Annotated in this window: 52 protein-coding genes, 5 tRNA genes and 5 pseudogenes (1 of these 62 running past the window's edge); 38 read left to right on the top strand and 24 right to left on the bottom strand. The window is 38.2% G+C overall.

From position 1 onward, the window contains the following. A protein-coding gene (locus ASC84_RS10080) for a S1C family serine protease (RefSeq protein ID WP_004722420.1) crosses the window boundary here: on the top strand, positions 1-969 show its 3' portion. Its footprint begins 207 nt before the window's first position; 969 of the gene's 1,176 nt are visible here — the last part of the coding sequence; its start codon lies off the left edge, out of view; the stop codon is at positions 967-969. An 80-nt stretch (positions 970-1,049) separates the two neighbouring features. On the opposite strand, the gene ASC84_RS10075 is transcribed toward ASC84_RS10080, so the two are convergent. From ASC84_RS10075 to radA, 3 genes are all read right to left on the bottom strand, one after another. Further along, entirely contained in the window at positions 1,050-1,376 is a 327-nt protein-coding gene (locus ASC84_RS10075) for a hypothetical protein (RefSeq protein ID WP_056514274.1), read from the bottom strand. Positions 1,377-1,558: 182 nt separating this feature from the next. After that, the gene (locus tag ASC84_RS10070; protein WP_004722417.1) at positions 1,559-2,560 is read right to left on the bottom strand and encodes a Tim44 domain-containing protein; all 1,002 of its coding nucleotides are present in this window, start codon (positions 2,558-2,560) and stop codon (positions 1,559-1,561) included. 554 nt (positions 2,561-3,114) lie between these two features. Beyond that, positions 3,115-4,500 carry a DNA repair protein RadA gene (gene radA, locus ASC84_RS10065; RefSeq protein WP_004722416.1) on the bottom strand — a complete coding sequence of 462 codons (1,386 nt, stop codon included), beginning with the start codon at positions 4,498-4,500 and terminating at the stop codon, positions 3,115-3,117. A gap of 279 nt (positions 4,501-4,779) precedes the next feature. Here radA and ASC84_RS10060 point away from each other — a divergent pair, with 279 nt between their 5' ends. From ASC84_RS10060 to ASC84_RS10040, 5 genes are all read left to right on the top strand, one after another. Continuing rightward, positions 4,780-6,180, top strand: coding sequence for an amino acid permease (locus tag ASC84_RS10060; protein WP_004722415.1), 1,401 nt, complete (start codon positions 4,780-4,782; stop codon positions 6,178-6,180). Between the two features lie 155 nt (positions 6,181-6,335). Then, the gene (locus tag ASC84_RS10055) at positions 6,336-6,566 is read left to right on the top strand and encodes a hypothetical protein (RefSeq protein ID WP_034617490.1); all 231 of its coding nucleotides are present in this window, start codon (positions 6,336-6,338) and stop codon (positions 6,564-6,566) included. A 33-nt stretch (positions 6,567-6,599) separates the two neighbouring features. Further along, positions 6,600-7,844 carry a diaminopimelate decarboxylase gene (lysA, locus tag ASC84_RS10050; protein WP_056514271.1) on the top strand — a complete coding sequence of 415 codons (1,245 nt, stop codon included), beginning with the start codon at positions 6,600-6,602 and terminating at the stop codon, positions 7,842-7,844. A gap of 13 nt (positions 7,845-7,857) precedes the next feature. Then, the gene (dapF, locus tag ASC84_RS10045; protein WP_004722412.1) at positions 7,858-8,703 is read left to right on the top strand and encodes a diaminopimelate epimerase; all 846 of its coding nucleotides are present in this window, start codon (positions 7,858-7,860) and stop codon (positions 8,701-8,703) included. A 151-nt stretch (positions 8,704-8,854) separates the two neighbouring features. Next, entirely contained in the window at positions 8,855-9,283 is a 429-nt protein-coding gene (locus ASC84_RS10040; protein ID WP_056514268.1) for a hypothetical protein, read from the top strand. Positions 9,284-9,542: 259 nt separating this feature from the next. On the opposite strand, the gene ASC84_RS10035 is transcribed toward ASC84_RS10040, so the two are convergent. From ASC84_RS10035 to ASC84_RS10025, 3 genes are all read right to left on the bottom strand, one after another. Continuing rightward, positions 9,543-9,920 (bottom strand): VOC family protein, encoded by a 378-nt coding sequence (locus tag ASC84_RS10035; protein ID WP_004722409.1) that lies wholly within the window; start codon positions 9,918-9,920, stop codon positions 9,543-9,545. Between the two features lie 256 nt (positions 9,921-10,176). Further along, on the bottom strand, positions 10,177-12,606 hold the full coding sequence (gene lon / locus ASC84_RS10030; protein ID WP_004722406.1) for an endopeptidase La: 2,430 nt from the start codon (positions 12,604-12,606) through the stop codon (positions 10,177-10,179). A gap of 147 nt (positions 12,607-12,753) precedes the next feature. Next, the gene (locus tag ASC84_RS10025) at positions 12,754-13,338 is read right to left on the bottom strand and encodes a 5-formyltetrahydrofolate cyclo-ligase (protein WP_056514265.1); all 585 of its coding nucleotides are present in this window, start codon (positions 13,336-13,338) and stop codon (positions 12,754-12,756) included. Positions 13,339-13,716: 378 nt separating this feature from the next. On the opposite strand from ASC84_RS10025, the gene ASC84_RS10020 reads away from it, so the two are divergent. After that, the gene (locus ASC84_RS10020) at positions 13,717-14,907 is read left to right on the top strand and encodes a putative solute-binding protein (protein ID WP_224965497.1); all 1,191 of its coding nucleotides are present in this window, start codon (positions 13,717-13,719) and stop codon (positions 14,905-14,907) included. A gap of 201 nt (positions 14,908-15,108) precedes the next feature. Next, complete coding sequence (locus tag ASC84_RS10015) at positions 15,109-15,723, top strand: YiiX family permuted papain-like enzyme (RefSeq protein WP_056514262.1); 615 nt, start codon at positions 15,109-15,111, stop codon at positions 15,721-15,723. An 85-nt stretch (positions 15,724-15,808) separates the two neighbouring features. On the opposite strand, the gene ASC84_RS10010 is transcribed toward ASC84_RS10015, so the two are convergent. The 9 genes from ASC84_RS10010 to pyrC form a co-directional block, all read right to left on the bottom strand. Further along, positions 15,809-15,884 (bottom strand) — tRNA-Glu (locus tag ASC84_RS10010). Positions 15,885-15,926: 42 nt separating this feature from the next. Beyond that, positions 15,927-16,002, bottom strand: a tRNA-Glu gene (locus ASC84_RS10005). A gap of 133 nt (positions 16,003-16,135) precedes the next feature. Next, positions 16,136-17,035: a hypothetical protein gene (locus ASC84_RS10000; protein WP_056514259.1), complete on the bottom strand. Its 900-nt coding sequence runs from the start codon at positions 17,033-17,035 to the stop codon at positions 16,136-16,138. Between the two features lie 131 nt (positions 17,036-17,166). After that, on the bottom strand, positions 17,167-18,591 hold the full coding sequence (locus ASC84_RS09995) for an amino acid permease (RefSeq protein WP_056514257.1): 1,425 nt from the start codon (positions 18,589-18,591) through the stop codon (positions 17,167-17,169). A gap of 334 nt (positions 18,592-18,925) precedes the next feature. Continuing rightward, positions 18,926-19,001 (bottom strand) — tRNA-Glu (locus tag ASC84_RS09990). A 271-nt stretch (positions 19,002-19,272) separates the two neighbouring features. Further along, positions 19,273-20,700 carry an amino acid permease gene (locus tag ASC84_RS09985; RefSeq protein ID WP_056515279.1) on the bottom strand — a complete coding sequence of 476 codons (1,428 nt, stop codon included), beginning with the start codon at positions 20,698-20,700 and terminating at the stop codon, positions 19,273-19,275. 163 nt (positions 20,701-20,863) lie between these two features. Beyond that, positions 20,864-20,939, bottom strand: a tRNA-Glu gene (locus ASC84_RS09980). 20 nt (positions 20,940-20,959) lie between these two features. Beyond that, positions 20,960-21,619, bottom strand: coding sequence for a ribonuclease T (rnt, locus tag ASC84_RS09975; RefSeq protein ID WP_004722393.1), 660 nt, complete (start codon positions 21,617-21,619; stop codon positions 20,960-20,962). Then, positions 21,604-22,638 (bottom strand): dihydroorotase, encoded by a 1,035-nt coding sequence (gene pyrC, locus ASC84_RS09970; protein WP_056514255.1) that lies wholly within the window; start codon positions 22,636-22,638, stop codon positions 21,604-21,606. The genes rnt and pyrC overlap by 16 nt, the downstream gene beginning before the upstream one ends. A 525-nt stretch (positions 22,639-23,163) precedes the next feature. On the opposite strand from pyrC, the gene ASC84_RS09965 reads away from it, so the two are divergent. The 3 genes from ASC84_RS09965 (at position 23,164) to ASC84_RS09955 (ending at position 25,349) form a co-directional block, all read left to right on the top strand. Then, on the top strand, positions 23,164-24,195 hold the full coding sequence (locus ASC84_RS09965) for a L,D-transpeptidase (RefSeq protein WP_056514252.1): 1,032 nt from the start codon (positions 23,164-23,166) through the stop codon (positions 24,193-24,195). 165 nt (positions 24,196-24,360) lie between these two features. After that, positions 24,361-24,942 carry a DUF4112 domain-containing protein gene (locus tag ASC84_RS09960; protein WP_056514249.1) on the top strand — a complete coding sequence of 194 codons (582 nt, stop codon included), beginning with the start codon at positions 24,361-24,363 and terminating at the stop codon, positions 24,940-24,942. A gap of 53 nt (positions 24,943-24,995) precedes the next feature. Then, positions 24,996-25,349, top strand: coding sequence for a hypothetical protein (locus ASC84_RS09955; protein WP_004722385.1), 354 nt, complete (start codon positions 24,996-24,998; stop codon positions 25,347-25,349). Here ASC84_RS09955 and ASC84_RS22715 read toward each other — a convergent pair. The 3 genes from ASC84_RS22715 to ASC84_RS09945 form a co-directional block, all read right to left on the bottom strand. Next, a complete protein-coding gene (locus ASC84_RS22715) occupies positions 25,346-25,486 on the bottom strand; it encodes a hypothetical protein (protein ID WP_155860339.1) in 141 nt (46 codons plus the stop codon). The two genes, ASC84_RS09955 and ASC84_RS22715, sit on opposite strands and share 4 nt — an antisense overlap. A 69-nt stretch (positions 25,487-25,555) precedes the next feature. Further along, positions 25,556-26,461: a protease HtpX gene (htpX, locus tag ASC84_RS09950; protein WP_004819720.1), complete on the bottom strand. Its 906-nt coding sequence runs from the start codon at positions 26,459-26,461 to the stop codon at positions 25,556-25,558. 315 nt (positions 26,462-26,776) lie between these two features. Next, on the bottom strand, positions 26,777-27,673 hold the full coding sequence (locus tag ASC84_RS09945) for a lytic transglycosylase domain-containing protein (RefSeq protein WP_056514242.1): 897 nt from the start codon (positions 27,671-27,673) through the stop codon (positions 26,777-26,779). Positions 27,674-28,166: 493 nt separating this feature from the next. On the opposite strand from ASC84_RS09945, the gene ttcA reads away from it, so the two are divergent. Continuing rightward, positions 28,167-29,075, top strand: a complete 909-nt coding sequence (ttcA, locus tag ASC84_RS09940; protein WP_004722379.1) for a tRNA 2-thiocytidine(32) synthetase TtcA — start codon at positions 28,167-28,169, stop codon at positions 29,073-29,075. Between the two features lie 225 nt (positions 29,076-29,300). Continuing rightward, positions 29,301-29,684 (top strand): SCP2 sterol-binding domain-containing protein, encoded by a 384-nt coding sequence (locus tag ASC84_RS09935; RefSeq protein ID WP_004722377.1) that lies wholly within the window; start codon positions 29,301-29,303, stop codon positions 29,682-29,684. Between the two features lie 83 nt (positions 29,685-29,767). Here ASC84_RS09935 and ASC84_RS09930 read toward each other — a convergent pair whose 3' ends face one another. Continuing rightward, a complete protein-coding gene (locus ASC84_RS09930) occupies positions 29,768-30,877 on the bottom strand; it encodes a transglycosylase SLT domain-containing protein (protein WP_056514239.1) in 1,110 nt (369 codons plus the stop codon). A 554-nt stretch (positions 30,878-31,431) separates the two neighbouring features. Between ASC84_RS09930 and greB the strand changes: the two genes are divergently transcribed. Continuing rightward, complete coding sequence (greB, locus tag ASC84_RS09925) at positions 31,432-31,905, top strand: transcription elongation factor GreB (protein WP_004722375.1); 474 nt, start codon at positions 31,432-31,434, stop codon at positions 31,903-31,905. A 111-nt stretch (positions 31,906-32,016) separates the two neighbouring features. Continuing rightward, a tRNA-Ser gene (locus tag ASC84_RS09920) sits at positions 32,017-32,106 on the top strand. 295 nt (positions 32,107-32,401) lie between these two features. Here ASC84_RS09920 and ASC84_RS09915 read toward each other — a convergent pair. The 4 genes from ASC84_RS09915 to ASC84_RS09900 form a co-directional block, all read right to left on the bottom strand. Next, a complete protein-coding gene (locus ASC84_RS09915) occupies positions 32,402-33,472 on the bottom strand; it encodes a hypothetical protein (protein WP_056514236.1) in 1,071 nt (356 codons plus the stop codon). A gap of 18 nt (positions 33,473-33,490) precedes the next feature. Further along, entirely contained in the window at positions 33,491-34,660 is a 1,170-nt protein-coding gene (locus tag ASC84_RS09910) for an inovirus-type Gp2 protein (RefSeq protein ID WP_056514233.1), read from the bottom strand. 424 nt (positions 34,661-35,084) lie between these two features. After that, positions 35,085-35,318 carry an AlpA family transcriptional regulator gene (locus ASC84_RS09905; RefSeq protein WP_056514231.1) on the bottom strand — a complete coding sequence of 78 codons (234 nt, stop codon included), beginning with the start codon at positions 35,316-35,318 and terminating at the stop codon, positions 35,085-35,087. A gap of 136 nt (positions 35,319-35,454) precedes the next feature. Further along, positions 35,455-36,531: a hypothetical protein gene (locus ASC84_RS09900; protein ID WP_056514228.1), complete on the bottom strand. Its 1,077-nt coding sequence runs from the start codon at positions 36,529-36,531 to the stop codon at positions 35,455-35,457. An 881-nt stretch (positions 36,532-37,412) separates the two neighbouring features. Here ASC84_RS09900 and ASC84_RS09895 point away from each other — a divergent pair. The 10 genes and pseudogenes from ASC84_RS09895 (at position 37,413) to ASC84_RS09850 (ending at position 43,586) form a co-directional block, all read left to right on the top strand. Continuing rightward, entirely contained in the window at positions 37,413-37,670 is a 258-nt protein-coding gene (locus ASC84_RS09895) for a hypothetical protein (RefSeq protein ID WP_056514223.1), read from the top strand. A 217-nt stretch (positions 37,671-37,887) separates the two neighbouring features. Further along, positions 37,888-38,376, top strand: a complete 489-nt coding sequence (locus ASC84_RS09890; protein ID WP_056514218.1) for a hypothetical protein — start codon at positions 37,888-37,890, stop codon at positions 38,374-38,376. A gap of 10 nt (positions 38,377-38,386) precedes the next feature. Further along, positions 38,387-38,788 (top strand): hypothetical protein, encoded by a 402-nt coding sequence (locus ASC84_RS09885; RefSeq protein ID WP_201784137.1) that lies wholly within the window; start codon positions 38,387-38,389, stop codon positions 38,786-38,788. A 16-nt stretch (positions 38,789-38,804) separates the two neighbouring features. Then, positions 38,805-39,212, top strand: a pseudogene (locus ASC84_RS09880) (hypothetical protein); the annotation flags it as partial. A gap of 67 nt (positions 39,213-39,279) precedes the next feature. Then, entirely contained in the window at positions 39,280-39,612 is a 333-nt protein-coding gene (locus ASC84_RS09875; protein WP_056514215.1) for a hypothetical protein, read from the top strand. Between the two features lie 104 nt (positions 39,613-39,716). Next, on the top strand, positions 39,717-40,007 hold the full coding sequence (locus tag ASC84_RS09870) for a hypothetical protein (RefSeq protein ID WP_056514211.1): 291 nt from the start codon (positions 39,717-39,719) through the stop codon (positions 40,005-40,007). Between the two features lie 89 nt (positions 40,008-40,096). Beyond that, a complete protein-coding gene (locus tag ASC84_RS09865; RefSeq protein WP_056514208.1) occupies positions 40,097-41,128 on the top strand; it encodes a DUF932 domain-containing protein in 1,032 nt (343 codons plus the stop codon). Between the two features lie 53 nt (positions 41,129-41,181). Then, positions 41,182-41,388: a hypothetical protein gene (locus ASC84_RS09860; RefSeq protein ID WP_056514205.1), complete on the top strand. Its 207-nt coding sequence runs from the start codon at positions 41,182-41,184 to the stop codon at positions 41,386-41,388. Positions 41,389-41,483: 95 nt separating this feature from the next. After that, the gene (locus ASC84_RS09855; protein WP_056514203.1) at positions 41,484-42,542 is read left to right on the top strand and encodes a YqaJ viral recombinase family protein; all 1,059 of its coding nucleotides are present in this window, start codon (positions 41,484-41,486) and stop codon (positions 42,540-42,542) included. Positions 42,543-42,656: 114 nt separating this feature from the next. After that, positions 42,657-43,586: a hypothetical protein gene (locus ASC84_RS09850; RefSeq protein ID WP_056515276.1), complete on the top strand. Its 930-nt coding sequence runs from the start codon at positions 42,657-42,659 to the stop codon at positions 43,584-43,586. A 216-nt stretch (positions 43,587-43,802) separates the two neighbouring features. On the opposite strand, the gene ASC84_RS09845 is transcribed toward ASC84_RS09850, so the two are convergent. Then, positions 43,803-44,729, bottom strand: a complete 927-nt coding sequence (locus ASC84_RS09845; protein ID WP_227515129.1) for an AraC family transcriptional regulator — start codon at positions 44,727-44,729, stop codon at positions 43,803-43,805. A 188-nt stretch (positions 44,730-44,917) separates the two neighbouring features. Here ASC84_RS09845 and ASC84_RS09840 point away from each other — a divergent pair, with 188 nt between their 5' ends. The 13 genes and pseudogenes from ASC84_RS09840 to ASC84_RS09780 all read left to right on the top strand — a co-directional run. Further along, positions 44,918-45,652 carry an SDR family oxidoreductase gene (locus ASC84_RS09840; protein WP_056514199.1) on the top strand — a complete coding sequence of 245 codons (735 nt, stop codon included), beginning with the start codon at positions 44,918-44,920 and terminating at the stop codon, positions 45,650-45,652. Beyond that, entirely contained in the window at positions 45,649-47,130 is a 1,482-nt protein-coding gene (locus tag ASC84_RS09835; protein ID WP_319822755.1) for an aldehyde dehydrogenase family protein, read from the top strand. Before ASC84_RS09840 ends, ASC84_RS09835 begins: the two co-directional genes overlap by 4 nt. 440 nt (positions 47,131-47,570) lie before the next feature. Beyond that, positions 47,571-49,364, top strand: a complete 1,794-nt coding sequence (locus tag ASC84_RS09830) for a monovalent cation:proton antiporter-2 (CPA2) family protein (RefSeq protein ID WP_056514194.1) — start codon at positions 47,571-47,573, stop codon at positions 49,362-49,364. A gap of 24 nt (positions 49,365-49,388) precedes the next feature. Continuing rightward, a pseudogene (locus ASC84_RS23565) lies at positions 49,389-49,703 on the top strand (hypothetical protein); the annotation flags it as partial. A gap of 139 nt (positions 49,704-49,842) precedes the next feature. Then, positions 49,843-52,461, top strand: a complete 2,619-nt coding sequence (locus ASC84_RS09820; RefSeq protein ID WP_056514189.1) for an AAA family ATPase — start codon at positions 49,843-49,845, stop codon at positions 52,459-52,461. A gap of 122 nt (positions 52,462-52,583) precedes the next feature. Further along, complete coding sequence (arsC, locus tag ASC84_RS09815) at positions 52,584-53,018, top strand: arsenate reductase (glutaredoxin) (RefSeq protein ID WP_056514187.1); 435 nt, start codon at positions 52,584-52,586, stop codon at positions 53,016-53,018. A 59-nt stretch (positions 53,019-53,077) separates the two neighbouring features. Then, entirely contained in the window at positions 53,078-53,398 is a 321-nt protein-coding gene (locus ASC84_RS09810; RefSeq protein WP_004655738.1) for a metalloregulator ArsR/SmtB family transcription factor, read from the top strand. A 6-nt stretch (positions 53,399-53,404) separates the two neighbouring features. After that, positions 53,405-53,878 (top strand): arsenate reductase ArsC, encoded by a 474-nt coding sequence (locus tag ASC84_RS09805; RefSeq protein WP_004699737.1) that lies wholly within the window; start codon positions 53,405-53,407, stop codon positions 53,876-53,878. Positions 53,879-53,885: 7 nt separating this feature from the next. Next, complete coding sequence (gene arsB / locus ASC84_RS09800; protein WP_056514183.1) at positions 53,886-54,929, top strand: ACR3 family arsenite efflux transporter; 1,044 nt, start codon at positions 53,886-53,888, stop codon at positions 54,927-54,929. 5 nt (positions 54,930-54,934) lie between these two features. Further along, positions 54,935-55,639, top strand: coding sequence for an arsenical resistance protein ArsH (gene arsH / locus ASC84_RS09795; RefSeq protein WP_056514181.1), 705 nt, complete (start codon positions 54,935-54,937; stop codon positions 55,637-55,639). Between the two features lie 17 nt (positions 55,640-55,656). After that, a pseudogene (locus ASC84_RS09790) lies at positions 55,657-55,944 on the top strand (FAD-dependent oxidoreductase); the annotation flags it as partial. After that, positions 55,943-56,995 (top strand): annotated as a pseudogene (locus ASC84_RS09785) (3'-5' exonuclease); the annotation flags it as partial. The pseudogenes ASC84_RS09790 and ASC84_RS09785, both read left to right, overlap by 2 nt. Before the next feature lie 429 nt (positions 56,996-57,424). Beyond that, positions 57,425-57,671 (top strand): annotated as a pseudogene (locus ASC84_RS09780) (hypothetical protein); the annotation flags it as partial.

Below are 57,671 nucleotides of genomic sequence, written 5' to 3'. Positions count from 1 at the left end.
GCAGTGGTGAATATTTTTACCACTCAAAAAGTAAAACAAAATCATCCATTGCTCAATGATCCTGCGTTTAGAGAGTTCTTTGGAAATCAGATCCCTGAACAAAATCAAAACCAGAATGAAAACAGTTTAGGTTCTGGAGTGATTGTACGTCCAGATGGTTATATTTTGACAAATAACCATGTGATTGCTCAAGCAGATCAAATCGTTGTTGCCTTGCAAGATGGTCGCCGTGCAGAAGCCACTGTAATCGGAACGGATCCTGATACAGATTTGGCTGTGATCAAGATTGAATTGAAAGAATTACCTGTCTTGCCATTTAAATTGAGTGGCAATGAAGTCGGTGATGTTGTGTTGGCAATAGGCAATCCATTTGGTGTAGGGCAAACGGTAACGCAGGGGATTATCTCTGCGACGGGTCGTTCTGATCTCGGTATCAATACTTACGAAGACTTTATTCAGACCGATGCAGCCATTAACCCGGGTAATTCTGGTGGTGCATTGATTGATGTAGCTGGGAATTTGATTGGGGTTAATACTGCAATCTTCTCACAGTCAGGTGGTTCGTTGGGGATTGGCTTTGCCATTCCTGCCAAAATTTGTCAGCAAATTTTAAATTCAATTTTAAAAGATGGTCGTGTGATTCGTGGATGGATGGGCATTAGTTTAGTTCCGCCAACGCAAGCAGATGTTTTACAACCGCGTCAGCCAGGTGTTGTGGTTGCTGATGTATTGAAAAAGGGTCCTGCGGCGGAAGCGGGGATTAAAGTGGGCGATCGTATTGTTAAAGTGAATAATGAAGATATTACTTCAACCTCACATTTAATTAATTATGTTGCACTCCAAGCACCGAATACTGATATTCAAGTTGAAGTCATTCGTGGCGAACAAACCGTCAATCTCACTGTTAAAGTGGGTGAGCGTAAAGTTCAAAGTGCTGACTCACAATTTATCCCTTTACCACGACGTTAAGTCTTACGAAAATTTTAGCCCTGATGAATCAGGGCTTTTTTATTTCTGAGATGCAGATTTTCCTTAGCTCATAAGACTATTTAGTGAGGCCAATTGGCACAGGGATTAGGTAATAGGCTATGGATTGCACCAACTTCTTCATCTGAGAGCTTTGCATCTTTATTTTTATCTAAGAATTTAAATAATTTAATGTTTTTATCTTTGCCTTGAAACTGTCTGTCATCTGGCCACGGTAGTGGATCAAAGTCTTTGACTTTTAAGAACTCATTGAGTTCAAAGGTATCATTCTTATTTAAATCATAGGTCTTATGAAACTTCTCCCAGTCTAAAGAAGCCGGATCACAGGCAAAGCTAAAGCTTGAAAGTGCGCTACAACTGAGAATTAGACTATAGATTATTTTATTCATCTGTTTTATCCCATTTTTTAAATTAGCTTTGATTATAAAGACAAAGTGATTTTAAACGAATAGTTGCATCTCAACAAAACTATTTCCGTCTTGATTCAATCTATTCGATAGAAAATACTATATTTTAAAAACAAAAAAACAGTGCCGAAGCACTGTTTTTATTGCAATAAAATGCTATTCAATTAACTTTCTTGTTGAATCCCAGCAACTAACCAATCTTGCGTAGACCCTGCTGGTTTAACAAAGTGCCATACTTCTGAGAACGGTACAGGTTGACTATTTAAGTCTTCGCTGACAGTTCCAGTAAAACGAACACTCACCACGTATTGTCCATTTTCTGTCGCGCTATCCAATACCAATGCATTTAAGTTTGAAAACTCAGCCACATCTTGATCTTGGTTTGCCATGATATCGCTGTACATTGACTGATAAAGATCAGCTGTTAAATAGCGTTGAATTTCAGCAATATTGCTCACTGAGTTCATTGACTGAATATGGTTAAAGCGTTGACGAGCAACACGTAAGAAAGCAGCAGGTTCAGTTCCATCCGGAAGTTGATTGCCGCTTTGCATAGAGGCTGCGCCAAACGGTGCTTGTGTTGCAGTACCACCATTGACAGACTGACCAAAAATATTGGTCGTGTCGTTTGAACTACGTGCCGTATTGTTTTGACCAAATGGCGCAGATGTTGGACCTGTGCTATTTGGTGCATACGGATTATTGCTGGCTAATTTTTTTTTTGCACCGAATTTACGGAACAAGAAGAATGCAGCACCTGCGATCAGGATTAACCAGATCCAGCTTGGAATTCCGCCTTTTTTCTCTTCTTGTTGAGCAGCTGCTTGTTGTTTCGCTAATTCAGCATCATTGGTTTGTGCTTGGGCATTACCATTATGATCATCAGCCATTGCATTTGCCGCAATCGCACCTACTGCTGCACCTGCAACACCAGCAGCAACCATTTTACCTACACCAGAACCTGATTTTTGTTGACCAGGTTGAGCAGGCGTTGGTTGTTGAGCAGGCGTAACTTGTCGAGGTTGAGAATAAGACTGACTTGAACTCGAAGAACGGCTCATGCCATGGCTTTTACCACCACCTGCACGTTTTGCTTCAGCTAAAGGTGCTACAGCCAAAGTTGCCATTAAAATACCTGCGACCAAGCCGCGCTGTCGAACTTCCATTGAATCTACCTATATTAAAAATATGTTGATGAATATGAGTGCAAGCACATTACTGTAATTGCTTTTCATAGTTCTCTTTATGCAGTCTTTTTAAGAGAATTTCAATGTTTTTAAGATTTATTTGCACATATATTCACATAAACATAACGAATATATTGCTGGGCTTTTAAAGCCCAATACGGATTTTCTAATCTATTGAAATAATTAAAACTATCAATTTAAAAAGGCTTTTATCATATCGGTGGAATTGTGCTGTGATATACAAATTTAGTGCAGCAATTTATGATAAAAATTCTCATGATTTAATGGGTAATTTATAGTGTGTAGTACCCAGCCTTTATCTTTAAATTATTTGAATAAATATCGATCGATCAATCCGTTATAAAAATGATTAAAGCAAAACTATTGTTTCAGCTTTAATCAGACATTTAATTTTTATTGGATCTGTGAGGGTTTATTTAATGAGGGATAAGAAGCAAATTTTTATTTAAGCTATCTATCAAAGCAAGCTTACTTCCTTGTAAGGCTTGGTGTTATTTTATAAATGGGATGAATTAGACTTCATCACTCAATTGCATGGCTTCTGTTAATGCCTCATGCAGTCGAGCCACTGCAATGATTTGTACACCTGCAATAGGCTTTTGTGGTGCATTGCCTCTAGGTACGATGATGTATTTAAAACCATGTTTTATGGCTTCTTTTAAGCGTTCTTGCCCATTGGGAACAGGGCGTATTTCACCCGATAATCCCACTTCACCAAATACAGCCAATTGTTGTGGTAAAGCTTTAGAGCGTAGACTTGAAGCACAGGCCAAAAGTACCGCAAGATCAGAACCTGTTTCGGTAATTTTTAAGCCACCCACGACATTGACATAAACGTCTTGTCCAGAGGTCTGCACACCACCATGACGATGCATGACTGCAAGCAACATATTTAAACGGTTTTGTTCTAAACCGAGTGCGACCCGACGTGGTTGTCCATGCGCGTCATCAACCAGCGCTTGAACTTCAACCAATAACGGACGTGTACCTTCACGACTGATCATTACAACCGAACCGGGAATCGCTTCATCATAACGACTTAAAAAGATGGCAGACGGATTGGCGACTTCTTTTAAGCCCTTATCTGTCATGCCAAATACACCAAGTTCATTGACCGCACCAAAACGGTTTTTAACAGCACGAATCATACGGTAGCGGGAGTCAGATTGCCCTTCAAAATACAGTACACAATCGACCATGTGTTCAAGTACACGTGGACCGGCCAAGGCACCTTCTTTGGTGACGTGACCAACAAGAAATAACGCTGTACCACTATTTTTTGCAAATCGAGTCAATAGTGCAGCTGATTCACGAATTTGCGAAACACCGCCGGGAGCAGATTGTAAGGTTTCGGTATATAAGGTTTGGATTGAGTCAAGGATGGCAACAGCAGGGCGCAATTGTGCGAGGGTATCACAAATTCGTTCTACACACGTCTCTGCCATGACTTGTAATTTATCAGTAGCTAAGTCAAGACGATTGGCACGTAAAGCCACTTGTGAAAGTGATTCTTCCCCTGTGACATAGAGTGCTGAATTCTTCGCAGCAGCCATGTGCGTTGCGGTTTGCAACAGAATCGTTGATTTACCAATACCGGGGTCACCCCCGATTAGGACGACAGAACCTGTGACTAAACCACCACCAAGTACTCGGTCAAACTCGCCTATACCCGTAGCTAAACGTGTTTCATTGGACACGGTAATCTGGTTAAGCAAGGTGACATTGGCCGCTTGTCCTGCATACCCACCGCCCATAGGTTTGGCACGATGTGATACGACAGGTTCAATTCGCACTTCAGTCAGAGAATTCCATTCACCACAGTCTGAACATTGACCTGCCCATTTTGGATGGTCTGTACCACATTGTTCACAACGATAAACAGTTTTGACTTTGCCCATTTTGAGTGCGTTCACCTTTTGAATGATGTGCTGAATGTACCAATAGCGCCATTGAAATACAATTTTTTGCTTAACATCTCGCCAAAAACTATTTTGGCACGTAAACTGCAAATCGAAGGAACGGTAAAAATAAGAAAGGTAAGGGATAGTCGTTTGACTATTAAATAAGCTAAAAGATGAAAAAACTTAGATATTTTAAGTATTCATTGAAAAAGGCTTTTTTATTTTTTTTGTTTTAAGCTACTTTTGTACAACGAAATCTGAGAGAAGAATATAACAATGTCAAATGAAAACCTCAGTTCTTCTGCGGAAACAGGTGAACTAGCAAGAAGTTTATCGAATCGTCATCTACAATTGATTGCAATTGGTGGTGCGATTGGTACAGGCTTATTTATGGGTTCAGGGAAGACGATCAGTCTTGCGGGACCATCCATATTATTTATTTACATGATCATTGGTTTGATGGTTTTTTTCGTCATGCGTGCGCTTGGTGAACTGTTACTTTCGAACTTGCAATACAAGTCATTTATTGATTTTTCTACAGATTTAATCGGACCATGGGCAGGCTATTTTGTCGGATGGACCTATTGGCTGTGCTGGATCACAATTGGTATTGCAGATCTATCTGCAATTATCTATTACTTACAGTTCTTTAATAATGGGTTGCCATTTACTCCAAGTGAAGGGGCAATGATAAGTGTTGCCGCAATCTTCTTTATTTTAGGGTTGAACCTAGTCACAGTAAAACTGTTTGGTGAATTGGAATTCTGGTTTGCGCTGATCAAAATTATTGCCATTGTGGTGTTAATTTTGGTGGGTTTCTGGATGATTTTTACCGGCTTTACTTCAGCAGCAACAGGTCAAGTGGCGTCATTTACTCATCTTTGGGATCATGGGGGAATGTTCCCGAAAGGCTTTGAAGGCTTCTTAGCAGGCTTCCAAATTGCCATCTTTGCTTTTGTCGGTGTTGAACTTGTTGGTACCACAGCAGCAGAAACCAAAGATCCAGAGAAGAACTTACCTAAAGCCGTTAACTCAATTCCAATCCGTATTATTTTCTTCTATGTATTGGCATTGGTGATTGTTATGTCAGTTACACCATGGAATATGATTGATCCTAAAGTTAGCCCATTTGTGAACTTGTTTAGTCAAGCGGGAATTGCTGCGGCTGCAATCATTATGAACTTGGTGGTCCTTTCTTCTGTAATGTCTTCAATGAACAGTGGTGTATTCTCAACAAGTCGTATGCTGTTTGGTCTTTCTCGTGAAGATCAAGGTCCTAAAGCATTTGGTCTGTTAAATAAACGCGCAGTTCCAGCGAATGCTTTATATTTCTCTGGTGTATGTCTATTGGGTGGTGCGGCATTACAATACTTCGTTCCTAATACTGTCGAAGCATTTACTTTAGCAACCACACTGTCAACGATCTTGTTTATCTTGGTATGGATTATTATTTTGTGGAGTTACTTGGTGTACTACAAAACACGCCCAGAACTTCATGCAAAATCAGTGTTTAAATTACCAGGTGGACCGATTACTTGTTATATCGTGATCATTTTCTTTGTCGGTACGATTGGTATTCTTGCATTAGAACCAGATACAATGAAATCATTGATGGTCAGTCCGATCTGGCTCATTATTCTTGCGATTGGTTATTTCTGTTTTTATAAGAAAAAATAGTCATTAACGATTTCAATGATATTGATAAGAAAACGTCAGTAATTTACTGGCGTTTTTTTTATTCTCATTTTAAGCTTTAAGGCTTCCGCTTTGGTCTATATTTTAGATTCAAGGTATAAGGTATACTGACGAAAATTTTGGAAATAGGTGAACAAATGCGTTTTGCAATTTGTGGCATCGGTTTAGTTTTAGCAAGTGCGGTGTTGGTGGGTTGTGGTCAATCAGGCAATTTGCAGTTGGCAAACAGTCAAGACTATGACAAACGTGCCAAATATTTGCTTTATTCAAAAGATGCCAATAAAGCTGCCCAAAGCAAGGCAAAAGTGCAAGATCAGACAGCCGTTGCAGATCAGTCTGTGCCAGCGTCTCAAGCCACTTCAAACTAAACCTAATTACACTTTCATTGAAAGGATAGATTCATGAGTTTCTCCCGCATTCATGGGGTATTGCATGCAGAGCAATGTTCTTTAGATCAACTCGCGCAGCAATATGGCACACCGCTTTATGTTTATTCAAAGGCAACTTTTGAAAAGCATTATTTGGATATGGATCAGGCATTTAGCTTTATCGATCATCAAATTTGTTTTGCGGTGAAGTCAAACTCAAATCTTGCGGTATTGAATGTATTGGCAAAATTAGGCTCAGGCTTTGATATTGTCACAGGTGGTGAGCTTGCACGGGTCCTTGCCGCAGGTGGAGATGCTACAAAAATCGTATTCTCAGGTTTAGGCAAACAAGAAGCAGATATTCAAAAAGCCCTAGAAGTAGGGATTGCGTGCTTTAATGTGGAATCCCATGCTGAACTTGATCGTATCCAAAAAGTTGCGGCAGGTTTAGGCAAAAAAGCTCCGATTTCGTTACGGGTAAACCCAGATGTAGATGCAAAAACACATCCTTATATTTCGACAGGTTTAAAAGAAAATAAATTTGGTATTCCATCAGATTCAGTTTTTGAAACCTATCAATATGCAGCGTCTTTACCCAACCTTGATGTGATTGGGATCGATTGTCACATTGGTTCGCAATTAACTGAAACACAACCTTTCGTAGATGCGCTTGACCGCGTCATTATGATGATTGCAAAATTGAAAGAATTGGGCATCCAGCTTAAACACATCGATATTGGTGGTGGTTTAGGGGTGACCTATAAAGATGAAACACCGCCAAGTGTTGCTGAATATGCCAATGCAATGCGTCCAGCTTTAGAGAAATTAGGCTTAAAAGTCTATATGGAACCGGGGCGGAGTATTTCAGCAAATGCTGGGGTATTGGTGACTAAAGTTGATTTGTTAAAACCAACCAACTATCGTAATTTCGCGATTATTGATGCTGCAATGAATGACTTGATTCGTCCATCGCTTTACCAAGCGTGGATGGACATTCAAGCTGTGGTATCGCGTATAGATGTTGAAGCAAAGACTTGGGATATCGTGGGCGCCATTTGTGAAACGGGCGATTTCCTTGGTAAAGAACGTGAACTTGCCATTCAGGAAAATGACAATCTTGCTGTTTTAGGTGCAGGTGCGTATGGTTTTGTCATGAGTTCAAATTATAACAGCCGTGGTCGTGCTGCTGAAGTCATGGTCGATGCTGACCAATCGTATGTGATTCGTAAGCGAGAAACGATTGAATCACTTTGGGAAAATGAAAGCTTATTGCCTTAAGGAGCCATTTTAAATGTTATTAGAATTTACCAAAATGCATGGTCTGGGCAATGACTTTATGGTGGTTGATTTAATCAGCCAGCGTGCATTTTTTGATGCAATGACCATTCGCCGTTTGGCTGATCGCCATTTCGGGATTGGTTTTGATCAACTGTTAATTGTTGAACCACCAGATTTTCCCAATGTTGATTTCAAATATCGTATTTTCAATGCTGATGGTTCAGAAGTAGAGCAATGCGGCAATGGGGTGCGTTGTTTTGCACGGTTTGTTTATGAACGTCAGTTGACCAATAAAAAGCGTTTTAAAGTTCAAACCAGCGCTGGTATTGTCGAACCTGAGTTGGGTGAAAATGGTTGGGTGCGTGTCAACATGGGCTATCCAAAATTTTTACCCAATGAGATTCCATTTCTTGCAGAAGAGCCAGATGCATTGTATGACATCGCATTGCAAGATAATGAATTGCTGACTATTGATGTGGTCAATATGGGCAATCCACATGCAGTGACAATCGTTCCCGATGTTTTAACTGCAGATGTTGCCAAAATTGGTCCTCAAGTGGAAGCACATGCACGTTTTCCGCAACGAGTAAATGCAGGCTTTATGCAAATTGTTGATGAAAAGCATGCGCGCTTACGTGTGTTTGAACGTGGTGTGGGCGAAACGATGGCATGTGGTACAGGCGCTTGTGCAGCCGCAGTCTCTGGAATGCGTCGTGGCTTACTTGCCAATAATGTCGAAATTGAGTTGGCTGGTGGTAAATTACAAATCGAATGGAAAGAAGGCGATGTGGTTTGGATGACAGGGCCGACGGCAACCGTTTATGAAGGTCGTTTAGATTTACGTTATTTCCAAGGTTGATCTGCTTTTCTTTTTACAGCTTAGAGCAAAGCCCTGAATTAATTTCAGGGCTTTTTTATCTCTAACTGTTTAGTTTTTGGATTAAAAAAGACCAGATAAATGTTTATACTGTTTAGAGATCTAAATAAATAATCACAAGGAAAAATAAACAATGGCAATAGATCGTATTGATTGGCATGGCGAATCCGCAGAGCAAGCAGGCTTTCCATATGAAAATGGTGGAACACATATTGGAATTTATTTGGCCTGGATTATCAATAACCAATTGGAAGGTGAGTTTCACCAAGAAGAAAGTGCCGATGAATTAGAACAAGTACGCACACGTCAAATGACTGGACGACAGTTTTTGATCAATATGTGTGATGAAAAATTTTGGGAAGAAGATTTAAATGAACAAGGCTTTGAGTTTACCCAAGCCTATTATGAGAGCAATCAATATTTTAAAGATTATGATGAAATCTTAGTTGATGCTAGAGGTTTGACAGATACTTATGCTGTGGATGATACATGGGACAATTATGATTTGATGGCAGTCGTGATTAGTCAAAAATATGCACAATGGCAGCAGAACCGTTCATAACTCTATGCGCTTTAAGCCAATAAATACTTTCTCTAAGATAAGCTTTTGTATCAGTCTCGAATTTACCCATAAAAAAACACAGTCCAAAATGGGTAGGACTGTGTTTTAACGTAGATCTGTCTGGAGACCAAATCAACGTTAAGTAACCACACTTACAGCGCGCATACTTGTATAATTTATATATGAGGATACTTGTGTATTTTTCAACCAGTCTAGTTGCCAATTTTAAATTAGCAACAGTCGTTATGTTCACTCACCATTAATTCATTGAATGAATACCAAACATATTGCCTTCAGTATCAATGGCTAAAACAATATGCCCATGAGGCCCAATCGACATTTTTGTTTGATGAACTTGACCACCAGCGGCTGCTACTCGGGCTTCTTCAATGGCACAATCTTCACTACTGAAATAGACAATTGTACTGTTTCCACCAGCAGAAATGCCTTCCATTTTAACCAATGAGCCTGTTGCGCCGTATTGGCTCATATCCGATGGAAATGTCCACATTTCCACCGATGAATCGTTTGGATCACTAAGTAAACTCAGCTCAGAACCAATCACCGTTTGATAAAATAATTTTGCCCGTGCCATATCATTGACATAGATTTCGAACCAACACACTGGATTTGACATAAACGTGTCCTTTTATTTTGCTGTTATCGGTTTTATAACCATACATGGCTGTATTTATAAGCTTAAGGGCAGTTGAGCCTTTAAACTCTATTTTTAGACTTTATTGTGATTAGCTTATGACAAACTTAACTCAAGCGTAGCTGTATTTTGTAAATAAGTTTATTTTTTAATCAATATTCTAAGGGAAACTTAAAGAAACAATAGATTATAAACATAAAAAAAGAACGCCGAAGCGTTCTCTTTTTCGATCATTGGATCAATGACGTGCAGCTTTTTTGCCTTCATCAACCGCTTTAACGATTGGTGCTTTGACCAATGGCGTAGGTTGCTCAACCAAAGCAAGTGGAAGAATCTCATCGATACTTTTCACAGCTTTAATTTCCAAACCATCTTTCACGTTCTGAGGAATTTCAGCTAAGTCACGAACGTTTTCTTGTGGGATAAACACCAGTTTAACGCCACCACGATGTGCTGCTAAAAGTTTCTCTTTTAAGCCACCAATACGCATTGCTCGGCCACCTAAGCTGGTTTCACCTGTCATTGCAATATCAGGACGAATTGCAATCCCAGTGAATGCCGAAACCAGAGCAGTGGTTAATGCTAAACCTGCAGATGGTCCATCTTTCGGTGTCGCACCTTCAGGTAAGTGAACGTGTACGTCAGTTTCTTCAAAACGAGAAGCTTCAATACCCAATTCATCAGCACGTGTACGAACCACAGTCATTGCCGCAGTAATCGACTCTTTCATTACATCGCCGAGTGAACCCGTGGTAATAAATTTACCTTTACCTTTTACTGCTGCAACTTCGATGGTCAATAACTCACCACCGACAGAAGTCCATGCCAAGCCATTTACACGACCCACTTGAGCTTCTTCTTCCGCCATACCGTAATCAAATTTATGCACACCTAAATATTCAGGTAAGTTTTCAGCAGTGACATCAATATGTAAGTTTTTCGCTTTCTTACTGACTGATTCTTTCACCACTTTACGTGCAATCTTCGATACTTCACGTTCAAGGCTACGTACACCAGCTTCACGGGTATAACGACGTACGATGTCACGAATCGCTTCTTCATGAACAGTCAATTCTTTGCCACGTAAACCATTGTTCTTGATTGCTTTTGGAACAAGGTAGCGATCAGCAATATTGACTTTTTCGTCTTCGGTATAACCCGGCAAACGAATCACTTCCATACGGTCCAATAAAGCCTCAGGAATATTCATGCTGTTTGCAGTACAGATAAACATCACTTCAGACAAATCAAGATCAAGATCTAAGTAGTGATCGTTAAACTTGTTGTTCTGTGATGGATCAAGTACTTCAAGCAGGGCAGAAGCTGGATCACCACGATAATCCTGTGCCATTTTGTCCACTTCGTCGAGCAAGAACAGTGGGTTCTTAACGCCAACTTTGGTCAATGACTGCACAATTTTACCCGGCATCGCACCAATATAGGTACGACGATGACCACGAATTTCTGCTTCGTCACGGACACCACCGAGTGCCATACGAACGAATTCACGACCAGTTGCTTTGGCAATTGATTCCCCGAGTGAGGTTTTACCAACACCAGGAGGACCTACTAAACAAAGGATTGGACCTCGAAGTTTTTTCACGCGTGATTGAACTGCTAAGTATTCAACAATACGTTCTTTGACTTCATCCAAACCATAGTGGTCTGTATCTAAAATTTCCTGAGCTTTGGCTAAGTTAATGCTGACTTTGCTGGCTTTATTCCAAGGCGTATCTAAAATAGCCTCAATATAGTTGCGTACCACAGCAGCTTCACTTGACGCAGGTTGCATTGCTTTGAGTTTACGGAATTCATTTTCAGCTTTTTTACGCACATGTTCAGGTAAATCAGCTTCCGCTAAACGTTTTTCAATTTCAGCAACATCATCTTCCGCACCACCATTCATATCGGAAAGTTCACGCTGAATGACTTTCATCTTTTCATTGAGGAAGTATTCGCGTTGGTTCTTTTCCATTTGGCGTTTTACAGAGTCATGCAATGTTTGCTCAATCTGTTGTTCTTCAGATTGTTGCAATAAATAAGTCATTAGCTCTTGTAAGTGTGCTTCAAACTCATCGTGCTCTAGGAATTTTTGTTTTACATCGATATTTAAAGGTACACGGGTTGCAACAAAGAACAACAATTGTAATAAATCGTCGATTTTATTTGCTGCTGCAATCAATTCACGTGCATTACGTAATTTGGCTTCTGCATACTGTGAAAACAGTGCACGTAATTCTTCTACACGTGTTGCTTGAGTATCTTTATCTACAGATATCGTCATTGGGCTTAATGCATGTTCAGCCGATAAGTATTCATCATTGTCGATGATTTCAACCAGCTTAGAACGATGTAAGCCTTCAATCAGTACCTTGATACAGTTTTCATCATTTTCATGATTCACAACTTGTACAATCTTCGCGACGGTACCATATTGATATAAGTTGTCGTGATCAATTTCTTCTGTAAGCGAATCTTTTTGCGCAACTACAAATACTAAATTGTCACTGTTACGAGCCACATCAACTGCATTGATCGATTTTTCACGACCCACAAATAGCGCAATTTGCATATGTGGGTACACAACCACGTCACGCAACGCTAAAAGCGGTAATACACTTGGAACCTGTGGCTCTAAGTTTTCTTGATTCATAATAATCTCAGACATGGGCACTCCTAATGAGTGACAACGGTGTTGCCATGTTTTTTATAGTGATGTGTATTTCAAAAATTACAAGGGCTTTGCCAAATAAAAAGTTTAAAAAATCGCAAGTATCTGATTAACAAATAAACCTATTTGCATTTATTGGTCAATTTAACGGCGAAAATAATAGGTTTTTGCTGGGGTAATTAAGCTATCTAAGGGCTGATCCCATGGATTTCTTTTTAGCTCGTGGGTGAGTAACTGAAAATTATGCGCTAAACCGAGTCGATGTGGGCGGTGTGCAGCTGATGCAAGCGTTCGATCATAGAAACCGCCTCCCATGCCCATACGGCTACCTTTTAAATCACAAGCCAATAAAGGCATGACCACCAGATCGAGTATTGAAATATGCTTAGCACGACTTGCCATGGGTTCTAGCATCCCAAGACGATGTAAAGAAAAGCGCCGATTGCGGAACTGCCGATTTGATATTTTGACCCAAACCAGTTTTTTGTTCATATTACAGATCATGGGCAAATACACGGTTTTTCCAATCGCACAGCAATATTCGATAAGCAATTTGGTTTGAATTTCACCAAAAGCATCTAAATATAATCCGATTTTCTGCGCATTGAAAAAATGGCGATGGCGTAGCATCTGTTTAAAGCATTGCAATTCAATGACCATTTGTTGATTGCGGGTCAGCTTTTGTCGTTGTTGTCTTAAAGATCTACGCAGTTGTGAATTTTGATCCATGTTTTGAATGCTAAAACTAAACTGTTGCCAGTATACAATGAATTGATAAACAGCATTTATAACGAAATGATCAAGATGTTATTTTGATTATCTTTTATTCACTAGAGTTTGCGATAAATGGGCAGTTTTAAGCTATTATGCTAATCGTTTGATAAAACAAGATTAAATATTGATGTTCTACATTTTAAGTCCGGAGTATCTATTCTGACAAATGTAGGATTTTGCTCAGTCAATTGCAAATGAAAGCACTTCAATTAGGCTGAGAAGAAATTCACGTGAGTGATAATTATGGATAAGCACGAAAATAAACAGGAAAACACCATGCAAAGTCAGCTAAAACAACAATCTCATACCTTGTCACGACGGTTTGTTATCTCAATGCTTGCATTGGCAAGCAGTTTACCGCTGATGAGCTATGCCGCTCCAGCAGCGCCAAAACTGGATCTTGAGTTATCTGCACATTCAAAGAATAAAATTAAAACCTTAATGAATGATCCAAAAGTTTGGCAACAGATTCCCAAAACAGTCACGCTGTGTGTGTATTCTCCTGATGGCGCCAATAGTGAAGCTTTTGAACAAGCGACCAGTTATATCAGTGAACTGCCACGAATTACACAGATTGCTAAGGAATTTGGGGTGGATATGAAAATTACCCGTCCAACCAAATTGTCGATGCATATTGATTTAAATTATCCAAAATTAAAGAAAACCGCTTCTACGGATATTAATTTAAGAGTTTATACCGATGAACGTGTATTGACTGAGGATTTCCGCAGTAAACGCTGTGATGGTGCTGGAATCAGTAACATTCGTGCACGTCAGTTCAATCCGTTTGTCGGCAGTATTGATGCTATTGGGGCAGTACAAAACTATAAGCAATTAACCACCGTGATCCAGTTACTTGCACGACCTGAGTACGATGCAAAAATGGTCAATCGTGATTATGAAGTGGTGGGGATTGTTCCTTTAGGTGCTGCGTATATCATGGTCAATGATCGCCGTATTGATACCTTATCAAAAGCAGCAGGGAAAAAAGTGGCGGTCATGAACTTTGACGGTACTCAAAAGAAGTTGGTGCAAAATGTTGGTGCACAACCTGTTTCAGTTGATCTATTAACTGTGGGTGGAAAGTTTAATAACAAAGAAGTCGATATTATGGCGGGGCCTGCTTTGTTATTTAAGCCTTTAGAATTGAAAAAGGGTATGACTGATAAAAATGGCAATGTGGTTGGTGGCATTATTCGCTTTCCTTTGATACAGGTCACAGGCACATTAATCATGCATCGGAATAAGTTCCCTGCAGGTATGGGACCAATCGCACGGGAAATGATTTCTAAACAACTCAGCCCAGCATTTCAGTTTGTCGATAAACTGGAGCGAGAAGTTCCAGATAAGTATTGGTTTGATATTCGTGAAGCAGATAAACCAGGCTATATTAAGATTATGCGTGAAGCACGTATTCAGATGACCAAAGAAGGCTTCTATGACCCAACAATGATGAAAATTTTGAAAAAGGTTCGATGTGGTCAAACCCCAAGTAGTTTTGAATGTGCTTTAAATGATGAATGATTGGGTTTTGCTCTTGTCTTGATGAGGTATATAAGTCAAAAGCAAAATCACAAACAGCTGATGTTTTTGATTTGAATTAAAAGCTAAAGGAGCAAAATGAAAGTTTATTTTGCTCCTTTTTTATTGCAAAGTTTAGGCAATGCTTTACTACTCTGTTAGATTAAATCCAAGATAAAGAAGATCAAAATTAAGATTTAAATGATGTTAAGAAAACCGTTCAAACTCTTGTTGCTGACAGTGTTGTTTTACGTTAACTCGATATATGCCGCACAGTATCAGACAGGGGATATTATTTTTCATACTTCTAAATCTGCACAAAGTCTTGTGATTCAAAAAGCCACCCATTCGCCATATAGCCACATGGGAATGATTGTGATGAAACAAGGTCAAGCTTTGGTTTTGGAGGCGATTCAGCCTGTGAAATATACACCGCTTCAACAATGGATCAATCGTGGTGTAAATAAAGCCTATGTCGTGAAGCGTTATCAATCTCAATTAACTGCAGAGCAACAGCACAAGTTAGTCAAACAGGCCGAGACTTATTTAAATAAACCCTATGATGTTTATTTTGAATGGAATGATGACGCAATTTATTGCTCTGAAATTGTATGGAAAGCTTATCAATACGCTTTAGGAATAGAATTGGCGCCCTTGGAAAAATTACAAAGTTTTGATCTCACAGATCGAAGTGTTAAAGCACTTATGCAACAACGCTATGGACAGCATATTCCATTGCAAGAAACTGTGATTACGCCAAGTGCAATTTTTAATTCAAAGAAACTGAAAATGGTTGACTCGGTTGCTGGCTTGAATTGATTGGAAATATAGCAGGCATAAAAAAACCTGAGTCATGATGCTCAGGCTTTTTATAAGAAGCTGTATATACATACATTCTTGAATGTGGCGACCCTACGGGGATTCGAACCCCGGTTACCGCCGTGAAAGGGCGATGTCCTAGGCCTCTAGACGATAGGGTCAATAAATTGAGGCAGACACTTGAAACTAAACCATTAAATTAATGGCGACCCTACGGGGATTCGAACCCCGGTTACCGCCGTGAAAGGGCGATGTCCTAGGCCTCTAGACGATAGGGTCGTTTCAGAGGTGGGCGTATATTAGGGCGAATACTGGCAGGTGTCAAACTTTTTTCCATAATAAAAACTGAAATTACGTTTATATGGATAAAAACAAAGCAATATGAGCAAAGTGGTTAAAATTAAGACCATTATTACGGCTTGAGGTACAGAATGGGATCTAAAATATTTTGAATCACCGTAGGATGTTGTAAGTAGCCTGCGATTTGATGAGGAGTATGAATAAACGTTGAAATCGCGGTATTTAAAATCGCGGGTTGAAAGTCAAAGGGCGCGTTGATCAAAGGAAAAGCGGTTAAAAAATCATCTGGAGAATAGAAATTATGCCAATCACCATTTAGACAATTTGGTCTTTTGATTGGTGGTGTCAGTTTAGACTGAATCACTTTAAAGGCGAGCGGTGAGCCTAAGGTAATAAAGCGTTGTATCTGGTAGTTTACTTGCAGCTGTTGTAAAAGATTATAGGCAATCACGGTTCCTAACGAATGCGCAACGATAATATGCGGTTGATCGGGTTCTAAGCTAGCGAGTATCCGTTGATGCACTTCATCCATAAACTGAGGATTGGCGAGGTATAAATAAGTTTCGATCAGGAATTTATGAATCAGACTTTCATGAAGTTTTGGAAAATTATTTAAAATTAAAGAGAACTCTTTGAGCGCTTTATCTTTTAACAGTTGCGAAGCCAAATACAAGCGTTTGGACAGTTTTAAGTCATGCTCAGGCATGAAGTAGGGCAATATTGGAATTGCAGGAGGGGCATTTAAGGTTGTAGTGGGTAGCGTTGTTGTATGTTTATGAAAGTGAAAGTTTACCCATGATTTAGGCAGAAAGCTTTCTAAGTCAAAGCGATTGCTTAATTGGTGTTTACTGATTAAATCGCCATAAAAAGCCAAGCGAATATCTAATTGTGCTGTTGAAATAGGCAGTTTAAGTTCATCGATTCCCTGTTGAAGAATATCAATCCAATGTTGCTTTAAACTCTCAGCATTATAATTCTGCTGGTTCATACCATGAATAAAAATAATCTTCATTGGGGTTTTTATAGATTGTTATGTTTAACTATTAAATTACGAGCTTAAACTGATTTTGACTATCTATGAATGTACAAAAAGTGTAGCCGATGGCTACACTTTTTGTTTAGGCATGATCAGTAAGATTTTGTTTAGGATTGTGATTGATCTTTATATAAGAATGCGTAGCTGATATAGCAAATTGCAATAAAGATTAAACAACAAATAAAGCCAACCACCATCTCAGGGTCAAATACCATACTGATACAGGTAATTAAACAGAAGATAAAACCTAAGATCGGCACAATTGGAAACAAAGGTGCAGCAAAGCCTAATTCAGCTTTGGTATGACCTTGTTTATACCATTGACGTCTAAAATTAAATTGGCTCAGACAAATACTCATCCACACCACAACCATGGTAAACGCAGCCACACCCAACAAGTTTTTAAAAATAGTCTCAGGTGCAAATTGTTCTGAAAGCAGACCAGGTAACGCACCGAACATGGTGACAATCACCGCAATATATGGAATACCGCGTGCATTGACTCTAGAAAACAGTGCTGGAAGCTGTTTCTTGGCTGAGAGCGACCACATCATACGTGACGCTGCAAATAGCCCTGAGTTAGCCGCAGACAACAATGCAGTGATGATTACAAAACGGATAATGTCTTCTGCGTATGGAATACCAATATGATCAAATACCGTAACAAATGGGCTGCTACTGACCCCTTCAGCATGTAATCCTGCCATTTGGTGAGGCAGCAGTGCACTAATTACGATGATAGTACCGACAAAGAAAATCAATAAACGCCAAATAGCAGTATTGATGGCTTTAGGCACATTTTTCGCGGGATCTTCAGTTTCACCCGCAGCAACGCCAATCAACTCAGTGCCAGAGAAGGCAAAGTTCACGATTAACATGGTGGTGAAGATTGGGAATAGACCTTGTGGGAACCAGCCTTCATCGGTCAAATTACTAAATAACGGTGCTGAAGTATGTCCCTGATAATTTAAAATACCAAAAATTGCCAAAAGGCCAAAAAGAATAAAAGCGATTACCGTGATGACTTTGACCAAAGAGAGCCAGAACTCAGATTCGGCAAACCATTTGGTTGAACTCATATTTAAGCCAAACACGATTGCTGCAAAAATCAGCGTCCATAACCACATTGAGATATGCGGAAACCATTCTTGCATTAATAAAGCCGCAGCAGTAAATTCAGTGCCTAGTGTTGCTGACCATGTTAGCCAATACAGCCAAGTAACGGTGTATCCGGTACCTGGACCAATGTATCGTTGCGCATAAGTACCAAATGAACCAGACTCAGGCATATGAACAGCAAGTTCACCTAAGCACAGCATCACCATATAGGCAATTACACCACCGAGGATGTAAGAGATAATGGCACCAATCGGACCGGTTTGTGAGATCACCTCACCAGAACCTAAAAAAAGCCCTGTACCGATTGCACCACCAAGCGAAATCATCACCAAGTGACGAGTACTCATTGCTCGTTTGAGTGGTGAAGAATTAGATGATACCTGAGCATCATTTTGATTTGGTGATGACTGCATAAGCTTCAGATGGAAATAAAACGAGAAGCGCGCTATTTTAGCCCAATTCATAAATAGTGCAATGATTGAGTGTTGCTAATGCTCAATAAGCAATACTATAAATCACCGCGATTTTATGGTTTTTATAAATAAATATTTAAATCAATTATTTATATTTAACTCTGCACTGATTATTTTAAATTAAAAATCCAGATTATTGATGAAAAAACAATCTTTTAAATATGAAGGGATGGTGGTTTTTAACTGCTTTAAATACGATAGATATAAAAAAGCCTGAGTCGTATTGCTCAGGCTTTTTTACGAGAAAGTTTTATTTTAACAACCTTCTCAAATATGGCGACCCTACGGGGATTCGAACCCCGGTTACCGCCGTGAAAGGGCGATGTCCTAGGCCTCTAGACGATAGGGTCGTAATGAGGTGATGCGTATATTAAGGATAAAAGACATTTTTGTCAAAATGGATTTATCGAAAAAGCGTTTAACTGATGAATCTATAAGCGAATCATCATGTATTTGTTTTTAATTTAGCCAGAAAGCTATTTTTTGCTTTTTAGAAGAATCCAAATCAAATAAAAACGGCTTGATTCATATATGGATCACTGAAAAATTATGCTACGGATTAAAAGCCTAAAATAGAAAAGCCCGTATGAATACGGGCTGATCAGTGATTTACAATGCGACTTAATTTTTCTGATGATAAAGCCAGTAATAAGTTGCATAACATGCTGCCATAAACACTAAACAACCAATAAAGCCAGAAAGCATTTCCGGATCTGCTGCCATACTTAAACCGGTTGCGGTACAAGTGATAAAGCCAAGAATTGGTACAACGGGATACCACGGCGTTTTAAATTTTAAATCAGCCAGTGTTTTACCGCTGGCTAACCATTTACGACGGAAATTAAACTGACTCCAGCAAATACTCATCCACACGATAACCATGGTAAATGCTGCCACACCGAGTAAGTTTTTAAAGATCACATCTGCGCCAAATTGCTCCGACAGTAAACCGGGTAAACCCCCAATCATGGTCACAAAAATTGCAACAACAGGGGTGCCTGATTTGGTCAGTTTGGAAAAAACTCGAGGTAATTGTTTTTGAATTGAAAGCGCCCACATCATACGAGATGCCGCATATAGTCCTGAATTAGCAGTGGACAAAAGCGCTGTAATGATCACAAAACGCATGATGTCTTCTGCGTAAGGAATTCCAATCAAGTTAAATACAGAAACAAAGGGACTATTACTGATCCCTTCACCATGCGCGGCTAGGCCAGCATCTTGATAGGGCAATAATGAACTGATGACAATAATGGTACCAACAAAGAAAATCATTAACCGCCAAACCGCAGCATGAATCGCTTTTGGGACATTTTTTTCAGGATTTTCAGTTTCACCAGCCGCAATCCCAATCATCTCAGTACCATTAAAGGCAAAATTTACAATCAGCATGGTGGCAAAAATAGGAAATAAACCATTGGGTAACCAACCATGTGCGGTTAAATTACTGAATAAGGGTGCAGTTTCATGACCATGAAAGGGGATTAACCCAAATATTGCGGTTAGGCCGAGTAAGATAAATACCAATACCGTTGCAACTTTAACAAAAGACAACCAAAACTCGGACTCTGCAAAAAAGTGTGTTGAGGTTAGATTGGAAATCAAGACGGCAACAATAAAGACCAAGGTCCATAACCAGATGGAGGTTGTTGGAAACCATTCCTGCATCAGCATGGCTGCCGCTGTAAATTCAGTCCCCAAGGTGGCAGACCAGCCAAGCCAGTACATCCATGACACCATGTAGCCTGTGCCTGGTCCAATATTTTTAGCTGCAAAAGCACCAAAAGATCCAGTCACAGGTTGATTGACCGCAAGTTCGCCTAAGCACAGCATCACCATATAGGCAATTAAACCACCGATAATATAGGCAATCACTGCACCAATCGGCCCAGCTTGTGCAATCACTTCACCTGAACTTAAAAATAAGCCAGTACCAATCGCACCGCCTAATGACAACATAATCAGATGGCGTTTGGTCATGGATCTTTTTAAGACAATAGTTTGCCCATCAGCGACAGTGTGCTGATTCGATTGATCAGGTGATTGCATATTTGATGTCATTGAACTTTAAAGAGATATTTTAGATTAAAATGCCAAAATTGACAAAATAAAATAAGCCATCAGCTTCTAAAGTCTAAAGAACGAGGGATGAAATAAAATAACTGAATCAAGAAAATCAAAAAAAGAGAAAGGAATTATAAGAATAAATAGATGGCGACCCTACGGGGATTCGAACCCCGGTTACCGCCGTGAAAGGGCGATGTCCTAGGCCTCTAGACGATAGGGTCGTTTAGAAGATGGCGATATCTTATTGATCCGCCACCAAATTGTCAAGTAAGTGAGGTGCGAGTTTGTTCAAAATATAGCAAAACAGTTCAGCCGTCTTTTGAGTATCGTATAAGGCCGAGTGAGCCTCTTTACCATCGAACTCAATTCCAGCTTGAATACATGATTTAGCCAAAACAGTTTGACCAAACATGACCGCACTTAAAGTCACAGTATCAAATACAGAAAAACTATGAAAAGGGTTTTGATTTTTACTGCCAGTTCGCGCAATTGCAGCTCTTAGGAAACCTAAATCAAAGTGGGCATTGTGTCCGACCAAGACCGCATGGGTACAATGTTGCTGACGACGCACTTCATTAACCGCCTTAAAAATACGCTTTAATGCTGTTTTCTCATCTTCAGCCATTGCCATACGCATTGGATTAAATGGATCTACACCAATAAAATCCAAAGAACGACGATCTAAATTTGCACCTTCAAAAGGATTGATGTGTGCATGATGTGCTTCACCTGGAACAAATTTTCCTTCAGCATCATACACAATCGGGATGCATGCGATTTCAAGCAATGCATCGGTATCTGCATTAAAACCTGCTGTTTCAACGTCAACCACAACGGGTAAAAAACCACGAAAGCGTTGTCCAATCACAGGTAATGTTTCAGTTGTCACACCTTTCTCCATTGGATGGTTTTTCCAGCATAAAGTGGAATAATGTGTTCACCATCCAAATAATCTAAACTTTCAGGGATTACCTGATCTTCTTTCACAAGGGTAATCTTATTTGTGTTGCGAGGCAAACCATAGAAGTCTGCACCAAACATACTGGCAAAACCTTCTAGGCGTTCGATTTTGTTGACTTGATCAAAAGCCTGAGCATAAAGCTCAATTGCTGTAGGTGCACTATAGCAACCTGCACAACCACATGCATTTTCTTTGGCATTTTTAGAATGTGGCGCACTGTCAGTACCTAAGAAAAATTTAGGGCTGCCGCTAGTGGCAACTTCAAGTAAAGTTTGTTGATGGGTTTGACGCTTTAAAATCGGTAAACAATAAAAGTGAGGTTTTATGCCACCGACCAACATATCATTACGGTTAAACAGTAAATGTTGTGGTGTGATCGTCGCAGCAACATTACGATCTTGTTCAAGCACAAAATGCGCAGCTTCACTGGTGGTAATATGTTCTAACACCAATTTTAATTTCGGAAATTGCTTAAGTAACGGTGAAAGTACTTCGTCTAAAAAGCGTTTTTCACGGTCAAAAATATCCACATGCTGATGGGTAACTTCACCATGTAACAATAATGGTACTTGATGTTCTTCAAGTTGTTCAATTACTGCATAGACTTTACGAATGTCACTGACACCATTATCCGAGTTGGTTGTTGCACCAGCAGGATAGAGTTTAATTGCATTGACGAATTGAGACTCTTTGATTTTGCGAACTTCATCTGGAGAAGTATGGTCGGTAAAATACAGTACCATACGTGGGTCAAAATCAACCCCTTCAGGAACATGTGCCATAATACGGTCACGATAAGCATTCGCTTCATCTACAGTTTTCACAGGTGGAACGAGGTTCGGCATACAAATCGCACGGGCAAATTGTTTGGCTAGATCTGGAACTGTACGTTTTAAGGCAAGACCATCACGTAGGTGGGCATGCCAGTCATCTGGCTGAAGCAAAGTGATCGTATTCAAGGCAATTCTTACTGACAAAATAAATGAGATGATAATCTATAACACTTTAAAATGATAACAGCTATTTCTAATCAATAATTCAAATTAAATGATTAAAAACAAATCTAAAGCTTATATTTTGTTCGGATTGGTCATGTATGTGTCATGATTGGGTGTTAATGCTGAGTAGAAAATCTACAACTGTATAACATGGCAATGATTTTCAATTGCTTAATTTGAATTTATTTTAAAATTACCGTTTTTAAATGATTAAATAGTCAAAATGTACTATTGCATATTTTTCTTAAAAAATGATAATAAAGTCATACAAAGATAAACTTCGAGCATACATAATTTTCATTTTATGAATAAACACGCTATTGACCTTATACAATTGTGTTTAAAGCCTTGAGAATATAAATGATCGGCTCAAGGTGTGTGTGACGTCGCTTTTATTGTTCGAGATCAGTATACTATGTATCTGTAATACAATAGTTTATTAGATAAGTACATCAATTATAATATTGAGTTAATAGAGAGCTTTATATGGGCAAGTTTCTGCCAAACCTGATTTGCATCATGTGTCTTGTGGGTTTAAATATTCAAAGTCAAATTTTTGCCAAACAAAATGTTAAAGCTGATAAAAGTCAAGAAGCGATAAAAGCGGACTTAAAACAAGATTGGTCAGTCAATAGTATCAATACAGCCAATTGGTCAGAAAATATTGGCAGAGGACAATTCCCCGTTTATGCCCGTGCACAAGTGATGCTCAATAATTTACATGCTTCGCCAGGGCCAATCGACGGTAAAAGTGGCAAGAACTTTTTAAAAGCACTTGCCGCGTATCAACAGATTAAAAGTTTACCGATTAGTGGTGAACTGGATAAACAGACTTGGGACAGTTTGTTAAAAAATCAAAAAACTGCAGCGTTTGGAACTTATCAAATTACGGCAGAGGATATTAAAGGACCTTATGCCAAAGCAATTCCGCGAAATTATGCCCAACAAGCAAAAATGCCGGGTTTGTATTACACCCGTGTGAGTGAAATGTTAGGTGAAAAGTTTCATATTGATGAAGACTTTCTTAAACAACTCAATCCAAAAGCTAACTTTAAAAAAGTAGGCGAAACTATCAATGTACCGATCGTACGTAATGATTTGCCTGAAGGTGTGGCCTTAATTATTGCGCATAAGCCTGCTCGACAACTTTATTTATATAATAGTACAAATCAAATGATTGCATCTTTTCCTGCCACAATTGGGGGTTCTGGTACACCATCCCCGAAAGGGACGCATAAGGTCATTAAAGTTGCACCAAACCCTGTCTATGGTTATAACCCGAAAAACTTTGTTCAAGGGAGCAACCGTCAAAAGCTGGCATTACCGCCTGGCCCAAATGGTCCTGTTGGTAATATGTGGATTGCTTTAAGTAAACCGACATTTGGTATTCATGGTACGCCGAATCCTTCATTAATTTCAAAGACCGCTTCTCATGGTTGTATTCGTTTGACCAATTGGGATGCCAATGATTTAGGTCGCAAGGTTCAACCGGGGACCGTGGTTAAGTTCTTAGATTAATCCCGTTGTATATCCGAAAAGGCTGAGTACTTTAAAAGAGGGCTCAGCTTTTTTTATTGCGTAGATAAAATTTTGCTGCTGTAAATATTAAACTTATACACAACATACTGAATTTATTGGGTATGATCAATTTAACTTAACCATGTCAAAAAAATTGAAATCTTTATGGGTACAGAAAAAAAATTATCTACTCAAGAAGTCATTAAACTTGAACGAGATTTGGCTAAATTTGCCAATATGATGGATTCGGTGGTGCGTATTCCATTTACCAAGCAAGGGGTTGGGGCTGATGCTGCACTCAGTACCATACCGATTGCTGGTGATGTCGCGGGTTTTGTGCTGACTTGCTATGCAGTTTATAAAGCCAAACAGATTGGCGTGCCTCAAGCTAAACTCAATGGAGTATTAAAACTGGCTGTGATGGATGGGGTTGTGGGATGTATACCGATCGCTGGAACCTTATTCGATATTTTTATTCGGCCCAGTCGTAGAGCTTTAGACGTTGTACATGACCATATTCAAGAAGAATATCAGATTTATAGCGATGATCATGTGGTTCACCCATTTTTACATGAGAAGCTAGAACAAAAGCAACAGTATTCCGCATTTTGGCGTAACCCTGTCATTGCTTGGATTTGGATTCATATTCCCGATATTTTAGGCTTGATTGTTTTAATCCTGATTGGACTTGCGATGTGGTTTGGCGTAAATATGTTGTGGGATTGGTATCAAAGCTATCGTGCTTAAATTCCAACATTGAATTGATTTGAAAATGTAGATATTAAAATACAGAGGTGATCATGCAAGATTATATTTCGGCAAACCTTCCTGCTATTGATTTTGATCATACTCGTAAATTTTATGCATTCTTAGGTTTTCAGTGTGATTATCAGTCCACAGAATGGATGATCTTAAGTAAAGACAGTTTGCTGGTTGAGTTTTTCCATCACCCCAATTTAAATCCAAAAGAATCATGGTTTAGTGCTTGCTTAAGAACACATGTCTTGAAAGATCTGTTTCATTTTTGGCAAGGTTTAGATTGGGCACAATTCCCAGAAGCACGAATAACTGAAATTCAGTATCTCGAAGAAATTGATATGTTTTGTGTGATTGATCCGAATGGAAGTTTAATTCGTTGTATTCAGTTAGATTAATCCCCCAAATTGGTATTGGTATTGGTATTGGTATTGGTATTGGTATTGAAAGAAAGTAAGAAAGTAAGAAAGTAAGAAAGATAGAAATTGCGCGGTAAATATTGGATAAAGCAAAAACTAAAATATGATCTACCCATAAACAAAGCCTCCATATTGGAGGCTTTGTTTTTCTATGAGATCACTACGATTGAGCGAGCGTGTATAGATTAAGGTAAATTGAGTTGGCGTAAAGCGGCAACACGTTGCTCGATGCTTGGGTGAGTTTGGAATAAAGCAGCCAAACTAAAACCTTGCTCTTTACCTTCTGCGATCGCAAAAGCTTTCATTTCTTTCGGCATTTGATCTGGCATTTCAGATTCAGCCTGTAGACGCAATAAAGCGGAAATCATGGCTTCTTTACCTGCAAGTTGAGCACCAGCTTCATCTGCACGGTATTCACGATAGCGAGAGAACCACATTACGATTGCCGAAGCTAATATACCGAAGACGATATCAAGCACGATGGTAATCGCAAAATAAGCCAGTCCAGGCGCTTCACCATCTTGACGGCCAAAGACATTACGGTCAATAAAATCACCAACCACACGGGCAAAGAACATTACAAAGGCGTTCACTACACCTTGAATAAGGGATAATGTGACCATGTCACCATTAGCAACGTGACCAATCTCATGCGCAAGCACGGCACGCAATTCATCTTTGTTCATGCGTTCAAGCAAACCTGTTGAAACCGATACAAGTGCATCGTTTTTATTCCAACCTGTGGCAAACGCATTCGACTGATAAGATGGGAAAATACCAACATCTGGCATTTGAATACCAGCACGTTGGGAAAGTTGAGCAACCTCTTGTAATAACCAAACTTCGGCTTGGTTACGAGGAGCATTCGGGTCAATTAATTCAGTACCTGTGGTTTTTAGCGCCATCCATTTGGACATAAATAGGGAGATTAAAGAACCTACCATACCAAACACTAAACAGATGACCATCAGGTTGCCTAATTTAAGACCGCCAGCGCCGTAGTAACTACCAACACCTAATAATGATAGGATAATGCCAGCTACAACCAGTACCGCGAGGTTGGTTAGCAAAAACAAACCAATCCGCATCATGGAGAGAACCCTCTTATAAATAATAAATAATATGATGTATTAAAATAAATCATGAAATTCAATATGAGGTTTACATGATTAAAATTCAAGAATAAGAGGGAAAAATCTAGCTAGCAAAAAATGACAAATTCAATTGAAAGGGATAGTGGATAAAGAATTTATTTAAAAAAATAGGCAAGTTAAAAAAAGATTCTCTGTATTAGAGAAAACATTATTTTTTTCAGCAATTTGTTGAAAATATGTAATTGCACAAATTACGTGCTTTATTTTCTATTTCAATAGGGCTATTAATTGGATTCTAAGTGCAGATAAGCATTAGTTGCCAATGGTGATTTGTGCTGTCGCACTGGCATGTGCTGTTGAATAAGAACCCGCAGGTGCATCTGTGTAAGTCCCATCAGAAGCAATAATAATTGGTCGAGAACTATATTTTACTGGTTGAATATTTGAACTGTTGCTGATTTGTGGTGTCGGCTCGACTTGATTGGAGAAATCATTTTGATTTGATTGGGCAATGATTTGTCCAGTACTGGTTGAAGTGCCAATATTATTTGCAGATAAATTTAAACCACCAGCATAGAGGTTGTTTAAACGACTGGTGACACGTTTGACATAGTCTTGGGTTTCACGGAAGGGAGGAATACCGCCGTATTTGTCCACATTCCCTTCACCCGCATTATAAGCCGCTAAAGCTAAACTGGTATTGCCATTAAAGCGTTTCATTAACCAACTGAGATATTTGGCACCACCAAAAATATTCTGCTGTGGATCATACGAGTTGGACACATTGAAGCGACGAGCCGTTGCAGGCATCAGTTGCATTAAACCTTGCGCACCAACAGGAGAACGGGCATTGGTATTAAAGCCAGACTCGGTATGCATCACTGCTTTGATTAAGCCTTCAGACACACCATGCGTCTGCGCAGCTTGACGGATAATACTATCAAAGGAATTTTTACTTTTACTATAACTTGGCAGTACTGCAGATTCTGAGCTGCCCCAATTGCTATAACTATGAATATTACTGTCTTTATAATAAGTCACTTTGACTTTTTGCAGTGAACGATCCGAATTTTTGCGATTGGTCAGTAAGGTTGTCCCATTTTGGTCTTTGTAGAAATAAATTTGACCTGCAAACGTTTGCGATGTAAATGAGGCAAAGCTCATACACCCTAAAATAGACACTAGCGAACCCGTAATTAATTTTTTCATTTTGTAGTAATTAAAATATTTCCCCAATTTTTGGGAGTTTAACAAAGTTATTGAACAAGAAAAACTATGAATTGAGTTTTAACAATACAATCGCGAAAAAGCAAGTGCTATTTGTTGGCATATTAATCAAAAAAAATTTTATATTTTTTTTAAAATATATTTATTGACTATGCTAAACAATTGAAAAATATATATAAAATATAATGGTTAAAAAATGATCAATCTAAAGAGAATGCCCATCATTGCGTGAGAAAACTTTGTCAAGCCCCAAACAATCCACAATTTTATCCACAGGTTTTGTGGAAAACTGTGGAAAAGTCCAAAAGATAAGCACTTCGGCTAAAAAATGAACTGAGCCGTCTATTTTAAATGTGGAAATACGACAGGAAGATGACCAGATAAAAATTGATGCAAAATAAAAAAATCTTTAGATGCGGTTAACGTTCAAATCAGATAAAATTGCCCAGTATTTTTTTATGGGTTTATCTCGTCTATGTACTCGCCAGTTGAGTCCGAACAAGGATTTAATTTTAAACCAGAGCTTCCAACAAGTTCAGCTTATTATCGTCTTTTGAAAAAACTTCGTCGTCAAGTCGGCCATGCAATTCGTGACTTTAAAATGATTGAGGAAGGCGATAAGGTAATGGTCTGTGTTTCTGGTGGGAAAGACAGTTACACCTTGCTTGATATTTTGTTGCAATTTAAACGTATTGCACCGATCAACTTTGATGTTGTCGCAGTGAACTTGGATCAAAAGCAACCTGGTTTTCCTGAAGATGTGTTACCGAAATATTTGGAAGAAAACAATATTCCTTATTATATTTTGGAAAAAGATACTTATAGCATCACCAAGCGTTTGACACCTGAAGGGAAAACTTACTGTGCAGTGTGTTCACGTTTACGTCGTGGTTCACTCTACGGTTTTGCGCAAGAGATTGGTGCGACCAAAGTGGCATTGGGTCATCATCGCGATGATATCATTGCAACATTCTTCTTGAATCTATTCCATGGTGGTAGCTTAAAAGCGATGCCACCAAAATTATTGTCTTCGGATAAAAAGAACATTTTGATTCGTCCTTTGGCTTATGTTGAAGAAAAAGACATCATCAAATATGCTGAAATTCGTAAATTCCCGATCATTCCATGTAACTTATGTGGTTCGCAGGAAAACTTACAACGTGCCATGTTAAATGACATGCTACGTGGTTGGGATAAACAATATCCAAAACGTTTGCACAGTATTTTTGGTGCATTGCAGAATGTTTCACCATCTCAATTGGCTGACCGTGATTTATTTGATTTTGAAAAATTGGATGAAGAACGCGAATTCGATATGAAATGTGATACGGAAGAAATGAAAAAACGTTTAGATGTTGTAAATCTTAGTTTTGCAGCAGATTGATCTTTTTTGCCAATTAAATGAACAAATCGGGCATTCATATTGAGATGAGTGCCTGATTTAAAAAAATAAAACGATAAAACCGATAAAACATGAACAGTCCGTACAAAAAACTTTAGCCCAAATTGAAATTATCATGCTATAACATTGGGCAAGCAAAACTGCTTCAACCTGATGTTGTCTGGATAGATAACACAATAAATTGAATAAATAATTTGAGGAATGAACATGCCTGCATTTTTAACTGATGATTGGTTTGCAAATGTTGAAAAATTAACTGCTGAAGCAGGTGATTTAAACTTACCACCAGCACTTTCAGGTTTAGCAATTAATTTGGTTGTTGCAGATGCAGATGGCAACACAGAGCTTGCTTTAGACGGCGGAAAAATCGTCAAAGGTAGTTCTGCAAATGCGAAAACAACATTGAACATGGATGCTGAAACACTTCGTAAAGTATTCTTAGAATTTGATATGGCTGCTGCAATGCAAGCATTTATGACAGGCAAAATCAAAGTTCAAGGTGATATGTCTCAATTGATGGCTTTACAAACAGCCAAGCCAAGCCAAGAGCAAAAAGATTTATTTAAGAAAGTATTAGAGCAAACTGCTTAATCTTTTTACAATAAAAAAGCTTACGCGAGAGTAAGCTTTTTTATTGCCTGATTTTTACAAATCCAATCGATTTAAAATACAGATTAAATTTCTAGTAATCGAGGTGTGGTCTTAATGTGTTCTAAATAAGCCCGAATACGTGTGACATACTGTACCGCTTGTTTATAACGACCATTACTTGCTTGATTACGTGTCAAATAATTATAAAGATTCATCCAGTCATTGGGATCTTTACCTTGTGCTTTGATGCGCTTTTGAATACCTTCAACTGCACCAGGCCCCATATTGTATGCAACCAAAGCATACCAATGACGATCTGGATTACGAATATAAGAATAACGACTCAACATCATATCAAAATATTTTGCGCCGCCTTGGATACTCTGAGCGGGGTCACTTCGATTACTGACACCCATTTCTTTGGCTGTGGTATTGGTCAACATCATCAAACCACGGACACCTGTGGGAGAAACAGAGTCTGGTTTTAAATATGATTCTTGATAACCAATTGCAGCAAGTAGGTGCCAATCTAAGCCATATTGCTGTGCAGAGCGCTTAAAGCTGGCTTTATAAATCGGTAGACGAGAACTTAGGTCACGTTGAATCACGTTCCAATCGTCTTTCTTGACGACATTACGATTATAAAATGAGGCAAGTTGCTGAGTTGAACCATTTTGTTTGCTTTGGCAAATGAAACCACTTGCTGTTGCTGTTAATGGATCTTCAGCTTGTTTAAATACCCAATTTAATGCTGGGTTTAAACCATTACTTTTTAAACTGTTGAAATCACCACAGCTTGCTGAAAATGAGGTTAAGCGTTCTGCTTCGATGCTTTGCATATTTGCGGTGGTAATCGCAAAATTCGCCTTACCTTGAGCAACCATTTTCAATGCTGTTGCATTGTCAGAAACAGTTTTAAGCTCAAGTTTAACGTTTAAACTTTCAGCATAGTTATGGGCTAAGTCATAGCCGAAGCCATGCTTGTAGTCTCCATCCTTAAACACGATGCTTGGATTGGAAACCGCAACTACAGTCAATTTACTCGAATTAACTACAGCATTGTATTGATTGTTCTTACTCGCATTAATACTAAAAGGAATTAATGCAGTGGATAAAACTAAAGTTTTGATTGGCAGCGCACGAAAAAATGAGTTAAGGCTAAGCCTCGACCCAGAGGTTGAACTACTGTGCATGTTGTCTCCGCTACAAGTAATTTATTGCCCTAAAAAGTAATAAGCACAAAAACGCTTAAAAACTTCTTATAGTTGGTAAATTCAATAAGGGTGGGCAGTCATGAACGTCATTCAAAAAATGACATGTGGGATAGAAAGATTTTGCAGAAAAACTACAAAATTAAAAAAATAAACTCATAAAACATGTGCGCATAATATAGGCGGTTTTTAGATCTGTCAAACTTTGTATGAAAAATGATCAATTTAAAATATTTAAGATAATGATTTTTAACAGAATATTTTTTTAAAAAATGCAGAAATTTTAAAACTGAAATACGCTGCCAAAAACTGTAAGCAAATGTTCCAAATGTAAGTTAAGAATTACCACTTTTAAAAGGTTTTCTGATTGAATTTTCTGTCTGAATTTAAATAGGAAAAAAACGATTTTATTGCTTTTTAAAACTTAAAATGCGCTATTTTTGAGCTGACATTTTTACGCTATTGGCTGTAGACTGTAGCAACATTTTTTAAAAAATAAGTATCAAGTGCATATGTATTTTAAATGGTTTTAAATCATGAAATCTAATTTAATTACCCGTTCAGGGCATGATCTGTTGGTTGCAGAGTTACAACATCTCTGGCGCGAAGAACGACCTGAAATTACCAAAAAAGTGACATGGGCTGCCAGTCTGGGTGACCGTTCTGAAAATGCTGATTACCAGTATAATAAGCAGCTACTTCGAAAAATCGATCGTCGTGTACGTTATTTAGGGAAGCGTTTAGAAGAATTACGAATTATCGATTTTTCTCCAGAACAAGCAGGTAAAGTGTATTTTGGTGCTTGGGTTGAAATAGAAAATGACGAAGGTGAACAAAAAACCATACGTCTGGTCGGAGTAGATGAAATTTATGATCATCATCCGCAACATGTCTCAATTGATTCACCGATGGCAAGAGCTTTACTGTCTAAACAAGTTGATGATGAGGCAGAAGTGGATACACCATCAGGGAAAAAACGTTGGTATATCAATTCAATTCGTTATGAATAGCTTGAATATTCATCAAATTAGCGAGATTTGACTTTATTTTGTACATTTGATTGAAGAAATACTGAAAAAGATTTGCCAAGTTGCAATTTTATTTATATGATAGCCGCCATTGGAAGCGTGGCAGAGCGGTTTAATGCACCGGTCTTGAAAACCGACGAGGGTGTGAGTCCTCCGTGAGTTCGAATCTCACCGCTTCCGCCAAATATTGAGATAAGCCCTTGTTTTTACAAGGGCTTTTTTCTTATCTGTGTTTTTGACCCACATAAAAACCCACATAAAATTTTGGCTGTAATCGTATTTACTGAGTCTTGATAGAACGTGTTTGGATTATCATTGAAATATTACTAGACAATAATAAACTGATCTTAAACTGTAGATATGATTCTAGTGAGCTAAAATTAGACTCTATTTTGAAAGACCTTTGCTTAAATGAAATCATGAAAATAAAAAAAGCAGCATAGAATAGCTCATGCTGCTTTTTTGGCTGAATTTTTATTTATCTTTCATAATCAGTTCTCCCTCGTTCAATCCTTAAACTTGGGGAGTTATCTCTGAGCCTAAACCAGTGGTCAGGAACAACCAGTTGAGCTTTGAGTACATTTAGGCGATGACCCACGTGAATTTGATTTAAGTCATAGTAGTTGAGTTCCTGCACTTGAAAAAGAGGAGCATTACCAGAATTCATAGAGGGGATCGTACCTAATGCGATATGATCACGATTGAGATTAATAAAATAAGGCGCGAGTGTTTGGTATAGTGGTGTACTGTCAAATGGACATAGGTCTGAAAATTCTTTTTTTACAAAGAATATCAGTCTAATCGTTTGTGTCTGCTGAATGTCGATCTCATCTCTGGCTAGAATACCGAGGACATTATTTTGATGGCGTCTGCGCCAAACATCTCTAATAATTTCATTAGATTTCTCTTGTACGATTTCATAAGCTGACATATCTCTAAAGTCAGGTTCACCAAAATCAGGCTCAAGCCCATTAAACAGTTTACGCTGTACAACCAATGAATGAACTTCAAAACGATTTGTTTCACCATAGATGAATTCTAAGAATCGATCGTATGAGCCAGTAAGGTATCCAAATCTATTGTTCCACGATCGACATTGAGTAGTGATTGCTCTGGTTTGGATTCTGACTTTGAAATCAGCAAAGCATTCTTCACACTTATGTTCTATCAATTGATAGGCTGCAAGATTTATGTTGCTCAGTCCATGTTGAAACATAAGTTGGCTCAATAGTGCTATTTCTGGATGGAGTAAGGCATCCTGAAATTTACCTGTTGTATAGGGGTTCCTAGTATTGTCTGCTACAATCTTTAAAACTAGATTCCCCAAATTCGTTACATATAGATTGGGTATAGTTGGGTGAGGGAATGCTGTTGGATTATTCGTGAAAATCCGAAAACTCTTCTTAGTTTTGGTTTTTTGGATCAGCTCTGAGTAAAAAGCCAAAGAAACAGGGGCAACATGTGTATACGGATGATAAGCATAGGCTCTAGTTACAACATTGAGATAATTAAGGGATTCTGTTTTTTCCATGGCATTGAGAGTCGTCATAATATATTCCTGAATGAGTTATTGAGAATTTGTTGCGATTAAAGTGCGAGAACGGCCTGTATTAGCTTTAGGCTTAGGTAGCTCGCTCCGTTGGAATCGTTTAAAATTCTTAAGTTCAGAAAAGACGAAAAGTTGTTCAGCCTTCACAATGTAATCAAAGGTTTTGATTAAAAACTTTTGTTTTTCAATGTCGGAGTAATGAATCATGCCAATACCACAGTATTTATATTGATCCTTAGCCATATTGCAAATATAGGTACTCCCTTGATTGCCTGTAATTTTTTTCCAGTAATCGGAAATATATTGCGCTATGCTAATGTCCTCTCTGTGTTTGCCACCATCGTAGAAAAAATAGGCGTGAATATGAAATCCAGTCGCATGAGAGTATTCATATTGGAAAATAAAACCTTCAATATCGTTTAGCAGCTTATTATTGCGCCAATTGTTCTTAAACTTTTTCATTGATCGCTTTAGATAAACAAGGTCATGACGTGAATAAGGCACAGTCATAGAAGATGCATGTTTTAAAATCGTATCCATATCACGCTTTAAGGAGAAATCAATTCTGATGACCAGGACTCTGGCAAACTTAGCAATGAGTTGACTGAACAGCTCAATACAAGCATGTTTATTTGCCTTCTTTACTAAGTTTCGATCACGAATTTTCTTTTTATATTCCGAACTCTGGATATGTTTTGCTAGTCGACTAGTAAAAAGATTAAATAAATCGATATAATTTTGCACATTCTCTTTGTTTCGATAATCGATGGAAGAAACATGGGCCAATACCTCAAGCTCAAGTGGTGAGAATTGAGATTGAACCAGCATCCAAGCCTTTACCTCTTCCCCGTAAAAATAGCTTGCAGAGAATTGATGTAGAAAGGCCGAACGCACTTTCTCTTCTAAAGATACCCATGCTGGAGAGCAGTGCACCCGATAGCGCTCAGTAAAGAATGGAGATTTTTCCTTAACTAATTTTACTATAGGGCTTTGAAGCTTCTCGCATTTAGCGATAACTTCGATGATGTTCAAACAAACATCAGCCTCATGATCGATTGCATGCCTAAATTGAGATTGAGTCCCATCTGGTGCAGTAATAGCAGTTAGACTCAGATCAGACCTGAGAAGTGCAATTTGCTCTTCAAGACTGAATGTACCCGCTGTATCGTGTAGCTGTAGTTTAATCATAAAATTTCTCAAATTTAAGTTTTAAGAAATTTGGGCAATAGCTGTCTGTAGACACTGCTTTAATCAGTGTCTAAAATTGTTGAATGATTGAATTAGGTATTTGTCGTACTACACCATCTAAATTTTATTCTTCCATCTGCTGGATAAGCATCTAAACTTAATCTGTGATCTGACTTTGCTAAAGCAGTCAGAATCACACCAGACGATTCTATTTAAGTGAGAGACTTAACCACTGATGATCATGAAGTCATATCTTTCACTTAGTATAGTGGTTGATAATGTAACTATCTAATATATTTATAAATAATAGATTGATATATTTAAATGATTTAATACCGTTATTCAACTTCAAGCTAAACAGACTAGCTTTGCACAAATTCATATTGTGTTTACGTGGATGTGCAGATTCATGCGATATACACAGTTAGGCCGTCATCGATAGAAGATTTCGGGCTTCAATTTTGGATTGAATCCAAGCCTGAACTTCACTCAGCCGCCAACGGGTTAGATGCCCAAACTTCACAGGTTTGGGGAAGTCAGGGTCGTAACGTTTAGACTTTGAATTCATGCGATCGTAGATGGTTGATCGAGATAAACCTGTCAGTTCTTCTAGATCAATCCGACTGATCATTTTGAATGGGTCGGCAGATGAAACCATAAAAGTAATCCTTGTTTTAGACATTTAAGAATATGCTGTACAACATGGGATTACTTTAGATGGGACATAGGACTCGATAAATGTTTCTGCACCGAGAGATTTTTAATTAGAGAAATCCTAGGTCGTGAATATTAAATTAAGTATTTGTTTTTAAATGTGTATTTTTTATTTCTACGGTATAATGTTTTTTAATTTTTTCATAAAGTGAAAGTTTTTCACCATCTTGATCTTTAATTTGATGTTTCCATTGATAAAAATTTTGCAGAATATTTTTATGGATATAAGCAATAGCATGATCAGAATATAATTTTTCTAATGTCTCATTGCAACCAATAAGTCTATCATCTAAACGTTTAATATGGATTGCACCTGGAATTCCAGTTTTTATAAAATGGGGTTTAACTGTGTTCTTTCTAGGCATATAGGTATAAGAAAAACTCCCTAGATTCTGAGCTTTCTTATATCTTTCTCGTCTATTGAGAAGCGTTGCTTTTTTTAGAAGATAAAGTCCTGTCACCGTGGGAATAACACTCTTTTCGTATTCAATGTCAATTTCAGTATCAAAAAGTGCATTTACCTCAATATTTTTTTTATTGGCTACTGTGAGATATTTTTCGACATGATCTTTATATTTAGGCTTTAAGTGAACTCGGATTATTTCTTTGATTTCTAGATCCTTATAAGCCTGAGCCTGTATTTTTTTTATTTTTTTAGCAATTTCTTCAGGAATTTCGACTGATCTACAATCCATATGCTGAGCATAAAATTGAAAAGCTTGCTGGTACGCTGTATATGCTTTTTTAAAGCTAAGTGGCCATTCACTCTTTTTAGTAAAGTCGAATTCTTTATTTTTTAATAAGTCTAGATACTCATTTGAATTAATATAGTTTTTAAAATCACGGATGGCGATCAGTACTTCATCATAATGTCGATAAAGACGATCTTCTATCGGTAATTTAATAAATTTACTTTTGTCAAAATAGTGAGGTTGCAAGCCTTGTTCTAACCATTCTTTTTGTTTATCTGAAATAGAAAACTTACCTTGATTCAGAAGTGTATCAATAACTTGTTGTTCATCAGCTTCATTCTTAACATTCGAAAAGCGCCAATAATGTTCGATAGAGAGCGCTGGATTACGAAGATTATGAATGACAAAGCGTTCTAGGACCCTAATTTCTTCAATTTCTTTTTTGAGATCTATGTAATTTTCCATGTTGAATTGTCTAATATGAATTTGGCTCCATTATAGTAAAACATATACGATTTTTATAAAATTATATCAATAAAAGTGAGAATGAGCTTGTAAAAAGTAAGGTGTGATTTTGATGTACAGAGATAACACTTAAATCGAGTTTTTTTAATCGGTTATAAAGACAACGTCACCTTCAATAGTGATGTAACTTTTTACAATTATTTGGAAGATGATGTCTTGGTTTTTTAAGCCCAATAAAGTAAATCTAGATTGATAAAAATTCAAACTCATTCCATGACGCATATTTTATACAGACGCAGGTACGGAGTAAACCCATTCATTTATATCCGATTGACACATTTCCTTTCAGCACTTATTCTTTATGCGCTGGCCTACATTGCCAGTGGGTTTTAGCAGACCCTATACACAAGAGTACTGAAGAGCTTGCTTTTTAGTACTGGATCCTTACGTCCCCCTTTTTCGCTATGGTAGGACGGAGGGGGACGCGCTTGCGCGTGCTGGATCCTTGTGTACCAGTCTGCTAACCCTCTTCGTTCTGCCACCATTATTTAGCAGTGATTGTGGTAGTTCTTCTTTAATACACAAGGAGTCCGCCATGCGTACTAATTCAATTTTCACTTTCTTTTTATCTTCTCGATCTTTGCTTGTGCTTGATTACAGCACGTAGCTCTCTTTCACTGATTTTTCTAAAAAACGGATGACGATCAATATAAATCATGAACTTGGGAACTGCCCAGAATAAGTCACGTCTGGGTTTTATTAAAAAATGATTGATTTAAATCCGATCTCAAATAAAGAAATTTCAAATACATATTACCTCAGTGAAGCCATAACTCCATATGAGTGGGCATTAAAAACATAAGTATATATGAGAGGATAGAATGAAATTAAAACTCATTTTTTCATTGTCAGTCAGTATCTTGCTGACTGCCTGTAGCAGTGCTTTTGAATCAGAATTTAAGGATGGTTGCCGTAACTTTGGTGGCAATCGTAGTTTCTGTTCATGTAGCTATAACAACGTAGAACAACATTATGGTGAAGATAGACTTAAGCAGATCAAGAACCCGATGCAATTTCCTGAAGATTGGGAAGATCAAGTACAACAAGCAGGTTTAGCTTGTATGTCTGAATTGAACTAGGAGGCGGTTAAAGATGAGAAATCTATTGATCACTTATCTGCTGATCATGTTGGGCTACTGGTTCAAATTGATCTGGAGCTTTCCTGCTTGCTATTCCAAAGCCTATCTATTAGGCAGAGCCTTCGTCTGGCCTTTTACCTTTTTAGAATGGCTGTTCTCCTAGCGGAAATTAAGCATTAATAAGTCAATAACAGTAAAAAATTAATAGGTCAAACTTATGAAAAGAAATATTGGCATAGCAGTTTTAACACTTAGTTTCAGTTCATTCATCCAAGCGGCTCCCTCTTATGGATTGGATACAGCTGAAACCATGGCTCATCTTGTGAAGATGCAAAAGGGTAGCGGTTTACAGAGCATTTGTACCTATCGTTCAGTGACTCAACATTATGGTGTACATGAAATCCAGAGTTCGATGTTAAATGGGTGTGAAAAAAATCTCGCTTATATCGCAACCTCAGAAGGTGGTGGGGTATTAAGAGTATTTGGAACAACCAATCGTTTATTGGTAAAACGATTAGGCTATAGACCATCAAGACAAGCCGCTCCTACTGTCGTGAGTAAATACAAAAGATTATGTGATAACCCAAATATGTCAGTCAGTTTCAACCAAAAAACGGGTGAAACTACAGATTGTAGAACCGGTGAAGTGACAATCGATCCTCAAATCAAAGTACTCAAAGAACAAGGCTTATGGCCGAATAAATAAGGAGAGTCTTGTGTCGAAATTAAAAACATCTGGTCTTATTGCCTTGGTGCTTTGCATCATTGGGGGTGTGTCAGGTACTTATCTATTGAACCAACATCTACAACGTAAAGCAGAGCTACAGTTAGCGCAACTGGCAATGGAACAGACCAAAGCCCAAAAAACTCAAACTGCTGATGTAGCTCAAGCTTCAACTGAATCAGCAGATAATGATTTAACTGAAGATACAACAACACAAACTGAGCATTTAGGCCCTAGTGAAGATGACGTTGCTGGTGCGGTCGCAACAGTGGAAGCAGCTAAAGCCTCACAAAACTCAGCGACTGAGCATTTAACTATGCAAGTCGATTCTGAATATCATGAGGGAAAAACATTAAGTTCAAATGCTGCAAAGTATTGCAACAACACAAACTGAGCATTTAGGCCCTAGTGAAGATGACGTTGCTGGTGCGGTCGCAACAGTGGAAGCAGCTAAAGCCTCACAAAACTCAGCGACTGAGCATTTAACTATGCAAGTCGATTCTGAATATCATGAGGGAAAAACATTAAGTTCAAATGCTGCAAAGTACGGTTTAAAGCCAATCAAAACTGCACCAGCTGGTCTTAAGGCAACCGTTTCAAGTATTGATCAAATGTTAGCGTCACATCTCATGGAGGTTTGGGGGCGATCTAGCCCAGATCAGGTGGCTAAGCGTGTTGAAGGTTGGAGTCAACAGGGTAACAGCATTACTTACCGTGCAGCATGGGATTCAGATCGTTATCAATGTACATGGTATGTGGTGCGTTGGAACCAAAATAACAATCAAATTTTAAGCGAAGGCTACAAACCTTGTTTTTAAACAAAATGCCTTTTTATAGTTTTAATTTCAAATGAATTTTATACCCATTTAAAACAGGAATATCACCATGAAAAATCTCAAAATAATCAGCTGTGCTTTATTCAGTTTATTGATGACAACCGCAGTGATGGCAAAGACAGAACAAATCGTTTTAAAAAAAGAGGTGGGATTTGGTGAGGAAGCAGTGATTTTTCCGACGACCAAAGGTGAGGTGATCCTCAATCGTTATGCACTTCCAGCAGCCGTTGCCAAACAGATCAAGCCCTATAAAAAAGGGCAATGTTTAGAAGTTCAATCTCAACATGGATTCTTTAAAGATACTGGGGATGGGCAATATATCCAGCGTATCCGACCATGTAGAAGTTCATCTAGTTTGGCCATACCTAAAGTCAATCGATAAGCTATACACGTTTAAATCTAAATCAAATCAACCTTAAAAACCACGAGCCGATGCTCGTGGTTTTTTTATGTCTATATCTCAATATTTAATCAAGGAAAAACACGATGCAGCAATGCCCCTATTGCCATTCACCGCATGTGCAATTACTACGGCGAAGTCAACAATCACAAGCTAAAACTAAGTTCACGTTCTCATCGTGCTCACCGATGTCACTGGCAACGGTAGGGATGCAAATCTCTAAACGGTTGGGGATTAATCCCTTTGTTGGTGGTTTTATTGGTTTAGCCGCTGGAGGGATGTTTTTACTTTACATCCAAAAGCAAGATAATTTGATCACCCTACATTACCAGTGTGAGCAATGTCAGGAACACTTCGACATTCAACACACTGAATGAATCTAAATAATCTACTCAATATCTCACTGTGAAATATTCACACTGAATTGATTCAATTCATTATTCACTCAATAAGAAGGAAAAACCTTATGGCACATCAACTTGAACAAATGGCTTATGTCGGTCAAACCCCTTGGCATGGCCTGGGTAATCAACTTAGCCCAAATCAACCCATCGAAGTCTGGGCAAAACAAGCTGGCATGGATTGGCAGATTGAAAGCTCCAATGTCAGTTATATGGCAGAAAATCACAAAGGGCAGAATCTGATCCTCCCTCACGATGAGCAACGAGTGCTGTACCGCTCAGATACCCATGCACCTTTATCTGTAGTCAGTCAACGTTATCAAGAAGTCCAGCCTAAACAAATTCTAGAGTTTTATCGTGATTTGACTGAACAATCCGGCTTCGAACTAGAAACTGCGGGGGTACTCAAAGGTGGTAAGAAATTCTGGGCATTGGCGAGAACAGGGCAAAGTACTGCACTCAAAGGCAAAGATGTCAGCAATGGCTATATTCTCTTAGCTACGGCTTGTGATGGGACTTTAGCCACCACAGCACAATTTACTTCAATTCGTGTGGTGTGTAATAACACCTTAGCCATTGCACTAAAAGGTCAAGATGCTAATCGAGGTGTGGTCAAAGTCCCTCACAGCACCAAGTTTGATGCAGACAAGATCAAACAACAGCTGGGTATTTCTGTACGGGCATGGGATGAACATATGCATCAAATGAAACAGTTGAGTCAACGGAAAGTCACACAGCAGGAAGCGGCTGCTTATTTTGATGCTGTATTTAACAATACCAGTCTCAGCCAGACACAACAGGATGAGAGCATTATTCAGTTTTATCGCAACGTTGCCAACCCAACCGAACCAAATAAAGCAGAACCGAATGGAAGGGCAATGTCTAAAGTCATGACCATGTTTAATGGGCATGGACGAGGGGCAGAACTATCCTCAGCCAAAGATACTACCTATGGTCTATTATGCAGTATCACGGAGTTTTGTGACCATGAACGTCGAGCCATGAGCCAAGATCATCGACTTGATTCAGCATGGTTCGGTGCAGGTGCAGGCTTAAAACAACGAGGTCTAGAACAAGCCTTAAGGATGATTGCTTAAAACAGGTATCGAGGGTTTTATTTAGACAATATCACCATCACTCAGAGGATTTGATGACAGATAACAGTTTTGAGTACAAATTTAAGATTGGGGATTTGGTGGTTTTAATTTACCCCATTCAGGATGTGCAGGTGAGAACAGTGGATGAAATACCACACCCTCAATATCTGGTTTTAGATGGCTATCGGCATATCTATCATACTGACTTTATCCGTCTTGCAACGTTTGACGAAATTAAGCTGAGTTATCGCATCGACTAAATACCATTTAAACATACTGATTCCAATTCTAATCCCATGCCAAAAAGTATGGGATTTTTTTATGTCTTTCAAATTAGAAGTTAGAGGAATACATCATGAGACAACATACCGCAAATATACCCCAACCCATCATAGGTCCTGTAATAGGATCAAAAGCTTATTCATTATCTTCAAAACGAAAAAAGCAACCCAAACGCCTAGCTGAAACCAAAACCATGTCACAAGCCGAATGGCTCAAGGTGCGTAAACAAGGCATTGGCAGTAGTGACTGTGCCGCAGCTTGTGGACTGAATCCCTATATGTCGATGCTTGAACTGTGGATGATTAAAACGGGGCGTATTCAACAAAACATTGAGGATGAAAGTGAAGGGCATGCACCACTCTATTGGGGTAAACGTCTAGAACCTTTGGTCGCTGAATACTACAGCATGCATACTAATTATAAAGTACGTCGAGTCAATGCAGTATTACAACACCCTGAACCCGATAAGTACTTTATGTTGGCAAACTTGGACTATTCCGTGGTGGGTGATGCAGATGTACAAATTCTGGAATGCAAAACCGCTGGAGAACATGGTGCCAAGCTTTGGCGAGATGGTGTGCCTTTATACGTGCTTTGTCAGGTGCAACATCAACTGGCAGTGACAGGTAAGAACGCAGCACATATTTGTGTGCTGATCTGTGGGCATGAAACACGAATCTTTAAAGTGACCCGTTCAGAATCAGTGATCCAACACATTATCAATGCTGAACGACATTTCTGGGAATGCGTAGAAAAGGATACTCCACCTGATGCTGATGCGAGTGAATCAGCAGCCAAAGCTTTACAGCTACTTTATCCTGACCATGTGCCACTGACAACCACAGACTTATCTGAAGATACGCAAGCCAATCAACAATTTGAGCAACTGATTCAAACACGAAATAAAATCGAAAAACATCAGGAAACATTCGATCTTCTCAAACATCAACTACAAGCCAAGATGCAAAAAGCTGAACGAGCGACCTTTCAAACCGGCTCAGTCACTTGGAAAAAGTCGAAGGATTCAATCAGCTTAGATAGCAAGGCATTACTGAAACAACACCCTGAATATCTCAGCCAGTTTCCACAAAACAAACAAGGCTCACGGCGTTTCAATATTTATACCGATTAGCCTAAGTGAAATATTCAACCACTTAACATTAGAACAACCCTACTAAAAATCCCATACCTGAGCGCATGGGATTTTTTTATGCCAATTCAATTTTATAGAAAAGAGGAAACTACCATGATTAAAGGTTTAGCGATTACACCACCCATACTCGGTAGAATCAGTATTGGAAAAGTCGTCGAAAAGAATGGAAAGCGACTGCCTGAACGGGATGACCAATTTACCATTACCAGTCAAATCCAAGGCAAAGATGGATGGGTGAAACATCCTTTAGATGATCAACTACGAGCCAAAGTTCCCAATCAAAAACTCCGCTCAATCCCAGTACGGATGATCTTTAATGATCCTGAACTTAACCTTCGAGCGGAATACACTTTATTTGATCGCCAAACAGGGCGACCTATATGTATTGGAAACGGTGAGACTTGTCAAAGACAAACCAACAAAGGCATTGAACAACATCCATGCCCATCACCTGATTTATGTGCATTGGCACAAGGAGGGAACTGTAAACCCTTTGGTCGATTACATGTCAATCTAGATGAGTCGGATGAATTGGGTACTTTTATTTTTAGAACGACTGGCTTTAATAGCATTCGGACTTTGGCAGCACGACTCAGTTATTACCATGCGGCATCGAATGGTTTACTGTCATGTCTACCACTTCAACTGACACTTCGAGGAAAATCCACAACTCAAAGTTATAGAACACCTGTGTACTACGTGGATTTAACTTTAAGAGATGGTATCAATTTACAACAAGCCATTCAAATAGCGAAAGAAATTGATCAGCAGAGTAAAGCAACTGGATTTAATCAAGTTGCTTTAGATCAGATGGCTAGGCAATGCTTTAGTAATGCGCGGTTTGAAGTGAATGTTGAAGAGGGATTGGATTTGGTGGAAGAGTTTTATGCGGATGAGCACGTCGAATCTGGACAACAGTCTACAGACTCAAAAGTTAAGATAAAGTCTAAACTTAATCAGAGCGAGGGTTTTGTACAGGATATTCAACACGGGTTACAGGGCAGTGTGAGGGTGGTAAATTAGTTGGTATTAGGGGGTGAACAACAGTGTATATTTGATTTTGGGCTCATAACAATAATGTCCACTAATCATTTTAGTGGACATTATTAGGATGATCTGTAAGTTAAAAGGCGGAAACCTACAGGATGCTTAGTGTTTATGTACCATTTTAATTAGTTAAAGATGTTTAAAAGAGTTGTACTTAAATCATTTAAACAATAGAAAAGATTAGGGAGGTTATTATTCATTTGGGTTAGAAGTGGACAACGATAATACTGTTTTTAAGTTTTTTACTTCTTCTATGGGGCTACGACCAAATAGACGTTTAAATTCTCTACTAAATTGAGATGCACTTTCATAGCCTACTTTTCTTGCAGCGGTTTCAGCACTTAATCCTTGTCGAACCATCATTAATCTTGATTTATGTAGCCGTATGGCCTTGATATATTGAATTGGGGAAGTAGAAGTGACTGTTTTAAAATACATATGAAAAGCAGAAACACTAAGGTTCGTCTGTATCGCTAAAGTGTTAACATCTATTTTTTTTTCATAATTTGAATGAATATACTGTAAAGCATTAGCAATTTTACCAAAACTACTGTTCCTTAATAGTACCTCTCTAAGTCCATTTCCTTGTTCATTGCTAAGAACTCTATAAAGAATTTCTCTGTAGATAGAAGGTCCTAAAACTTTAGCTTCAATCGGTGATGTTAGTGACTTTATCAAACGAAATACGGCATTTTCAAAATTAACATCTACAGGGCTAGAATATAGTGCACTAGGAAGAGAGCTAGATTGGATGGGGTTCATAGGAAGATTTGTTATAAGTTCGGTCAATATCAAAGGATCAATGTGGAGGATAATACCGAGTAAAGGGTTATCAGCTGTTGCTTCTGCTTCAACATTGAAAGGTAACGGAATAGAGACCACAAGATAATTATTAGCATCATAAATATATTGCTTATCATTATAAAAACCGCATTTACGACCTTGTAAAATAATTACAATGCTGGGCTCATAGAAAGTCGACATGCATGTTAACGTACTGTTTGAACGAATAAATGTAACATTTTCAAGTAATGACTGCGTATACCCTTCCGAAGAAGCTAACTGATTTATTAAAGACAACATGTGTTGTTGTGAATTAATGGTGAAGTTAGTGCTCATTCTTGAATTCCACATACAACCTTAAATATCTCAAAATACGAGTAATTATTCCTTTTAGCAAGTTACCAATTACTTTTAGGCAAGTATTGAATACGAATAGGTCTTAAAGCTTAGTCGCTTTGTATATAGGATAATTTTAGGTTTTTAATGAATTTAAGTTCATCTTACGGTTATAGAGGTTTTAACACATGTCAAAAACAATACGATCAAAAATTATTATTGTTACAGGTGCAAGTAGCGGTATTGGTGAAGCCACTGTTAGAGTTCTAGCTCGTCAAGGGCATGCCTTACTGATCGGTGCTCGTCGTGCTGATAAACTAAAACTACTGGCTGATGAGCTTGGTTCTGAAGGGTGTAAAGTCGAATATCGGACTTTAGATGTTACCCAACAAGATGATGTTCAGGCGTTTGCTGATTTTGCGATTCAACAATATGGTCGAATTGACGTCATTATTAATAACGCAGGTATCATGCCACTATCCCCAATGGCTTCTCTTAAAGTAAATGAATGGGATGCCATGATTGATGTGAATATTCGTGGTGTCCTTTATGGCGTAGCTGCGGTACTTCCTGTAATGCAAAAGCAAGGACATGGTCAAATTATAAATATTTCTTCTATAGGTGGCCTCTATGTCATTCCTACAGGAGCCGTATATTGTGCGACGAAATATGCTGTACGTGCCATTTCTGATGGATTACGTCAAGAACATAAAGAGCTTCGCGTAACTTGTGTTTATCCAGGAGTGGTTGAATCGGAACTTGCGAATACCATTACAGATTCTGCCGCAGCCGAAGCTATGGAAGGTTACCGTAATATTGCTCTTAAGCCAGAAGCCATTGCCAATGCTATCGCACACGTCATTAATCAACCTCAAGATGTTGATACGAGTGAAATAGTGGTTAGACCAACAGCGGCCTTATAAGTTTTATTTGTAAAACGTGGTTATGTTTTCGACGTTTTTTACCTTATAACGACGGAAAAATCATTAATCAATTAACATTATTAGGTATAAAAAAGATGAATCAAGAACAGATTAAGAGTTTATTAGATAGCCAAAGAGCATATTTTCGTTCAGGCGAAACATTGGATCTAGATTTTAGATTAGAGCAACTGGAAAAACTAAAAACAAGCTTTATAAAATACGAACCGAAAATCATTGAAGCTGCTAAAAAAGATATGGGCAGAAATGAAATGGAAACGTATTTAATTGAGTTGAATTGGGTGTTAGATGAACTCAATAACACTATAAATAATCTCAAGGATTGGGCGAAAGAAAAGCATGTAAAATCGCCTGAAATGTTTAAAGCAAATGAAAGTATCCTAAAACCTGAACCTTTAGGAACAGCATTTATTTTGAGTGCTTGGAATTTTCCGACATGGCAAATTTTTGGTCCTTTGCTTGGAGCAATAGCCGCTGGAAATACAGCAGTGGTAAAACCTTCTTCTACGTCTGCTGCTTGTGGAGACGTAATTAATGAAATTATAGAAACTACATTTTCGCCAAATTACATCAAATGTATTTTGGGAGATGTGGAAATGATTAATCGTTTCTTAGAAGAACGATTTGACCTTATATTTTTTACAGGTAGCCCAAGAGTAGGTAAAGTTATTCAATTAGCAGCATCTAAACATTTAACACCAACAATTTTAGAGTTAGGTGGAAAAAGTCCTGCTATTGTAGATGAAACAGCTGATATAGAACATGCTGCCAAGAGTATAGTTAGGGCGAAATTATTCAACACTGGCCAGATTTGTGTTTCAGTAGATCACGTATATGTACATTCGAGCATCAAAGAGAAATTTATAGAACTCTGCAAAAAATACATGGTTGAATTTTATGGCGAAGATGCTTCTCAAAGTGAAGATTATGGTTTTATCATCGACCAGAGAAATTTTGAAAGATTGTTAGGGTCGTTAAACAATAATGGGAAGATTGTTTTTGGCGGACAGTCAGATGCTGCAAAACGCTACATTGCACCAACTATTTTAGATGATGTTTCAGAGAGTTCTGAAATTATGCAAGAAGAAATTTTTGGACCAATTATGCCAGTACTTTCCTTTGATTCTATTGAAGAGTTGGTGGCTCTTCAAAAAACTAAAGAGAAACCTTTAGCATTGTACTTTTTTAGCAAAGACAAGAAGAGCCAAGATTTGGTGCTAGCTCATACCAGTTCAGGCGGTGTTACAATTAACGATTGCATGCAACATGCGGCATCAAGATATTTACCATTTGGTGGTGTGGGAAATAGTGGCATGGGTAATTATGTTGGCGAAGCCACATTCAAAGTCTTTACACACTTCAAACCTATTATGATAGCTCACGCAAATGATTCTTTGGATGATTCATTGAGTTACCCCCCTTATGCTGGAAAGGTGGAAAAGTTAAAAAATCTCATGTAGATTTTAGTTTAATGGGTGGTGATTCTAGCTGCACAGACAATTAAATTTCGTAACATTCATAACTTTTCTTATTATTGATAAAATATGAAGTTGCAGAGTACAGTAGCTTAGGGTGTGCGCCACTCCAACCAATATAGCCATTACATATAGTTCATCGCATAATGCAGTTTTGATTCTCCCATTATGCGGTGCATTTTTTAATTTAATTAATACGACAGTTATCAAAATGATTATTAAGTTTATTGTATAATTCTAAGCTTAATAATTAACAACCCTCGATGGAAAATTCTAAATAAAATGTAGCTTTCTTAAAAAACTACTTAATCAAATTGACCAACTCTCATGGGCAGATCAGATTTATTTTCTAAGATTAGTTATTTAATTTGAATAGATATCATAAAAGTATTTGACCTTTTTACGAATTATTTTGAGAACTATATATGTCCGCAGAAGCCCACTCTTTTGGATTGCTAAGTCCTGTGATTTTATTGGCAGCAGCCGTTATTGCTGTCCCTATCTTTAAACGTATTGGCTTGGGCTCTGTACTTGGTTATCTCACGGCAGGGCTTATCATTGGGCCATTTGGATTTGCCTTTTTCTCCGACTCTACTTCAATATTACATATCGCTGAACTCGGTATCGTTATGTATCTTTTCTTGATTGGTTTAGAAATGAAACCATCACACTTATGGAGTTTACGTCGAGAAATATTCGGGTTAGGTACTTTACAAATTATCCTATGTTCTTTAGCACTTCTTGGTGTAGGTCTTGCTTTTGGTTTTAGTTGGCAAATCGCATTTATTGGAGCGACTGGTTTTGTATTGACATCTACGGCTATTGTTATGCAGTTGCTGGGGGATCGAGGTGATACGAATAAACCTAGAGGACAAAAAATAGTCGCAATATTATTATTTGAAGATTTATTGATTGTTCCGCTTTTAGCAATTGTTGCATTCATGTCGCCTGATTCAGTAGTCGAAAGCGTTAGTTCCCGTTGGCAGAGTATTGGAATAGGTATAGTTGCAATTGTTGGACTGATTGTCGCTGGATATTGGCTTCTTAATCCTTTATTTAGGATATTAGCTGCTTCGAAAGCTCGTGAGGTAATGACTGCGGCAGCCTTACTTGTTGTGTTAGGTGCTGCATTATTAATGCAGGTTAGCGGCCTATCTATGGCTATGGGGGCTTTTTTAGCAGGCGTGTTACTTTCAGAATCTACTTTCCGTCATCAAATCGAAGCGGATATTGAGCCTTTTCGTGGAATCCTACTTGGTTTATTTTTTCTTGGCGTCGGAATGTCGCTTAATTTATCGGTAGTTGCAAACAATTGGCAGTTAATTATAAGCGCTGTTTTAGCAATGATGACAGCCAAAGCACTCATGATATATGTTGTTGCTCGTATTACGAAAACATCCCATCCTGATGCACTCGATCGTGCTTTATTAATGGCTCAAGGTGGTGAATTTGCTTTTGTACTTTTTGCTGCTGCAACGAGTGCACACGTTATTGATGAAACAATCAAATCAAATCTAACGGCAATTGTCGTTTTATCAATGGTATTAACTCCAGTCGTTGGGATTATTTTCAAAAAATTGTATAAGCCAAATCAACAACAAAACTTAGACGGTATTGATGTAGCGAATGGTTTGAGTGGCAATGTATTAATTATTGGTTTCGGTCGTTTTGGTCAAGTAATGAGTCAATCATTATTAGCTAGTACTGTAGATGTCACCATTATTGATAGTGATATTAAAATGATTAAGAACGCTGAAAAAATTGGTTTTAAAGTCTATTATGGTGATGGGGCAAGACTAGATATTTTACACGCATCGGGTGCTGGAAATGCCCAAGCTATTGCTGTTTGTGTTGACGACAAAGACGCCGCAAATCAGATAGTAACGCTAATCAAACATGAGTTTCCTTTTGCTAAGGTACTTGTACGAGCATATGACAGAGAGCATTCCTTACATTTAGTTAAAGCAGATGTCGACTTTCAGATTAGAGAAACCTTTGAATCTGCCTTACTCTTTGGTGAGGCAACTCTAAAAGCAGCTGGAGTTAGCCAGACAGAAGCTTCTAATATTACTCAAGAAATTAGGGAACGAGAAAAAATACGTTTTGAGATGGAAGTTTCAGCAGATGATTTATATGCCAGTTTAGGTGTCCGATATAACAATACCACGTCTAAAACAACAAAGACATTAATTGAGCCGAAGCAAGATGGTGATATTTAGTTAGATAGTAAAGCAATATACAATGCTATTTTTCCGACACCTCTGCATTACATTAGTGGATTTACGTTACCTGAAGACAACAGTAAACAGAATGAAATTAAAACGGCAAAAGAGATCGATCAGCAGAGCAAAGCAGCAGGATTTTATCAGGAGGCTTTAGATCATGTAGCACGACAGGGCTATGGGAATGCAAGTTTTGAGGTGGGAGGTGATGAAGGGATGGATATTATTGAAGAGTTTTATGTGGAAGAAAGTCAATCACAACAACAAGCTCAAGATTTACTTAAGTTGCAAGAAATTCAGAAAAATCTAAAGCAATCGGTACAAACCTTGAACTAAAGTAGAAGGCATCTGCTGATGCCTTGTATTTTAATTATTCTTAATTTATAAATACAAGAATAAGAATATCTAAGCATCTAGATATCTTCGAACACTAATTAAAACTTTGAATATTATAATTTATTTGAATGAGGGGTTTATGGTACGGGTAGAGTATTCAAATTTCTTACAGACATTGAATAATAATGCCTCTGTAGAGATACGTAAGATAGCAAACCTTGTTTTAGAAAATTTGGATGAGTTAACTCCATTAAAGACTGCTCAAGGACAACGGATAAAAAAAATAGCATCGTTTGCTAAGCTAAGATGGGAAAGTATTGGTTCGGAGATTAGCCCTTTGGCTACGACATTAGGAGAGCCGAAATCAAAAATTGCAAAAATTAAAAGTATGACAGTAGGACCATTTAGAGGGTTTTCTAAGTCCGAGTATTTTGATTTAGATAGTAGCTTAGTATTGATATATGGTCCTAATGGAACGGGGAAATCAAGTTTCTGTGAGGCCCTAGAGTACTGTCTACTAGGTAATGTGGAAGATGCGGAAAATAAACGATTCCGTAACCAAAGTGAGTACCTTAAGAATGCTCATGTTAATCAATTCCTAGCTCCTATTCTTCAGGCTGAAGATAGTGAAAATGGTCTCTTAAATGTTAAGCCTGATGAGCAAACATATAGATTCTGTTTTATTGAAAAGAATCGTATAGATAATTTTTCACGTATTGCAGCCCAAGTGCCATCTAAACAATCTGAATTAATATCAACGTTATTTGGATTAGAGTCTTTCACTGAGTTTGTTAGAAATTTCACATCTGATATGGATGGTAGATATATTGATATTATTGGAGAGAAGTCCAAAGAGCTAGGTGAAAAACGTTCACAATTGTTGGGGAGTGAACAACAGATAAAAATGCATACGGAGTTACTTAGCCAGATTCAATTGGAGGAGGTCGCTTTAGCTGCTCGATATAAAGAGAAGATAAGTTTTGACCAAATGGTGATTGAATTAAATGGTAAGGACGCTGTATTAGGGCTAGTACAAAAACTTGAATCGGAAGTTCAGTCACCCTTAAATCCTAAAAGTAACCTTTCACTCAGTGTATTAAATGCATTGAAGCATCAAATAGATATATTGATTTCAGCCTTAACTATTGAAGAAGAAAAGCTAGCACAAGCAAGTCAACAGGTGTCATTTAAACAACTTTATAATGCCATCATTGAATTACAAGATGGTAGCCCAAATCAGTGTCCAGCTTGTCAAACTCCACTCGGACAGACTACTGTTAATCCTTATAGTTATGCTAGAGATGAGTTGTTAAAGCTGCAGGTGTTGGCGGGGATACAACAGCAGATACAAGACCTAAAAAAGCAAATCCAAGACCTCTTCGTTGATCTCTCTCAGATAATTCAAACCTGTTTATCTTTTTATCAAAAAGATAATTGTTTGGAAGCATATAGGTCTTTTACAGGTGGCAAAACATCTTCTGAGTGGTGGGGGTGTTTAACGGAAATGTTACCTGATGGAACAACGATTTGGATGAATATTGAGATACAAGTTCAAACTCTTGAAGCATGTGATCTAAAAATAAAACAAGAAGAAGACTTGAGAGTAGTTAGGGCTACAGAGCTCATGAAGTACCGTGATTTTGTGAAAGAAATAACTATACTTCAGACACGGAGGCAATCAGCGACTCAGGCTATAAGTATTGCCCAGTCCATGATTAGCACATTTGAAGAGCAGAATGCACAGCTTATTGCAGATGTTGAAGCTGAAAAATTAATAGTTGATCGAAATAAGGTTATATCTAACGCTTATGCTGACTTTGTTAAAATGTTGGAAGCATACTGTAATGAATTACCTGTGCGTTTAGTTAAAGATCTAGGAGGAGTAATTATTGATCTTTACAATGCTTTCAACAGGAACGATACAGAGAGTGAACTATTAGCTGATGTAAAACTACCTATTACTCAGAATCAGAGAATGGAAATCGCATTTAAAAATAATCCAGAAGTTTTTTTTGATGCACTTCATATACTTAGTGAAGGACATATTCGATGTTTGGGATTAGCAATTCTATTGGCTAAAAATATTAAAGAAGAGTCACCCTTATTGATTTTTGATGATCCTGTGAATGCCATAGATGATGAGCATCGTGAAGCAATCCGAAAAACACTCTTTGAGGATCAATTCTTTACTAATAAGCAAATATTGTTAACTTGCCATGGGGAAGAATTCTTCAAAGATATTCATAATCTGCTTTCAGTGGAAAGAGTGAAGTCAACAAAATCATTTAGTTTTCTACCACGCCTGGGTGGGCAGCATATCAATATTAATTTTAATTGTGCGCCTCGCAATTATATTGTCGCTGCTAGAGAACACATCAATCAAAATGAAATTCGTGATGCTTTAACAAAGTCAAGACAAGCTTTAGAAGCAATAACTAAAGGAAAAGTTTGGAGGTTTGTGAGTAAGCATGGTGATGGGAATTTGAGTCTAAAGCTACGATCAGCTACATCTTCAATAGAGTTAAGAAATCTTACTGAACAATTGAAAGCTAAAATTGTTAAGAATGATTTTATTCATGCTCAAAAAGATAGTGTTTTGCAGCCATTAGAATCTTTGTTGGGGATAGGTGGCGAGAGTAGGGAGTGGAGATATCTTAATAAGGGAGTCCATGAAGAACAGGATCGAGCTGAGTTCGATAGAAGTGTTGTTAGTGCGATAGTCTTGAATTTAGAAAATTTAGATCAAGCTTTGAATTAATTTTATAGTTGTGACTTTAAAGGGCTGGTTTGTCAGTCCTTCTATAGAATCATATATGGGTTTGCATATATGCGATATTTCGTATATAAAGGTGTTATAAAATCTCAAAAGAGTTTAATTCGATGACAACTTCATCAAATGTGAAGATTTATCACAACCCAGCTTGTGGAACATCTAGGAATACTTTGGCTTTGATCCGTAATACAGGGATCGAGCCAACTGTGATTGAATATCTCATTACACCACCTAGTCATGACGAATTAGTTAAATTGATTCAGGATGCAAAATTAACAGTAAGAGAGGCCATTCGCCAGAATGTAGATCCCTATCGGGATTTAGATCTTGATCGTAGTGATTTGAGTGATGAGCAGTTACTTGGTTTTATGCTTGATCATCCAATATTGATTAATCGACCATTTGTTGTTACTGAATTAGGCACTCGCTTAAGCCGTCCTTCTGAAGTTGTCTTAGATATTCTACCATTACCTCAGAAAGGTGCCTTTACGAAAGAGGATGGTGAAAAAGTGATTGATGAAAATGGTCAACGAGTGAATTAAAAATTTTACTTTTTGTATATGATTATCCGCATATCCAAATAAGTGAATGGGAGTTAAGAATGGACCAAGTTAATTTTTTTAAATGCTTATCAGATGAAACTCGACTCAATATCGTGACTTTAGTCGCTGAGAATAAAGAATTATGTGTTTGTGATTTGACTGAAAAGTTGCAACTGAGTCAGCCAAAGATTTCTAGGCATTTAGCGTTATTGCGTTCTTCTGGTCTCTTACAGGACAGAAGACAAAGCCAATGGGTGTATTACAGCATTAATCCGCAATTACCAATGTGGTGCCATGACGTTCTGAATCTTTTGGTAAGCAGTCAAACCATAGCGAATAAAGATTCCCAAAATATCCAAATAAATAGTTATTGTGAGTAACAGAATATGAAATTCCTTTTTTTGTGTACTGGAAATAGTTGCCGTAGCATCCTCTCAGAAGTCCTTTTTAACAGTCGTGCGCCTGAAGGATGGAAAGCATACAGTGCAGGTAGTAAGCCATCAGGGCAAGTACATCCATTGACTATAGAAACTTTAGAAAATCTTGGTCTCTCAACAGATGGTTTATGGAGTAAAACCATTGATGACTGTGAACAATATCAACCTGACGTGGTGATTACTGTTTGCGATTCAGCAGCTCAGGAAGCGTGTCCACTTTATTTAGGTGGAGCGATCAAGGCACATTGGGGCTTGGCTGATCCTTCACATTTAGATTTGCCGAAAGAAGAAAAATTAAAAGCATTCCAAGTTACTGTTGATCATATCAACCGCCGCTTAGACGCTTTATTGGCACTAGATACAACTCATATGTCTCGCCCAGATTTGATTGCAGCAATCAATCAAATTTCGCATATTGAATGAGAACATCATGGCTCAACAAAGATTATCCTTTCTAGATCGTAACCTCACTCTATGGATTTTTATCGCCATGGCATTGGGGATTGCGATAGGTGTGTTCTTTCCGCAAGCTTCCGTCGCTTTGGATAAAATGAGTGTGGATTCTGTCAATATTCCAATTGCGATTGGTTTGATTCTGATGATGTATCCACCGTTAGCCAAAGTGGATTATGCAGCCCTACCTCAAGTGTTTAAAGACAAAAAAACCTTAACTTTGTCTTTGGTACAGAACTGGGTAATTGCACCAGTATTGATGTTTGCATTAGCCATTATTTTTTTGCATAGCTATCCAGAGTATATGACAGGCTTAATCCTAATAGGTTTGGCTCGCTGTATTGCAATGGTATTGGTGTGGAATGGTTTAGCCTGTGGTGATAACCAATATGTAGCTGCATTGGTAGCTTTTAATAGTATCTTCCAAATTCTATTTTTTAGTACATATGCTTGGTTATTCTTAACTTTCTTGCCGCCTTATTTTGGCGTTGCAGGGCAAGTGATTAATGTCGATTTCTGGACTATTACCCATGCGGTATTAGTCTATTTGGGTATTCCGTTTTTTCTTGGCTTTATAACACGATTCACTTTAGTGAAAGCTAAAGGTCTGGATTGGTATCAAAATGTCTTCTTACCTAAGATCAGTCCACTGAGTTTGTTAGCTTTATTGTTCACGATTGTGGCGATGTTTAGCCTAAAAGGTAACGATGTGGTGAGCTTGCCACTAGATGTCTTACGTATTGCCATTCCATTGACGATTTACTTTATCGTGATGTTCTTCATTAGCTTCTTTATGAGCAAATGGATGGGGAATGACTATCCTAAAACAACAGCAATTTCGTTTACGGCTGCTGGGAATAACTTTGAGTTGGCGCTGGCTGTAGCGATTGCAACCTTTGGTTTAGCTTCACCAGTCGCTTTTACTACGGTAATCGGACCATTGGTTGAAGTGCCTGTGTTGATTGCTTTAGTCAGTGTGTCTTTGTGGCTTAGAAAAAAGTTTTTTAAAGAAGAGGTGTAATTTTTATGACTCTCCCAAATGTAGATATGAATCTTTTGGATCAACCGACTTTAGAAAAGGTACAAGCTAAAGAGTTGGATCATCCACCGCGTATTTTGCTGCTCTATGGCTCTAACCGTGAGCGTTCATACAGCCGTTTGGCCGTAATGGAAGCTGGGCGTATCTTGGAGCAGTTTGGTGCCGAAGTAAATATCTTTCATCCTAAAGGGCTGCCTTTACCTGAAGATGCGGACACTGAACATCCAAAGGTTAAAGAGTTGCATGATTTACTCGCTTGGGCAGAAGGAATGGTGTGGTGCTCGCCTGAGCGTCATGGCTCCATGAGTTCAATTTTTAAATCACAAATTGATTGGATACCATTGGCAGGTGGCGCAATTCGTGCAACGCAAGGCAAGACTTTAGCCTTGATGCAGGTCAGTGGAGGTTCACAGTCTTTTAACAGCTTAAACCAGATGCGGATTCTAGGTCGTTGGATGCGTATGATCACTATCCCGAACCAATCGTCTATTCCTAAAGCTTTTTTAGAGTTTGAAGAAAATGGACGGATGAAACCTTCATCCTTCTATGATCGAATTGTCGATGTAATGGAAGAACTATATAAGTTCACCTTGCTTACTCGCGGGCAAAGTCAGTACCTCACTGACCGTTATTCAGAGCGAAAAGAGTCGGCAGAAGAATTATCTAAGCGTGTCAATCAACGTAGCTTATAAACTTTAGGTGATCAGAAATGCAAAAGAGACATTCTAAATTAGTGATCTTAGGTTCAGGACCTGCGGGTTATAGTGCCGCTGTATATGCAGCACGCGCAAACTTAAAACCCACTTTGATTGCAGGTATACAACTTGGTGGTCAATTAACAACGACCACTGAGGTAGATAACTGGCCGGGTGACCCAGAAGGTTTAACTGGTCCTGCACTTATGGAACGAATGCAAGCCCATGCTGAACGTTTTGGCACAGAGATTGTCTATGACCACATCAATGAAGTTGATTTAAGTGTCCGTCCATTTGTACTTAGCAAAGTATCCAATTGAAGAGATTGCTAAAGGATCAAATTTTCGATCAGTTCCAGCGATTGTAAATATATTGAATAATTTAAGACCAGACTTACCGCAAGCTGTAAGCTCACCAGATGCAAAAGGTGAGGCTAGATTTTTTCATACAAATTCTTATAGGGGCGCGCGAACTAATGAGAGGAGTTCTAAAGAGGATTTGCCAATAGATATAGCTCGGTCTACTCGTGCAAATTTGATACAGAGGCTAAAAAATGAGGGTTGGGATATTCAAAAAACTAAGATATTGATGTTAAGCCATAATGTTTTAGCTTCTGAACAAGGATATCCTAAATTAATTAAAGTGTTTGAAGGACGTAATGATCAATTTGCTAAAAAAGAAGATCCTGTAATAAAATTTTTTGCAGAAATAGTTGAACCAATGAGTGCCAGCTATGGCTTATCAAATTATGGTGAGATGTTTAAAATCTTTGGCTCAAAGCCAGCAATAACTAAGCATGAAGATAAATCTTGTTGGCGCCGGGATATGGATCAATTATTAAAACTAAGGCAAGAAGGGACAATAGGGCAAGTTATAGACCATTTAAAGCATACAAAACGTCCATCTCCTCCAGATAGAGTACTTAGACGAGACGATGAACTTATTACATTAAGGAGCTCGCCTGATACGGAAATGTCTTCAACACTATTACGTTATAATAAATTAAGAGAAATCCCATATAAGGAAGTAATCGAGGTTACAAAGTTTATCGAAAAGCAAACTCCATTTGCAACGCAGCATAGTGTTAAGGGGGCTGAGTTTGAGAATGTATTAGTAATTTTAGGTGGCGGATGGAATAATTATAAGTGGCCTCAGTTGCTTGAGACTAAAAAGTTGACTAAGGCAAACATTGATGGTTTTCATAGAGCTCGTAATCTTTTTTATGTATCAATTTCTCGTCCAATGACAAGACTAGCTGTGTTAACTACTCAAACATTATCGGATACAGCACTTGTAACAGTGAATAATCTATTTGGAAGCGAAAATATTGAAGACTTATGTTTTGATACATAAAAATAAAGTTTACTCCAAATTTACACCTTAGCTTAATTTTTTTATTTTAAGTTATTGTAAATTTTTAAGTTATTTTATTTTTTTGTCCTATGCTTCACTGTAGACAACTCTGTATAGACAAATTGTCTACATTTTTAGTAGAATTCATCAAAGTCTAAAATTAAATAGCAAACTATGTCTAATAATCTTTATGCAGCTTCCGTAAGCGACTATATCTTTAGAGGTGAGAATGCAGCAGTAGATTCATGATAAGAATGAGATGCGTATGGATCTGGAAGGGTCTCGTTATGTCACCAAACAAGTGACTGTGTGAAAAGCGACTGCTGAACAACCAGATGTATATAACGCGCGAAATAAATAATTGAACATTTTTTGAATTTTGATTGATTGAAATTAAATTAAAAATTAGAACGTATTAAGGTTAAGCTTATGGCATTTATAGACAGTAAAAATCAGACCGCAGGGTCAAATACACAGCAACAACCAGCCGCTAAAGAGACCAAGCCMGCRGTAGAGTTGGCAGTATTTAATTTGGCCAGYCTGACGCATACAGAAGAYCATAAGTTTATCGCGCATCAAATCCAAAACTATTTACAGGCTTGCGGAAATACCAGCCTAGAACAGATCAAAGCAAGCGCCAATGTAGCGACAGTCGCCCAATGTAGCGACAGTCGCC

It is taken from the genome of Acinetobacter sp. Root1280 (assembly GCF_001425285.1).
Taxonomy (GTDB): Bacteria; Pseudomonadota; Gammaproteobacteria; order Pseudomonadales; family Moraxellaceae; genus Acinetobacter; species Acinetobacter guillouiae.
The sequence above is the reverse complement of the archived record's forward strand: the minus strand, read 5'-3'. Positions and strand labels throughout refer to the sequence as shown.

Bases quoted from the DNA above. Each gene is read 5' to 3' on its own strand.
- ASC84_RS10075 (WP_056514274.1), bottom strand. From the start codon at position 1,376: ATGAATAAAATAATCTATAGTCTAATTCTCAGTTGTAGCGCACTTTCA.
- ASC84_RS10070 (WP_004722417.1), bottom strand. From the start codon at position 2,560: ATGGAAGTTCGACAGCGCGGCTTGGTCGCAGGTATTTTAATGGCAACT.
- radA (WP_004722416.1), bottom strand. From the start codon at position 4,500: ATGGGCAAAGTCAAAACTGTTTATCGTTGTGAACAATGTGGTACAGAC.
- ASC84_RS10060 (WP_004722415.1), top strand. From the start codon at position 4,780: ATGTCAAATGAAAACCTCAGTTCTTCTGCGGAAACAGGTGAACTAGCA.
- ASC84_RS10055 (WP_034617490.1), top strand. From the start codon at position 6,336: ATGCGTTTTGCAATTTGTGGCATCGGTTTAGTTTTAGCAAGTGCGGTG.
- lysA (WP_056514271.1), top strand. From the start codon at position 6,600: ATGAGTTTCTCCCGCATTCATGGGGTATTGCATGCAGAGCAATGTTCT.
- dapF (WP_004722412.1), top strand. From the start codon at position 7,858: ATGTTATTAGAATTTACCAAAATGCATGGTCTGGGCAATGACTTTATG.
- ASC84_RS10040 (WP_056514268.1), top strand. From the start codon at position 8,855: ATGGCAATAGATCGTATTGATTGGCATGGCGAATCCGCAGAGCAAGCA.
- ASC84_RS10035 (WP_004722409.1), bottom strand. From the start codon at position 9,920: ATGTCAAATCCAGTGTGTTGGTTCGAAATCTATGTCAATGATATGGCA.
- lon (WP_004722406.1), bottom strand. From the start codon at position 12,606: ATGTCTGAGATTATTATGAATCAAGAAAACTTAGAGCCACAGGTTCCA.
- ASC84_RS10025 (WP_056514265.1), bottom strand. From the start codon at position 13,338: ATGGATCAAAATTCACAACTGCGTAGATCTTTAAGACAACAACGACAA.
- ASC84_RS10020 (WP_224965497.1), top strand. From the start codon at position 13,717: ATGCTTGCATTGGCAAGCAGTTTACCGCTGATGAGCTATGCCGCTCCA.
- ASC84_RS10015 (WP_056514262.1), top strand. From the start codon at position 15,109: ATGTTAAGAAAACCGTTCAAACTCTTGTTGCTGACAGTGTTGTTTTAC.
- ASC84_RS10000 (WP_056514259.1), bottom strand. From the start codon at position 17,035: ATGAAGATTATTTTTATTCATGGTATGAACCAGCAGAATTATAATGCT.
- ASC84_RS09995 (WP_056514257.1), bottom strand. From the start codon at position 18,591: ATGCAGTCATCACCAAATCAAAATGATGCTCAGGTATCATCTAATTCT.
- ASC84_RS09985 (WP_056515279.1), bottom strand. From the start codon at position 20,700: ATGCAATCACCTGATCAATCGAATCAGCACACTGTCGCTGATGGGCAA.
- rnt (WP_004722393.1), bottom strand. From the start codon at position 21,619: ATGGAGAAAGGTGTGACAACTGAAACATTACCTGTGATTGGACAACGC.
- ASC84_RS09965 (WP_056514252.1), top strand. From the start codon at position 23,164: ATGGGCAAGTTTCTGCCAAACCTGATTTGCATCATGTGTCTTGTGGGT.
- ASC84_RS09960 (WP_056514249.1), top strand. From the start codon at position 24,361: ATGGGTACAGAAAAAAAATTATCTACTCAAGAAGTCATTAAACTTGAA.
- ASC84_RS09955 (WP_004722385.1), top strand. From the start codon at position 24,996: ATGCAAGATTATATTTCGGCAAACCTTCCTGCTATTGATTTTGATCAT.
- ASC84_RS22715 (WP_155860339.1), bottom strand. From the start codon at position 25,486: ATGGGTAGATCATATTTTAGTTTTTGCTTTATCCAATATTTACCGCGC.
- htpX (WP_004819720.1), bottom strand. From the start codon at position 26,461: ATGATGCGGATTGGTTTGTTTTTGCTAACCAACCTCGCGGTACTGGTT.
- ASC84_RS09945 (WP_056514242.1), bottom strand. From the start codon at position 27,673: ATGAAAAAATTAATTACGGGTTCGCTAGTGTCTATTTTAGGGTGTATG.
- ttcA (WP_004722379.1), top strand. From the start codon at position 28,167: ATGTACTCGCCAGTTGAGTCCGAACAAGGATTTAATTTTAAACCAGAG.
- ASC84_RS09935 (WP_004722377.1), top strand. From the start codon at position 29,301: ATGCCTGCATTTTTAACTGATGATTGGTTTGCAAATGTTGAAAAATTA.
- ASC84_RS09930 (WP_056514239.1), bottom strand. From the start codon at position 30,877: ATGCACAGTAGTTCAACCTCTGGGTCGAGGCTTAGCCTTAACTCATTT.
- greB (WP_004722375.1), top strand. From the start codon at position 31,432: ATGAAATCTAATTTAATTACCCGTTCAGGGCATGATCTGTTGGTTGCA.
- ASC84_RS09915 (WP_056514236.1), bottom strand. From the start codon at position 33,472: ATGACGACTCTCAATGCCATGGAAAAAACAGAATCCCTTAATTATCTC.
- ASC84_RS09910 (WP_056514233.1), bottom strand. From the start codon at position 34,660: ATGATTAAACTACAGCTACACGATACAGCGGGTACATTCAGTCTTGAA.
- ASC84_RS09905 (WP_056514231.1), bottom strand. From the start codon at position 35,318: ATGGTTTCATCTGCCGACCCATTCAAAATGATCAGTCGGATTGATCTA.
- ASC84_RS09900 (WP_056514228.1), bottom strand. From the start codon at position 36,531: ATGGAAAATTACATAGATCTCAAAAAAGAAATTGAAGAAATTAGGGTC.
- ASC84_RS09895 (WP_056514223.1), top strand. From the start codon at position 37,413: ATGAAATTAAAACTCATTTTTTCATTGTCAGTCAGTATCTTGCTGACT.
- ASC84_RS09890 (WP_056514218.1), top strand. From the start codon at position 37,888: ATGAAAAGAAATATTGGCATAGCAGTTTTAACACTTAGTTTCAGTTCA.
- ASC84_RS09875 (WP_056514215.1), top strand. From the start codon at position 39,280: ATGAAAAATCTCAAAATAATCAGCTGTGCTTTATTCAGTTTATTGATG.
- ASC84_RS09870 (WP_056514211.1), top strand. From the start codon at position 39,717: ATGCAGCAATGCCCCTATTGCCATTCACCGCATGTGCAATTACTACGG.
- ASC84_RS09865 (WP_056514208.1), top strand. From the start codon at position 40,097: ATGGCACATCAACTTGAACAAATGGCTTATGTCGGTCAAACCCCTTGG.
- ASC84_RS09860 (WP_056514205.1), top strand. From the start codon at position 41,182: ATGACAGATAACAGTTTTGAGTACAAATTTAAGATTGGGGATTTGGTG.
- ASC84_RS09855 (WP_056514203.1), top strand. From the start codon at position 41,484: ATGAGACAACATACCGCAAATATACCCCAACCCATCATAGGTCCTGTA.
- ASC84_RS09850 (WP_056515276.1), top strand. From the start codon at position 42,657: ATGATTAAAGGTTTAGCGATTACACCACCCATACTCGGTAGAATCAGT.
- ASC84_RS09845 (WP_227515129.1), bottom strand. From the start codon at position 44,729: ATGAGCACTAACTTCACCATTAATTCACAACAACACATGTTGTCTTTA.
- ASC84_RS09840 (WP_056514199.1), top strand. From the start codon at position 44,918: ATGTCAAAAACAATACGATCAAAAATTATTATTGTTACAGGTGCAAGT.
- ASC84_RS09830 (WP_056514194.1), top strand. From the start codon at position 47,571: ATGTCCGCAGAAGCCCACTCTTTTGGATTGCTAAGTCCTGTGATTTTA.
- ASC84_RS09820 (WP_056514189.1), top strand. From the start codon at position 49,843: ATGGTACGGGTAGAGTATTCAAATTTCTTACAGACATTGAATAATAAT.
- arsC (WP_056514187.1), top strand. From the start codon at position 52,584: ATGACAACTTCATCAAATGTGAAGATTTATCACAACCCAGCTTGTGGA.
- ASC84_RS09810 (WP_004655738.1), top strand. From the start codon at position 53,078: ATGGACCAAGTTAATTTTTTTAAATGCTTATCAGATGAAACTCGACTC.
- ASC84_RS09805 (WP_004699737.1), top strand. From the start codon at position 53,405: ATGAAATTCCTTTTTTTGTGTACTGGAAATAGTTGCCGTAGCATCCTC.
- arsB (WP_056514183.1), top strand. From the start codon at position 53,886: ATGGCTCAACAAAGATTATCCTTTCTAGATCGTAACCTCACTCTATGG.
- arsH (WP_056514181.1), top strand. From the start codon at position 54,935: ATGACTCTCCCAAATGTAGATATGAATCTTTTGGATCAACCGACTTTA.